Source organism: Bacterioplanes sanyensis, assembly GCF_014652515.1.
Lineage (GTDB): Bacteria > Pseudomonadota > Gammaproteobacteria > Pseudomonadales > Oceanobacteraceae > Bacterioplanes > Bacterioplanes sanyensis.
On record NZ_BMYY01000007.1, the window covers coordinates 94,351 to 152,021 of the forward strand.

49 protein-coding genes and 1 pseudogene (1 of these 50 running past the window's edge) are annotated in these 57,671 nt (G+C 54.2%); 28 read left to right on the forward strand and 22 right to left on the reverse strand.

Going from position 1 to position 57,671, the window contains the following annotated elements; translation table 11 throughout:
* The coding region (locus IE090_RS17850; protein WP_229815737.1) for a transposase at positions 1-368 on the forward strand (368 nt) is incomplete at its 5' end.
* A gap of 173 nt (positions 369-541) precedes the next feature.
* On the opposite strand, the gene IE090_RS11590 is transcribed toward IE090_RS17850, so the two are convergent.
* From IE090_RS11590 to IE090_RS11645, 12 genes are all read right to left on the reverse strand, one after another.
* The gene (locus IE090_RS11590) at positions 542-1,363 is read right to left on the reverse strand and encodes a hypothetical protein (RefSeq protein ID WP_189388550.1); all 822 of its coding nucleotides are present in this window, start codon (positions 1,361-1,363) and stop codon (positions 542-544) included.
* A 304-nt stretch (positions 1,364-1,667) separates the two neighbouring features.
* On the reverse strand, positions 1,668-2,231 hold the full coding sequence (locus tag IE090_RS11595) for a hypothetical protein (protein ID WP_189388551.1): 564 nt from the start codon (positions 2,229-2,231) through the stop codon (positions 1,668-1,670).
* A gap of 145 nt (positions 2,232-2,376) precedes the next feature.
* A complete protein-coding gene (locus IE090_RS11600) occupies positions 2,377-3,180 on the reverse strand; it encodes a hypothetical protein (RefSeq protein ID WP_189388552.1) in 804 nt (267 codons plus the stop codon).
* Positions 3,181-4,084: 904 nt separating this feature from the next.
* Positions 4,085-4,486, reverse strand: a complete 402-nt coding sequence (locus IE090_RS11605; RefSeq protein ID WP_189388553.1) for a hypothetical protein — start codon at positions 4,484-4,486, stop codon at positions 4,085-4,087.
* Position 4,487: 1 nt separating this feature from the next.
* Positions 4,488-5,402, reverse strand: coding sequence for an immunity 49 family protein (locus tag IE090_RS11610; RefSeq protein WP_189388554.1), 915 nt, complete (start codon positions 5,400-5,402; stop codon positions 4,488-4,490).
* Positions 5,403-5,411: 9 nt separating this feature from the next.
* Positions 5,412-6,107: a hypothetical protein gene (locus IE090_RS11615; protein ID WP_189388555.1), complete on the reverse strand. Its 696-nt coding sequence runs from the start codon at positions 6,105-6,107 to the stop codon at positions 5,412-5,414.
* A gap of 273 nt (positions 6,108-6,380) precedes the next feature.
* Positions 6,381-7,295 (reverse strand): porin, encoded by a 915-nt coding sequence (locus IE090_RS11620; protein WP_189388556.1) that lies wholly within the window; start codon positions 7,293-7,295, stop codon positions 6,381-6,383.
* Between the two features lie 225 nt (positions 7,296-7,520).
* Positions 7,521-8,249, reverse strand: coding sequence for a phosphate signaling complex protein PhoU (gene phoU, locus IE090_RS11625; protein WP_189388557.1), 729 nt, complete (start codon positions 8,247-8,249; stop codon positions 7,521-7,523).
* Between the two features lie 10 nt (positions 8,250-8,259).
* Positions 8,260-9,063 (reverse strand): phosphate ABC transporter ATP-binding protein PstB, encoded by an 804-nt coding sequence (gene pstB, locus IE090_RS11630; protein ID WP_189388558.1) that lies wholly within the window; start codon positions 9,061-9,063, stop codon positions 8,260-8,262.
* Positions 9,064-9,102: 39 nt separating this feature from the next.
* Entirely contained in the window at positions 9,103-10,371 is a 1,269-nt protein-coding gene (pstA, locus tag IE090_RS11635) for a phosphate ABC transporter permease PstA (protein WP_189388559.1), read from the reverse strand.
* A complete protein-coding gene (gene pstC, locus IE090_RS11640) occupies positions 10,364-11,737 on the reverse strand; it encodes a phosphate ABC transporter permease subunit PstC (protein ID WP_189388560.1) in 1,374 nt (457 codons plus the stop codon). Before pstC ends, pstA begins: the two co-directional genes overlap by 8 nt.
* 168 nt (positions 11,738-11,905) lie before the next feature.
* Positions 11,906-12,949 carry a PstS family phosphate ABC transporter substrate-binding protein gene (locus tag IE090_RS11645; protein ID WP_189388561.1) on the reverse strand — a complete coding sequence of 348 codons (1,044 nt, stop codon included), beginning with the start codon at positions 12,947-12,949 and terminating at the stop codon, positions 11,906-11,908.
* A gap of 292 nt (positions 12,950-13,241) precedes the next feature.
* Between IE090_RS11645 and IE090_RS11650 the strand changes: the two genes are divergently transcribed.
* The 3 genes from IE090_RS11650 (at position 13,242) to IE090_RS11660 (ending at position 16,416) form a co-directional block, all read left to right on the forward strand.
* Positions 13,242-13,637: an acyl-CoA thioesterase gene (locus tag IE090_RS11650; RefSeq protein WP_189388562.1), complete on the forward strand. Its 396-nt coding sequence runs from the start codon at positions 13,242-13,244 to the stop codon at positions 13,635-13,637.
* 144 nt (positions 13,638-13,781) lie between these two features.
* Positions 13,782-14,501, forward strand: a complete 720-nt coding sequence (locus IE090_RS11655; RefSeq protein WP_189388615.1) for a YebC/PmpR family DNA-binding transcriptional regulator — start codon at positions 13,782-13,784, stop codon at positions 14,499-14,501.
* Between the two features lie 70 nt (positions 14,502-14,571).
* Positions 14,572-16,416, forward strand: coding sequence for a choice-of-anchor I family protein (locus IE090_RS11660; RefSeq protein ID WP_189388563.1), 1,845 nt, complete (start codon positions 14,572-14,574; stop codon positions 16,414-16,416).
* Positions 16,417-16,432: 16 nt separating this feature from the next.
* On the opposite strand, the gene aroE is transcribed toward IE090_RS11660, so the two are convergent.
* From aroE to IE090_RS11685, 5 genes are all read right to left on the reverse strand, one after another.
* Entirely contained in the window at positions 16,433-17,254 is an 822-nt protein-coding gene (aroE, locus tag IE090_RS11665; protein WP_189388564.1) for a shikimate dehydrogenase, read from the reverse strand.
* Between the two features lie 9 nt (positions 17,255-17,263).
* A complete protein-coding gene (gene hemF / locus IE090_RS11670; RefSeq protein ID WP_189388565.1) occupies positions 17,264-18,208 on the reverse strand; it encodes an oxygen-dependent coproporphyrinogen oxidase in 945 nt (314 codons plus the stop codon).
* Positions 18,209-18,217: 9 nt separating this feature from the next.
* On the reverse strand, positions 18,218-18,784 hold the full coding sequence (tsaC, locus tag IE090_RS11675; RefSeq protein WP_189388566.1) for an L-threonylcarbamoyladenylate synthase type 1 TsaC: 567 nt from the start codon (positions 18,782-18,784) through the stop codon (positions 18,218-18,220).
* Between the two features lie 89 nt (positions 18,785-18,873).
* Entirely contained in the window at positions 18,874-19,572 is a 699-nt protein-coding gene (locus IE090_RS11680) for a response regulator transcription factor (RefSeq protein ID WP_189388567.1), read from the reverse strand.
* Positions 19,532-21,640: a hybrid sensor histidine kinase/response regulator gene (locus IE090_RS11685; RefSeq protein WP_189388568.1), complete on the reverse strand. Its 2,109-nt coding sequence runs from the start codon at positions 21,638-21,640 to the stop codon at positions 19,532-19,534. The genes IE090_RS11680 and IE090_RS11685 overlap by 41 nt, the downstream gene beginning before the upstream one ends.
* Positions 21,641-21,991: 351 nt before the next feature.
* On the opposite strand from IE090_RS11685, the gene IE090_RS11690 reads away from it, so the two are divergent.
* The 5 genes from IE090_RS11690 (at position 21,992) to IE090_RS11710 (ending at position 31,885) form a co-directional block, all read left to right on the forward strand.
* Entirely contained in the window at positions 21,992-23,113 is a 1,122-nt protein-coding gene (locus IE090_RS11690; protein ID WP_189388569.1) for a hypothetical protein, read from the forward strand.
* A gap of 19 nt (positions 23,114-23,132) precedes the next feature.
* Positions 23,133-25,379, forward strand: a complete 2,247-nt coding sequence (bcsA, locus tag IE090_RS11695; RefSeq protein WP_189388570.1) for a UDP-forming cellulose synthase catalytic subunit — start codon at positions 23,133-23,135, stop codon at positions 25,377-25,379.
* Positions 25,369-27,732 carry a cellulose biosynthesis cyclic di-GMP-binding regulatory protein BcsB gene (locus tag IE090_RS11700; protein WP_189388571.1) on the forward strand — a complete coding sequence of 788 codons (2,364 nt, stop codon included), beginning with the start codon at positions 25,369-25,371 and terminating at the stop codon, positions 27,730-27,732. The genes bcsA and IE090_RS11700 overlap by 11 nt, the downstream gene beginning before the upstream one ends.
* Before the next feature lie 14 nt (positions 27,733-27,746).
* Positions 27,747-28,778 carry a family 8 glycosyl hydrolase gene (locus IE090_RS11705; protein ID WP_189388572.1) on the forward strand — a complete coding sequence of 344 codons (1,032 nt, stop codon included), beginning with the start codon at positions 27,747-27,749 and terminating at the stop codon, positions 28,776-28,778.
* Between the two features lie 278 nt (positions 28,779-29,056).
* Entirely contained in the window at positions 29,057-31,885 is a 2,829-nt protein-coding gene (locus tag IE090_RS11710; RefSeq protein WP_189388573.1) for a cellulose synthase subunit BcsC-related outer membrane protein, read from the forward strand.
* Here the strand turns inward: IE090_RS11710 and dprA are convergent.
* Together dprA and IE090_RS11720 are read right to left on the reverse strand one after the other, a co-directional pair.
* Positions 31,877-32,965 (reverse strand): DNA-processing protein DprA, encoded by a 1,089-nt coding sequence (gene dprA / locus IE090_RS11715; RefSeq protein ID WP_189388574.1) that lies wholly within the window; start codon positions 32,963-32,965, stop codon positions 31,877-31,879. The genes IE090_RS11710 and dprA overlap by 9 nt on opposite strands.
* A gap of 21 nt (positions 32,966-32,986) precedes the next feature.
* Positions 32,987-34,054, reverse strand: coding sequence for a LysM peptidoglycan-binding domain-containing protein (locus tag IE090_RS11720; RefSeq protein ID WP_189388575.1), 1,068 nt, complete (start codon positions 34,052-34,054; stop codon positions 32,987-32,989).
* 177 nt (positions 34,055-34,231) lie between these two features.
* Here IE090_RS11720 and def point away from each other — a divergent pair, with 177 nt between their 5' ends.
* From def to IE090_RS11765, 9 genes are all read left to right on the forward strand, one after another.
* Positions 34,232-34,753, forward strand: a complete 522-nt coding sequence (gene def / locus IE090_RS11725) for a peptide deformylase (protein ID WP_189388576.1) — start codon at positions 34,232-34,234, stop codon at positions 34,751-34,753.
* A gap of 1 nt (position 34,754) precedes the next feature.
* The gene (fmt, locus tag IE090_RS11730; RefSeq protein WP_189388577.1) at positions 34,755-35,711 is read left to right on the forward strand and encodes a methionyl-tRNA formyltransferase; all 957 of its coding nucleotides are present in this window, start codon (positions 34,755-34,757) and stop codon (positions 35,709-35,711) included.
* Positions 35,708-37,030, forward strand: a complete 1,323-nt coding sequence (rsmB, locus tag IE090_RS11735) for a 16S rRNA (cytosine(967)-C(5))-methyltransferase RsmB (RefSeq protein WP_229815740.1) — start codon at positions 35,708-35,710, stop codon at positions 37,028-37,030. The genes fmt and rsmB overlap by 4 nt, the downstream gene beginning before the upstream one ends.
* A gap of 38 nt (positions 37,031-37,068) precedes the next feature.
* Entirely contained in the window at positions 37,069-38,445 is a 1,377-nt protein-coding gene (gene trkA, locus IE090_RS11740; RefSeq protein WP_189388578.1) for a Trk system potassium transporter TrkA, read from the forward strand.
* A 9-nt stretch (positions 38,446-38,454) separates the two neighbouring features.
* Entirely contained in the window at positions 38,455-39,909 is a 1,455-nt protein-coding gene (locus IE090_RS11745) for a TrkH family potassium uptake protein (RefSeq protein ID WP_189388579.1), read from the forward strand.
* A 16-nt stretch (positions 39,910-39,925) separates the two neighbouring features.
* Positions 39,926-40,519 carry a sigma-70 family RNA polymerase sigma factor gene (locus IE090_RS11750; protein ID WP_189388580.1) on the forward strand — a complete coding sequence of 198 codons (594 nt, stop codon included), beginning with the start codon at positions 39,926-39,928 and terminating at the stop codon, positions 40,517-40,519.
* The gene (locus IE090_RS11755) at positions 40,506-40,694 is read left to right on the forward strand and encodes a zf-HC2 domain-containing protein (protein WP_189388581.1); all 189 of its coding nucleotides are present in this window, start codon (positions 40,506-40,508) and stop codon (positions 40,692-40,694) included. The genes IE090_RS11750 and IE090_RS11755 overlap by 14 nt, the downstream gene beginning before the upstream one ends.
* 154 nt (positions 40,695-40,848) lie before the next feature.
* Positions 40,849-41,178 (forward strand): HvfA family oxazolone/thioamide-modified RiPP metallophore, encoded by a 330-nt coding sequence (locus IE090_RS11760; RefSeq protein WP_189388582.1) that lies wholly within the window; start codon positions 40,849-40,851, stop codon positions 41,176-41,178.
* A 56-nt stretch (positions 41,179-41,234) separates the two neighbouring features.
* Positions 41,235-41,852, forward strand: coding sequence for an HvfX family Cu-binding RiPP maturation protein (locus IE090_RS11765; RefSeq protein ID WP_189388583.1), 618 nt, complete (start codon positions 41,235-41,237; stop codon positions 41,850-41,852).
* On the opposite strand, the gene IE090_RS11770 is transcribed toward IE090_RS11765, so the two are convergent.
* The gene (locus tag IE090_RS11770; protein ID WP_308428504.1) at positions 41,849-42,772 is read right to left on the reverse strand and encodes a lysophospholipid acyltransferase family protein; all 924 of its coding nucleotides are present in this window, start codon (positions 42,770-42,772) and stop codon (positions 41,849-41,851) included. The genes IE090_RS11765 and IE090_RS11770 overlap by 4 nt on opposite strands.
* A gap of 86 nt (positions 42,773-42,858) precedes the next feature.
* Here IE090_RS11770 and IE090_RS11775 point away from each other — a divergent pair, with 86 nt between their 5' ends.
* The 9 genes and pseudogenes from IE090_RS11775 to IE090_RS11815 all read left to right on the forward strand — a co-directional run bounded on the left by IE090_RS11775 (position 42,859) and on the right by IE090_RS11815 (position 54,894).
* Positions 42,859-44,499 carry a response regulator gene (locus tag IE090_RS11775; protein ID WP_189388585.1) on the forward strand — a complete coding sequence of 547 codons (1,641 nt, stop codon included), beginning with the start codon at positions 42,859-42,861 and terminating at the stop codon, positions 44,497-44,499.
* A complete protein-coding gene (locus IE090_RS11780; protein ID WP_189388586.1) occupies positions 44,496-45,128 on the forward strand; it encodes a sensor histidine kinase in 633 nt (210 codons plus the stop codon). The genes IE090_RS11775 and IE090_RS11780 overlap by 4 nt, the downstream gene beginning before the upstream one ends.
* Positions 45,129-45,413: 285 nt before the next feature.
* Positions 45,414-46,489, forward strand: a pseudogene (locus tag IE090_RS11785) (IS3 family transposase).
* Positions 46,490-46,646: 157 nt separating this feature from the next.
* Entirely contained in the window at positions 46,647-48,890 is a 2,244-nt protein-coding gene (locus IE090_RS11790) for an Ig-like domain-containing protein (RefSeq protein WP_189388587.1), read from the forward strand.
* 105 nt (positions 48,891-48,995) lie between these two features.
* The gene (gene glyQ / locus IE090_RS11795) at positions 48,996-49,976 is read left to right on the forward strand and encodes a glycine--tRNA ligase subunit alpha (RefSeq protein ID WP_094059181.1); all 981 of its coding nucleotides are present in this window, start codon (positions 48,996-48,998) and stop codon (positions 49,974-49,976) included.
* Positions 49,976-52,057, forward strand: coding sequence for a glycine--tRNA ligase subunit beta (gene glyS / locus IE090_RS11800; RefSeq protein ID WP_189388588.1), 2,082 nt, complete (start codon positions 49,976-49,978; stop codon positions 52,055-52,057). The genes glyQ and glyS overlap by 1 nt, the downstream gene beginning before the upstream one ends.
* Before the next feature lie 72 nt (positions 52,058-52,129).
* Positions 52,130-53,398 carry a hypothetical protein gene (locus IE090_RS11805; RefSeq protein WP_189388589.1) on the forward strand — a complete coding sequence of 423 codons (1,269 nt, stop codon included), beginning with the start codon at positions 52,130-52,132 and terminating at the stop codon, positions 53,396-53,398.
* Between the two features lie 4 nt (positions 53,399-53,402).
* Complete coding sequence (gmhB, locus tag IE090_RS11810; RefSeq protein ID WP_189388590.1) at positions 53,403-53,963, forward strand: D-glycero-beta-D-manno-heptose 1,7-bisphosphate 7-phosphatase; 561 nt, start codon at positions 53,403-53,405, stop codon at positions 53,961-53,963.
* A 112-nt stretch (positions 53,964-54,075) separates the two neighbouring features.
* Positions 54,076-54,894 carry a lysophospholipid acyltransferase family protein gene (locus tag IE090_RS11815; RefSeq protein ID WP_189388591.1) on the forward strand — a complete coding sequence of 273 codons (819 nt, stop codon included), beginning with the start codon at positions 54,076-54,078 and terminating at the stop codon, positions 54,892-54,894.
* Positions 54,895-54,923: 29 nt separating this feature from the next.
* Here IE090_RS11815 and IE090_RS11820 read toward each other — a convergent pair whose 3' ends face one another.
* Positions 54,924-56,246, reverse strand: a complete 1,323-nt coding sequence (locus IE090_RS11820) for a Na+/H+ antiporter family protein (RefSeq protein WP_189388592.1) — start codon at positions 56,244-56,246, stop codon at positions 54,924-54,926.
* Positions 56,247-56,475: 229 nt separating this feature from the next.
* Between IE090_RS11820 and IE090_RS11825 the strand changes: the two genes are divergently transcribed.
* Positions 56,476-56,859, forward strand: a complete 384-nt coding sequence (locus IE090_RS11825) for a RidA family protein (RefSeq protein WP_189388593.1) — start codon at positions 56,476-56,478, stop codon at positions 56,857-56,859.
* A 68-nt stretch (positions 56,860-56,927) separates the two neighbouring features.
* Here IE090_RS11825 and gyrB read toward each other — a convergent pair whose 3' ends face one another.
* Positions 56,928-57,671 carry the final stretch of a DNA topoisomerase (ATP-hydrolyzing) subunit B gene (gene gyrB, locus IE090_RS11830; protein ID WP_189388594.1) on the reverse strand. The gene runs 1,674 nt beyond the window's last position, so only the last 744 of its 2,418 coding nucleotides appear in the window; its start codon lies off the right edge, out of view; the stop codon is at positions 56,928-56,930.

A 57,671-nucleotide genomic window follows, 5' to 3' on the forward strand; every position in this document is an offset into this window, starting at 1 on the left:
CGACAGCCAATGTTCATGATATTGCCGCCAGTCAGCACCTGCTTCACGGAGGAGAGCAACGAGTATTGGGTGACTCCGGATATCTCGGCATTCAGAAACGAGAAGAGCACTCCTCAAAGGAAAATATTGATTGGCTGATCAACTGCCGGCATAAAAAGCGGCAGCAATACACAGAGGAAAGCGCGGAATATCAGTTTGAAAAAGTGAAATCACAACTGCGCTCTAAAGTGGAGCATGTTTTCAGTCGCATTAAAAATCAATTCGGTTACAGCAAAGTGCGTTATCGCGGATTGAAGAAGAATACCAACCGTTTGTATTTGCTAGCAGGTTTTACCAACCTGCTGAGAGTGAAATCGACCCTAAACTAGGGCGAGTGCGCCCAAAATCTGCAGAAATGCAGTTTTTGGGCAAAAATAAGGCCCGAATAAGGGCCTAGGCCATGGGAATTGGCAGCCTTTCCCAACTTTTTCTGATTTCCTGGTTAGGTTCGGCGAGTTCAGGTGAAAATCAGAGGTGCCTTAGAAAACCCGTGACAATATACTTAAGGATTGGCATATTTTTCACACTCTTCACGCGATACATCTCCATACTTTTTCGATTGGGTTGCATACCAACTAAGGAACTGATTGTGAGATTCTTTCCTTTCATCTGTATTAACCACAAATGACTGTATGCTCGAACGATAGTCATTGCCCTTGTGATACGGCGTACCCGAGTAATCAAAAAAACATGAGATCATTTTCTGGTATTCATTCTTTGCATGTGTTAACTGCTTTAGATCTTCGGTACCGGCTACCTCCATCCTCTTTTGAAGACCATAAGCTGTCCATAAGCTCGCCCGATAAAGCTGAAAACTCTCGCCATATAGTTCATATAAGCCATGTTCCACTTCATCGCGGACACCATTGTCATCGGTATCAACGCCTTCGATGGTTTCGCGGGCAGCAAAGAACTTTGGCTTAGGCGGCAGTTTTTGCGCGTCGATTTCTTTAATGGTCAGGGTATGACGGCTGGTATCGCTGGCGACTAATTCCACCTGGGTATCTTCCACCACGTCTTGGCTGTGCAGCGTTAGCTGGCCTTGCTCGTTTTTAACCAGCTCCAGCGGTGCATCGTCAGTGTCGACGATCCAGCTGACTGGGCGATGGTTAATATGGGTGGGCAATAGCAGTTGGCTGCGCTCATCCATACTGGCTGGCACTGTGCTTTCTTGCTCAGTGTTGGTGTCGGGTTCGGGTGTGACTTCCACCCTGTCGTTATTGGGTGAATCATTGGAATCGCCCGATGAGCCGCTGCCACCGCAGGCGGCTAATAATGTGCTGAGGGCGGCCAAGGTCACCCAGTGAGTGATGTACGTTTTCATGGTTTGATCCTCAAGATTGGGTTAAACGCTGCTCGGCCACTTGCCTTCCTTGAGGTTACCCCTCGCGCCGGGCGGGCTAGCTCCCTTTGTTATTCATGCTGTGGTACTGAGTTGGGGTCAGAGCTTAAGCTCTGACCCCGTATCTACGTTTTCTTTTTCGTCAAGCCCTATGCCCTCCTTGAGGGTATCCCTCATGCCGGGCGGGCGAGCTCCCTGATTTGCTAATGCTGTGGTCGCCGCAACGCCAACTCAGGCGGACTGCTAAGGCGCAGAAAACCTAGGCGCTAAACCGAAAAATGAGATATTAGGCTGGCTCACTGACTTTGCCCATTTTAACGGCAGCCACATAAGGCAAAAACTCAGGGTTACGCTTTTGTAGCGCTTCAAAAATAGCATTGGCACGCAAGCCACCGTAACCGTGGCCAATCAGAATGACCCTATGGCCGGCAATAATATCGGCTTCTACTTGCTCAACCCCCTCTTGTAGCTGCTCACGTTGGCGTTCGATGGTTTTTCGCATTTCGCTACGAATGACGTAGCCCATTTCATCGCTAATATCACGACTAAAGCCCGCTTCTGGCTCGGTTAAAATACCGTTGTTGGTGCCCGCTCGATAGATATCCACGGCTTGGCGATTGGTAATGCCGTTATTATAAAAGTTGATCACATTATCGACATGAGGGTCGATGGCTGTGCCAGCAGCAGCACTGTCTCGCTCCAATACCTTTTCAGCAATAGCCAAAGCCAGACCGTCGTATTCAGAGCTGCCGGGGCCGGTATAAGAGTTGGAGGAAGGGAGTTCATCAATGACTATATTGTCGTCACGCAGAAAGTCAGTTTTACGAACCTCATCAAGTATAATCTCCACAGCACTTGGATCTGTGTATGTCGTGGGTAAATAGTATACCTTAGTTAGAGGAGCGTCACTATCGGAGTCACCCTCAACAACAGGACAGTAGTTCTCTGAATGTGAAAACGATGCCAAAACACTCAGAGATAACGCAAGATATTTATTAAGGTTTTGCATATTTCTCACACTCATCCTTTGACATTGCAACGGCTTTTCTTGACTTCATCGAAACCCATTGGGAGTACTGAGAATAGGCATTTTTTCTTTCATCTGTATTCACAACAAATGAACGCACACTCACTAAGTAATCGATCATTTCATGAGAGCGAGCTCCAGAAAAACCAGAGAAGCAAGAGACCATTTCCATGGATTTATCCTTCACTCTCATCAGCCTTTTCATGTCACCCGAGCTTGCTGCCTCCATCTTTTCCTGCAGCTGATAGGCCGTCCATAATGTCGCACGATAAAGCTGAAACTTATCGCCATATAGCTCATATAAGCCATGCTCCACTTCATCGCGTACACCATTGCCATCGGTATCAATGCCTTCGATGGTTTCGCGGGCAGCAAAGAACTTTGGCTTAGGCGGCAGTTTTTGCGCGTCGATTTCTTTAATGGTGAGGGTATGGCGGCTGGTATCGCTGGCGATTAATTCCACCTGGGTGTCTTCCACCACGTCTTGGCTGTGCAGCGTTAACTGGCCTTGCTCGTTTTTAACCAGCTCCAGCGGTGCATCGTCAGTGTCGACGATCCAGCTTACTGGGCGATGGTTAATATGGGTGGGCAATAGCAGTTGGCTGCGCTCATCCATACTGGCTGGCACTGTGCTTTCTTGCTCAGTGTTGGTGTCGGGTTCGGGTGTGACTTCCACGGTGCTGGAATCGCCCGATGAGCCGCTGCCACCGCAGGCAGCCAGCAAGGTACTGAGGGCGGCCAAGGTCACCCAGTGAGTGATGTGCGTTTTCATGGTTTGATCCTCAAGATTGGGAACCTCTAAATAGCTCTGCGCGAGTGCAGCAGGCTTTTATAACAAGGCGGCGATGGCAGTATATGGCAATTAATCGGCGCCGACGGATTTTTGAGATACGGCTTTATTTCCGCCAAGCCCTATGCCCTCCTTGAGGGATCTTATCCCTCACGCCGGGCGGGCGAACTCCCTGCTCTGCGCTGCACAGGCCGTTATCCCTGAGTTGCCAATGCTGTGGTCGCCACAACGCCAACAGCCTGCATCCCGGCAGGATGTTGGCTGGTGCTGCCATCCAGGCAGCCCCTGCGGGCACAGCCATTGCCAACTCAGGCGGCCTGCTAAGGCGCGGAAAACCAAGGCGCTAAACCGAGATATAAAAAATCATCTCGCACTTTGCCGCGTCAAAGTCTCCAGTCATTAACATCACTCTCGCAACGCCAAATCGGCCTGAGATGGCGCCGCCAACCAGTGAAGGCGACCAAGCTGGGCAGCAGGGATGCTGGCCAAGCAAACGGGGCGCGGGATTCGCCCTGTTTGTGCGCGCTCCGTCGCCAAACTGGTTGGTGGTCTAGCCACGCCATCTTGGCCGGGAGCGGGATTGTTAAGGGGGGCGGCCCCCCTTAACTGAAAAGCCCGTGCGTAGCCGGGCGAATCATTGCGATATTGAGTTTACCTCCATTTTCAGAAGCATAAACTTGGTGTCCTTCGTGGTTCGCGAACAAGGTAATTGTTAACGCTAAGCCTATGCCCGGCAGGATGTTGGCTGGTGCTGCCGTCCGGGCAGCCTCTGCGGGCACAGCCATTGCCAACTCAGGCGGCCTGCTAAGGCGCGAAAAACCTAGGCGCTAAACCGAGAGTTTAAGTATCAACATCCGGTTTGGTGATACTTAAAAACTCGATCCCCCTATTTGCTGGCTTTGCGCCGATGGAAACTGACAAACTCGCGGTTAATTTCGTTTAAACCCACTGCAATGTCGTCGAGATGGCTGGTTAAATACTCAGCCACGGCGTCTTTGTTAGGGTTGAAGCGCTGAATATTAAGCTTGTACAGCTCGTACACCGCCGGTGCCAATTGCTGCAAAATCAGCGTTGGGCTTTCGGCTTTAAGCATGTAGTGCAAATACAAATTAATGTGCTGCATTTTCTCTTCGAGGCTAGCGCTGTTTAATAACGCCAGCTCATCGGCGGCGGAGTTCAGCGCGGTTAAGCGCTCGCTTACCAGCTCGGCGTCCAGCTGCTCGGGCGAGCGACTGTCGGCGTACCAGTAGTCGGCGAAATAGTTGGGGAAACGTTGCATTATGCTCATATTATTTCTCCAATGGATTGCGTGTGCGCACGGGGAAATTAAGCCGCAAGCTGTCGTCGGCCAACGGCGGTAGCTGTGACCAATCCTGATGTTCCACCAACCACTGAGGGATATAGCGGTTTTCAACCGTCACGCGATAACCCAAGCGGTCGTAGGCCAAGGCTGCTAGGCCCATTAGAGGTAATGATAATGCCGTATCTGGCGTCGCGATATCTGGGTCTTTGCTGTATTTTTTCTGGTGCTTATGCAGGGCGTTTTCGATTGCCTGATTAAATCTCACCTCGCCTTCTTCAAAGGCAATGGTGGCAATCACATCGATGATGGGAAGATAAATCAGCTCGACCGTATCGGCCCATGTACCCAAGCGCGACAAAGTGGTTGGGCTATATTGGGCTTCCAGCAAGGCATTACGAATATCTTGCTGCAGATGCAGTTTACGATACAAAGCAGCGATACTGGTAAAAACTGAATCATCGTAGGGCGTGACTGAGCGCACGACTCTAAAGTCCATTCCCATCAAAAAATCAATGGCCTTTTGATTGCGCGTAACCCAGGCGGTTTGCAGTGCTCTAAACCACTTTACCGCATCAGCAGCTTCACCGTCAGAATCTCCGTACACGGCGTGCAGGGTTTCATCGAGCTCAAAATCAAACAGCTCACCGTTATACAATGGACATTGCAACCAACCGAGAGAAAGCTGCTGCAAACGGCGCATAATATAATAGGTAGTTTCTTTACCAGGGTTGATATAGCACTCATAGGCTAAATACTGTTGATAATCACCGATCGTTCCGGGAAGCCAGTTGCGCAAAGGCAAAGAATTTTTTTCATAAAATTCAGCAAGGTCATCGATATCCTCTGTTAACAATGGGAGTATCAACTCATGCTTTTCTTTTGTTAAAACTGCTGAAATCATAACAAAACCTCACTTAATTTTAAATTCATCGACTTTGTACTGCCCAGTCAGTGAGCCATCTTTTGTTAATGGTTGACGAACAGCAGTATACCGAATATTACCCCGCCTATTTGCCTTCTTAAGTTCTTTAACAAAAGAGTTTTCACTGCCTAGTTTGGCCTCATAGTTGGCAATAATATCATCCATATACTCCTTCGTACCTTGCTGAGCCCGACTGTCTTTATTTTTACCATACTTCAACTTTCGCGAGCCCAGCTGGCTATTGCCGCCCTTGGCTTCCACAATCACTAGATTGCCGTCTTTATCGCGGTAGACCATATCAAAGGTGCCTTGCTTGCCATTGCCCATCAAGTCGTTGGGCAAATCCACTTCTTCATAACCCAGGTTGTTGAAGTGTTTGCGGGCCACGGCTTCACCGATTTTTTCGGACTGGGCGATGCGTTTCTTTTGCAGCTCCGCTACCTTGTCCAACTCACCGTTTTTATAGCGCTGATCGATAAGCATGTTTAGGCGTTCACGATGCCTTTCAAGCCGATCTAACTCTGGATCCCTGATATCATTCACAGAGATCTTTTGTGTATCGATGGGGCGTGCCGCAAAGTCGATATTATCGGTGATTTCAAAGATTTCGACCTTGCCATCTTCACCAATGCGGTGGCCCAACTTGGGGGTATCGGGCGAGGCATGGCGGCGCACAATGCGCAAGCCGTCTTCAAAGAAAACGTAGATACCGGCTCAGAGCTTAAGCGATGGCCCGCGCTAGGCACAGGTTTTCCCGCCTTAGCAGGCGGCTTGTCCGTCGTGTGTTTTTGCTTGCTGGAAGTGTCTAAGCTGCAGTGATGTGCAGAGGATAATATGAGCGCGCAGCGATAAAACCAGCCCCCGGTTTTATCGACTTATTTTTTGAAGCTCTGCTGTTGGGAAGTTATCTAAGCAACAGCGATCACATGGCTGTGATCGCTGCTCAGCAGTGTGGCCTTAGAACTTATATTCCAGACCCAAGCCTGCGTAGCTGGCGTCTTTGCTGTCGTCATCCGCGCTTTCGTCGGTGTAGAACAGCTTGGCTTTGGCGCCTTTGCCCAGGCTGTAGTCAGCGCCGACGCTGTAGGTGGTCATGCCTTCAGCGACAATGTCGGACTGGCCATACTGCGCTTTTAACGCCACGCCGCCATCCAGCTTATACGCCAGCGATGCAACCCAGCCATCGGCTTCGATGTCATCGGCTTCTTGCTGTTCCCACAAGGCTCCAACCTGTAACCCCGCCAGTTTCGCTTGGGCTACGACACGGGTCGCGTCGATGCCTTCCGCTTCAACGTCGGTGTCGCGCGCTACGCCTACGTACACAGGGCCATGGTTATAGTTCAGGGCCACCGAGGTGCCGTCGTTCACGTCTGGGTCTTCGGAGCTGATGTAATCCACGGCCAACTGCAAACCAACCAAGCGTGGGCTGGTGTACATGACGCTGTCGCCCATGCGGTTGTCGCTGTTGGTAATGGCGCTTTTGATGTCGCCTTCTAGGTCATTGAACTGATCGACTTTGTTTTGCAGCTTTTTCAGCGGCGTATCGAAGGTACCAATGATCAACTGGCCAGCATCGCCTTGCAGACCAATAAAGGTATTACGTTGGGAGAAGTCGCCACCTTTGGTATCGGGCGTGGTTTGATATTCAACCTGATAGATGGCTTCGATGCCGTGCTTGAGCTGGCCCTTGCCTTTTAAACCCAAACGCGAGGCATTGCTGCTGACTTCGGTGTAATCACCTTTGCTGTCATCGTTTGCCTGTACCGTCAAATTCAGCTTGCCGTAGAAGTCCGGCATTTGAATTTCAATCGTGTCTGCCGCTTGGGCCGTCAAAGGTGCCGCCAGGGCCAACCACAACGCATGTTTTTTCATCGCATTTCCGCCAAAAAGTGAGTATTACGTTTGGGTGACAATCATGTTGCAGAAAGATTGCAGTTTTATGACAAGCTCTGCCGACATGACAGTTTTATTGCAAATTTATGTCGACTGACCAACCATCTGCTATCAACCTTAGCAGCCTCTCCCAAAGGCATAAAAAAACGGCGCTTCGGTTGGCCGAAACGCCGCTTTCTTATTCAGCAAGAGAGCCTATCAATATCAGGCATTGCCGCTGTCGTCTTTCTGCGCCTGCTCTTCCATTTCGGCCAATGGCGTATGGCGCACATCGGTACCGCTCACTAGGTAGATCACTTGCTCAGAGATATTACGGGCATGGTCACCAATGCGCTCAAGGGCGCGCAGTATCCACAGGATATTGATGGCCTGAGAAATGGAGCGCGGGTCTTCCATCATGTAGGTAATCAGCTCGCGCAGGGCCGCAGCGTATTGCTTGTCGACCAGCTTGTCGTTGCGTACCACTTCGATGGCGCCCTCAACGTCGGCACGGGCAAAGGCATCCAGTGCGCCGGCGATCATTTTGACCACTTCCGCCCCCATGTATCGCAATGACTGCTGGCAAATTTGCGAGTTGCTGGCATCCGCTACTTCTAGGGTGTGAATGGCGATTTTGCAGGCTTCATCACCGATGCGCTCTAAGTCGCGTACCACCCGCGACACCGCCAATACCATGCGCAAATCTGAGGCGGCGGGCTGGCGTCTAACCAGAATCTGGGTGCATTCGTGGTCGATGGTCACTTCCATGTTGTCGACCTCGTCCTCGCGGCGGATGATGTCATCGGCACCACTGGTATCGCCGCCACAAATCGCTTCGATGGCTGCGGATACCTGACGCTCGACTAGGCCACCCATACCCATCATGTGGTTGCGGATGGCCTCCAGATCAGCATTAAACTGACCAGAAATATGCTGATTGAAGTTCATGTCCATAATTCAGTCCTTAGCCGAAGCGGCCAGTAATGTAGGCTTCGGTGAGTGAGTGCTCGGGCGTGGTAAACACTTGGTCCGTCGGATTCACTTCAATCAGCTGGCCCATGTGGAAATAAGCCGTGCGCTGCGATACCCGCGCCGCTTGCTGCATGGAGTGAGTCACGATGGCGATGGTGTAGTTTTCACGCAGTTCGTCGATCAACTCTTCAATTTTAGCCGTTGCAATCGGATCCAGCGCGGAGCAAGGCTCATCCATCAAGATCACTTCAGGATCTACGGCAATGGTACGGGCAATGCATAAGCGCTGCTGCTGACCACCCGATAAGCCGGTGCCGGGTGAGTGCAAACGGTCTTTGACCTCGTTCCACAAGCCGGCGCGTTGCAGGCTGCGCTCGACGATTTCATCCAACTCTACACGTGACTGCGCCAAACCGTGAATGCGAGGGCCGTAGGCGATGTTGTCATAAATCGACTTGGGGAACGGGTTAGGCTTCTGGAACACCATGCCGACCCGAGCACGCAAGGGCACGACGTCGACCTTGGGGTCGTAGATGTTTTCTTCATCCAGCAGGATATCGCCTTCAATGCGGCAGATATCAATGGTGTCGTTCATACGGTTCAGGCAACGCAAAAAGGTCGATTTACCACAGCCCGATGGGCCAATCAGGGCGATCACCTCATTGGCGCCAATGTCGAAACTGACGTCATAAATGGCCTGCTTGTCGCCATAAAACACATCCACATTGCGAGCCTGGAGCTTAGGCGCCTCAGAAAAGGCCTGACCGTTGGTTGTATGATTTTCAATAATGCTCATGTTGGTACCTAACTAAATCTTGGTAGCCTGGTCGGCCGCTTACCAGCGGCGCTCCAGTTTGCGACGCAACCACACGGCCGCGGCATTCATGGTAATGAGGAAGCACAGCAGCACGATGATGGCGCCGGAGGTACGTTCGGTGAAGGCCGCTTCGGAGCCGTTCGACCACAGGTAAATCTGTACCGGCAGTACCGTCGATGGATCGGTAATAAAGCCCGGTACATCCACCACAAAGGCAATCATACCAATCATCAACAATGGCGCGGTTTCGCCCAAGGCTTGGGCCATACCAATGATGGTACCGGTCAACATGCCCGGCAATGCCAGCGGCAGCACATGATGGAACACCACCTGCATTTTCGACGCACCCAAACCATAAGCCGCCTCGCGAATCGACGGTGGCACGGCTTTGATGGCAGCCCGGCTAGAAATAATGATGGTCGGTAAGGTCATTAAGGTGAGCACCAAGCCCCCTACCAACGGCGTCGAACGCGCAACGCCGAACAGGTTGATAAAGATCGCCAAACCAAGCAAGCCGAAGGTGATCGACGGCACCGCGGCTAGGTTGTTGATGTTGATTTCAACAAACTCGGTAATCTTGTTGCGCGGGGCAAACTCTTCCAAATAGATGGCCGCGGCAATACCAATCGGGAACGACAGCAAGAAAGTCACCATCAAGGTCAGGAAGGTGCCGGTAATGGCACCGCGAATGCCCGCCAGTTCAGGCTCACTGGAGTCACCATTGGTGAAAAACAGCGTGTTGAAGTTGGTGTGCAAACGTCCTTCATCCGCCCATTGATTGAGCCAACCTAGCTGCGTTTCGTTCAGTACTGGGTGGGCACTGTGACCACGATAGTGCTTAAACCATTGGTCGACATCATCGTCCATCAGCAAGGCGACATTAACCGTTTGCCCTACCAGCGACGGGTCTTCCAGTACCATTTTTTGCAGCTGCCAACTCGCGCCAGCACTGATTAAGCTAAACAGCTGGCGACGATCACGGCGCTCAGGCTGCACCTCGCGATCAAAATGACGCTTCACCAAACCGTCGAAGTTGGCCAGTTTAATCGCACTGTCATCGGCTTGGCTGTCGATACCGAGGTAATCGCCATCCAGTTCGATGCTGACATCCATCACGGTTTGCTCAAACGCCGATACGCCGTTTCTGAGAATGTCGGTAAACAAAATCACCAAACACAAAAGGCCAAAGACCACCGAAGCAACACCGTAAGCACGGAAACGAGACTCCGACGCACGGCGGCGCTTCATGCTGCGCTCGACTTTTTCTCGGGTAGTTAAATTAGTCATATTGCTCCCGGTATTTCTGCACCACTTTCAGAGCGATAAAGTTCAGCGTCAATGTCACTAGGAACAGCACCAGTCCCAGAGCGAAGGCCGCCAGTGTCTTCGGTGAATCGAACTCTTGGTCACCGACCAGCAAGGTGACGATTTGCACCGTTACCGTGGTCACCGAGTCGAGCGGATTAGCCGTCAGGTTGGCGGCCAGACCAGCGGCCATGGCGACGATCATGGTTTCACCAATGGCACGCGATACCGCCAGCATCACGGCGCCAACAATACCGGGCAGCGCCGCAGGAATGATCACCTGGCGCACGGTTTCACTGCGCGTCGCACCTAGGCCGTAGCTGCCATCGCGCAGCGATTGCGGCACCGCATTGATGACGTCATCCGACAGCGACGACACAAAAGGAATGATCATAATGCCCATTACCAGACCAGCGGCCAGGGCACTTTCCGAAGAAACGTCGAGGCCCATGCTCACACCGATGTCTCGCACCATCGGCGCTACGGTCAAGACGGCAAAGAAGCCATACACCACGGTCGGAATACCGGCCAAAACTTCCAGCGCAGGCTTGGCGTATTTGCGCACCGTTGGTGTGGCGTATTCGGACAAATAAATCGCCGACATCAACCCCACCGGCACGGCAATGGACATGGCAATTAAGGAGATCAGCAAGGTACCGGTAAACAGCGGCACCGCACCAAAGCTGCCAGACGAACCGGATTGATCCTCTCGCAACGCCACCTGCGGCGACCAAGTGGTGCCGAACAGGAACTCAAATACGTTTACTTTCTGGAAGAAGGCCCAAGCTTCGTACAATACCGACGCCAGAATGCCGAAGGTCGTTAATACCGCAATGCCCGAGCTGGTAAACAGCAGCACGCTGACAATGCGCTCGACCTCGGTGCGAGCACGCAGCGATGGGCGCAAGCGGCGCCAGCTCAGTCCCAACCCGAGCAACGCGATGACCAGTGCGCCACCCATATGCAGGACGCGGTTGCGCTGCTCTAAGGCCAGTAAGTGCTCAACGGCGGGCTGCAATGATGCATCAGCGGCCAGGCCAGCGCCTTGGGCCAGGTTATGGACCTTGCTCAGCGCTAACTGAATTTCAATGTCCGTGCCCTGTTGAATGGCGGCTGGCAGCTGTTTGACCAGCAAGGCATCGACCACAGGCCCTTGTAAAATACTCCACAACAGCAACAGCAGAACGGCGGGTAGGCCGGTCCACAGTGCCATTAAAGCGCCATAGTGAGTCGGTAGCGAATGCAACGAACCGCCGGCACTGGCCAGCGCTCGCGCACGATTCCGCCCTAGCAGGTAGGCCCCGCCGAACAGAATCACGATCGCAATGAGTAAGCTACTGTAATTCATGGTATTGGGTTTGCTTCCTGGTCAGCCCGCCGGCGACCCGTTGTCGTTTGTGCCACTAAGGTGGCGTTAAGGCAGTGCACCAACCACCGGCAGGCGCACCGGCCGGGGTTTTAACGCACAAAGCCGAGGCGATGCCTCGGCTTTTTTGTCGGCTTATGTCAATAAGCGTCAGTTAGCCGCCAAGGTTTTCAGCGCTTTTACGTTTGCACGCACAGTCGCCATTTCAGCCGGCTTCATTGGAATCATGCCTTTTTCTGCTAAGTAGCCATACTCACCCATGGCGCGCTCAGACATAAATTCTGCCAAGTACTCTTCGATGCCAGGGATCACGTCGATGTGTGCTTTTTTAACGTAGAAGTAGAGAGAGCGGCTGACTGGATACTCACCACTGGAAATGTTTTCAAACGTCGGCTCTTTGCCATTGATCAGAGAACCTTGCACCTTATCGGCATTTTGCTCAAGGAAGCTAAAGCCAAAGATGCCCAGCGCCGCCGGGTTAGTCACCAGCTTCTGCACGATCAGGTTATCGTTTTCACCCGCTTCAATGTATGCGCCGTCCTCACGCATGCCATGACAAACGGCTTTGTACTTGTTCTTGTCGGCTTTTTTCATCGCCTTGATAAATGGGAACTGCTTGCAACCACCTTCCATCGCCAGCTCTACGAAAGCGTCGCGAGTGCCCGATGTTGGCGGTGGGCCCAGCACTTCGATTTCACGTGCTGGCAGTGCTGGATTGACGTCTTTCCAGGTTTTGTACGGGTTTTCTACCAGGGTGTCGCTGCCATCCGGGTTAGGAATGTTTTTGGCCAGCGCCAAGAAGATGTCTTTGGTGGTCAGCTCAACGCGCTCGGCTTCCGCCGCGTTGGCCAGCACGATGCCGTCATAACCGGCTTTAACTTCGATGATGTCATCCACACCATTTTTAGCGCACAGCTCAATTTCTGACTGTTTGATCGCACGCGAAGCATTGGTAATGTCTGGGGTTGAGCCGCCGACACCGGAGCAAAACAGCTTCAGGCCGCCGCCAGAACCGGTAGATTCCACTTTTGGCGTTGGGAAGCTGGTCGATTTACCAAAGCGCTCTGCCACCACAATCGAGAATGGATATACCGTCGACGAGCCGACGATGCTGATGTAGTCACGCTCGGCGTGAGCCTGACTGCCAAATACAGACGCAACCACGGCGGCGCCAGTTAACAAAGCTTTTTTCATCACAGTGTCCTTAAAAGGGTTAGCCGGTGTTCCGGGTTCAGCATTTCGATGGCGGCCATTATTTGGGCGTAATGTTACAAAAACATGACAAGGGCACTTTTTGTGACAGTTTGATGTCAGTTGCATGACACCCCAAGACCGCCATGCGTCAGCAATTGACGCTATGGTAAAGCCACAACACGGCCTCAATTGAGCAACGTGTGATTTAGTGCAACATACCGCTAAAGTTGACTGTACAGGCTCAGCAAAAGCAGTACACTCTGCGCCAAACAACAACAAGCTCGAGTACCGCATGAATGCCGTTGACGATAACCAACCCACACCGGATGGCGAGTTAACCCTCCGCCTGATTCCCTCACGCTGTGACGCCAATAGCCATGGTGATATCAGTGGTGGTTGGGTCGTGGCACAAATGGATCTGGCTGCTGAAAGTGTTGCCAGCCAAGTCGCCAAAGGCCGCATTGCCACCGTGGCATTGGAGCAGGTGGCTTTTATGTCGCCCATTCGTATCGGTGCCGCAGTATGCTTTTACACCCGCTTAATCGACATTGGCACCTCCTCCATTCGCATTGGCATTGAGGTGTGGTCACGCAACCCCAAAGAGGACCATCGTCGCAAAGTGGTGGACGCCGAGTTTGTTTATGTCGCCATTGATGAGAGCGGCAGAATCCGCCGAGTACCGCGCTGACAACCTCGCTCTCATGGCCAACAGCCGTTACAATCATCGGCTTTACGAGCCTCTGTGGCTGTATGCGCTAGCGACAAACAGCGTTACCGTCCGGCTATCAGCCCAGAAGCCTCTTTATTTACCGATCAAACAAAGACGATTCCCATGGGCAGAGCGTATCAAAACCGTAAAGAATCCATGGCCAAAACGGCCGCGGCAAAAACCAAGGTCTACTCCAAGTACGGCCGTGAAATCTACGTAACGGCCAAAGCCGGCGGCACCGATCCCAGCGGCAACCTAGCTTTACGCAGCCTGATCGATCGCGCCAAAAAAGACCAAGTGCCATCCCACGTGATCGACAAGGCGCTGGATAAAGCCTCCGGCGCCGGTGGCGAAGACTTTCAACCAGCACTGTACGAAGGCATTGGCCCCGGTGGTGTGATGGTGCTGATCAGTGCCTTAACCGACAATGGCAATCGCACCTTTGGTGAAATTCGCGGCGTGTTCTCTAAGTGCAAAGCCAAACTCGGCACACAGGGCTCGGTCTCTCATATGTTCGACCACCGCGCCATGTTCGTATTTGCCGGCGACGATGAAGAAACAGCACTGGAAACCTTGATGATGGCGGATGTGGATGTCGCTGACATTGACTGTGAAGACGGCATGATCACAGTGCTAGTGCCACCGACTGAGTTTTTCAAAACCAAAACCGCATTGTTAGAAATGGACGACAGCCTCGACTTTGAGGTGCAGGAGATCACCTACCTGCCGACCATGGAGCACCCGATCAGCGGCGACGATGCCGAGCAGTTCGAGCGCTTTGTTGGCCTGCTGAATGACCTAGAAGACGTGCAGGAAATCTACCACAACGGCCAGTTTGACTAGCCACATCAAAAAACTGTCATAGTTATCAGCTAGCCTTCGACACCCTATTTTTGGTGCCAGAGAGATAACTATGACCAATTGGACTCGCACTGCCCTAATGGTTGCCATGGGGGCCACCTTGGCAGCCTGTGGCAGTGACAATGACAGCTCCCACGACACGGCTTTAGAGCAACTCAACATTCAATGCCAAGCGCCGCAGCCGGCTGGCAACTTGGACGGTGACCTCAAGCTGCAAGTGGTAGGCAGCTATGTCTCTGATAATGATTTTGACAGTGCTGCCGCTGAAATCGTCAGCTATGACGCCTGCTCTGACCGTCTGTATGTCGTTAACGCCAACGAAAAAACCGTAGACGTGCTGACGCTGCCAGCCAACGAGGGGGCGCCGCAAAAAAGTGGCCAAATTGATTTAAGCAGTGCAGCCGCCGATGCTGGCATCGCTATCGGCGCAGCCAACAGCGTATCTGCACGCCAAGGGCTGGTGGCCGTTGCCATCGAAGCCGCCAACAAACAACAACCTGGACTGCTGGCACTTTATCGCAGCGATACGCTAGACCTCATCGCGACCTACAGCGCCGGCGCATTGCCAGATATGGTGACGCTATCAGACGATGCCCGCTACTTGCTGAGCGCCAATGAGGGGGAACCTAGCAGCGATTATCAGCACGACCCAGAAGGCTCCGTCACCATCGTCGATTTGCAACAGGGCTTCAGTGCGCCCAACGCGACTGTTCACCAAGTAGACTTTCGCGCCTTTAATCATGGCGCCAGCCGCCATGACGAACTAGACGGCGACGTGCGCCTAACAGGCCCAGAGGGTACCAGTGTGGCGCAAGATTTAGAGCCGGAATATCTGACCCTAGCCGCTAATGGCAAAGCCTATGTCACCCTTCAAGAAAACAATGCGGTGGCCATTATTGATGTTGCCAGCGCGACGGTTGATGCCATTCGAGGGCTGGGCCTGAAGTCTTGGTCATCGACCAGTGGCAACCAACTTGACCCATCGAACAAAGATTCTGGGCCAGGTCAATTTGCCAGCTATGACCTGCTGGCCGGCCTATATATGCCAGATACCATCACCAGCCTACGCATTGATGGCGAAGACTACTTGCTAACGGCGAATGAGGGCGATGGCCGCGAATATGTTTATCAAGCTACTCAGGCCCAATGCGACCAAGCTGGCCACCAGTGGGATGGCGATGCCTTTCAGCCTGGCGGTGCCGATGAAAATGAAGACAAGTACCAGAGCGAGCAAGACGACTGCATCGCTTTTACTGACGAAGCCCGCGGTGATGACATAGCTGAACGCGTCGCTGCAGATCATCCACTTAAGGCAGCGCTGGCGGATAAAAGCCTGCTCGGCCGACTCAAGTTTGTCACCGACCAGCCTCAGATTGCTGCTGATGAGCCATTAATGACCTTTGGTGCGCGCTCATTTTCAATTTGGAACAGTGCCGGTGAGCTGGTCTTCGATAGTGGCGATGCATTCGCGAAAACAGTGTACGCTGCTGCCCCCGACCATTTTAATGCCACCAATGACAATAACCTGCAAACCGAAACTGCGGATAATCGCAGCGATGACAAAGGCACCGAGCCGGAAGCCATTGAAGTGGCCCAAATCGGTGACCGCAGCCTAGCTTTCATCGGTTTGGAGCGCCAAGGGGGAATTTTAATGTACGACATCAGCAACCCCGCCACACCACAGTTGTTGGAGTACGTTAATCATCGCAACTTTAGTGAGCCCGTTTGTACTGAGGTCGATGACGAGGGCGACTGCAACAACGACCGCTATAATCCAAATGCCGGCGACTTAGGGCCAGAGTCGATTGAATACTTTAATCGTGCTGGTCAACACTGGTTGGCTGTCGGCAACGAAGTCAGCGGCACCACCACTCTGTATCGCTTGGTTTCACAATAACTGCACCCGAGCAGCGCTATTTCAGCGCTGCTCGCAGCTGTTTAATAACCGGACGGGTGTCAGGGCGAACCTGACGCCATAAGGTAAATGCCTCTGCCGCCTGTTCGACTAACATGCCTAAGCCATCCAGTACGATGGTTGCTCCCTGGGTCATGGCCCATTGGTTAAACACCGTCGCATCCGCGGCATACATCATGTCGTAGCAAACGCTGTGACCAGCGACAATATCATCGCTCAGCGGTGGCACATCGCCGCTCAAGCTGGCCGAAGTGCCGTTAATGATGACGTCAAACTCACCCGCCACATCGGCAAAACCACACCCGCGAACCGGCCCCAAATCGGCAAAATCGGCTGCCAGCGCTTGCGCCTTTGCCACGGTGCGATTGGCGATGACCAGCTCCGATGGTTGCTGCTCTAGCAGCGGCTGCAACACGCCACGCACAGCGCCGCCAGCGCCCAGCACCAACATGCGCTTGCCACTGAGCTCAAGGCCATGATTGCGGGTCATGTCAGTGAGTAGGCCGACGCCATCGGTGTTGTCCGCCAGAATCTGACCGTCGTCCTGCATGACCAGCGTATTGACCGCCTGGGCTCGCTGCGCCCGTTCGGTGTGCACATCGGCGTAGCGAAAGGCGTTTTCTTTAAACGGCACCGTGATGTTGAGGCCTTTGCCTTCACGGCGAAAGAACTGCTTAACCGCATCGTCAAAGCCGTCCTCAGGCACCAACATGGCGGTGTAAATCAGCCCTTCGCCCGTTTGCTCGGCAAAGGCGGCATGAATCTGCGGAGACTTGCTGTGGGCGATGGGGTTGCCCATCACCGCGTATAAATCGGCCATCCTTCGTCCTTAAACCCAATCTTTGTGAGGCAAAAAATCTGTGTAGAGGCGCGCTTCCCAAGAGCCTGGCTCTGGCTGCCAATCGTAATCCCAGTGCGCCACCGGCGGCATCGACATCAAAATCGACTCGGTACGGCCACCGCTTTGCAGGCCAAAGATGGTGCCGCGATCAAACACCAGGTTGAACTCAACGTAACGCCCACGGCGATAGCACTGAAACTTGCGCTCGCGCTCGCCATATTCATGGGCTTTGCGACGCGCCAAAATCGGTAGGTAGGCATCGATGTAGCCGTCGCCGACGGCGCGCATAAAGGCAAAGCTGCGGTCAAAATCAGGCTCGCCCTCATCCCAACGGTTAAGGTCATCAAAAAACAAGCCGCCCACGCCACGGGTTTCGTTGCGATGCTTGAGGAAGAAGTATTCATCACACCAGCGCTTGTAACGCGGGTACACCTCCTCACCAAACGGCTGACACAGGTCTTTCGCCGTCTGGTGCCAGTGCACCACATCCTCCTCAAACGGATAAAACGGCGTTAAGTCAAAGCCACCGCCAAACCACCACACGGGCTCCTCGCCGTCTTTTTCTGCCACAAATAAGCGCACGTTGGCATGCGAGGTGGGTACATACGGGTTGTGTGGATGGATCACCAACGACACCCCCAAGGCCTGAAAGCTGCGTCCCGCCAGTTCAGGCCGTGATGCGGTCGCCGAGGCTGGCAACTGCGCACCGCGCACATGAGAGAAGTTCACGCCGCCCTTTTCAATCACCTGGCCGCCCGCCAGCACTCGGGTACGTCCACCACCGGTCAGGCCGCTGGCACTGTCGCCTGGCTGGCGCTGCCAATCATCGTGAATAAACTGGGCCGCGCCGTCTTCGGCCTCTAGCGCCGCGCAAATGCGGTCCTGCAGATCCAGTAAATAGGTTTTTACCGCAGCGACATCGCACTGACTCATGACAACTCCTTAGCGCACACGCCGGCCATCCAGCGTGCGAATTTCAGATGGAAGAATGCGCCCGCCGACATCGCCGTGGGCATAGGTCACCGCCGTGCCAAAATACTGTTGCACCTGCGCCAGTGTGCGAGCCGGCGCTTCACCGGCAGGATTGGCGGAGGTCGAAACCAATGGGCCTAGCTGGCGGCATAACTGCTGCACGACGGGGTGAGCACTGACGCGCACGGCCAAGGTGTCGTGTTCACCACGCAGCCAACGCGAGACGTCAGGCTGGCACGGCAATGCCCAAGTGACTGGGCCAGGCCAGCTGGCCAATACCCGAGCTTCATCCGCGGCCGCTAACGGCAGCAACCATGGCTGTAATTGAGAAAAGTCCGCCGCCACAACCACCAAGCCTTTTTGCCAGGGCCGTTGTTTAAGCCGCAGTAAACGCTGCAGCGCAGCATCGTTGTTGGGGTTACAGCCTAGGCCCCATACCGCTTCGGTGGGGTAGGCGAGCAGCGCAGCCGCGTTAAAGCTGGCCTGCAATTGAATAAGATCAAGGCCTGTCGGCCCGGGCGGTGGTTTGTTTTTCATGCCTGTGCAATCGCAACTCAATGGCCGAACCCTAACCGATGGCAGGCATTGTCACAAGTCGCCAATGTATGCTGCAGTGGTGCAGCCCATTAATCGCTGACCAGCATGTAACCCTGACCGCGATACGCGACAATGCGATTGCTGTGCACGCCATCGATGGTGAGCTTGCGCCGCAAACGGCTGATCAATACGTCCATGGCGCGGCGACGCTTCCAAGCATCATCGCCCTGCGGGCCGTACAGGCAATGCAGCAGTTGTTCGCGCGTCACCAGCTGACCCTGACTGGCCAGCAGCCGCAGCAGCAGATTCAGCTCCTGCTCACCTAAAAAAACCTGCTCGCCGTTTTTGCTTAGCTCGCGTGTTTCGACATCCAAATTAAAACCGAGAAAATGAATGCCATCCTCAGGCTCAGGCGTCGGTAAGCGCCGCAGCAAGGCATTAATGCGCAGCAGTAGCTCGTCAAAGTTAACCGGTTTGCAGACGTAATCGTCGGCGCCAGCACTTAGGCCCCGAATGCGATCCTGGTCGGCATCATGTACGGAGATTAAGATGGTGCCTATTTCTCCCTGCACTTCGCGCAGCAAGCTGATGGATTCACCGTCTGGTAGAGAAACGTCGGAAATCAACAACTGCGGCGGATACTGGCGCAAGCTACGGCGCGCCTCCTCCAAACTGGTAACACAGCGCACACTAAAGTCTTGTTGCTCCAGAAAACGCGCCAGCGATTGCTGCAGAATGAGATCATCCTCAAGCAATAGGATTTGCGTCGGTGCTGTCTGATGCGGCAAAGGTATGCTCCCTGAGGCGTTCGATGCTGAACTGCAGCAGCCGCTGCAAATGGTGACGTTGCCATGATTGTATCGGGCCTGACTGATCAAGCAAATTTAGAGCCAAAGTCATAAGGCGAGCAAGCCCCAAACTGCTGCTCTGGCTGGCAATTTTGTGTAACCGTGAACGTTCGTCCTCGCTGTCTGCGGTCAATGGCAGGCACCCCTGCAGCGCCGCTAACGCTTGTTCTAATTGCTGTGGCCAGATATCTGCCGGAATGTAGCGCTGGCTCTGCTGCAGTACAGTCAAGTCGACAATGGGTTGTTCAACTTGCTGCTGCAGCGGCCGTAGTGCCGCAGCCAAAGCTGGCAAGGTCAAAGGTTTGGTCAGTGTCGTTGATAAACCAGCTTGCTGCAGCTGCTGCTGTCGGACCGGGCTGTTGTCGGCGGTAAAGGGGATGACCGCGATATGGCGCTGCTCCTGTTGCAGCCAAGGTAGCAAACTGAGCCCATCCCCGTCGGGAAGATTCATATCGAGAATGATGACGTCGATGTAATGGCTACGACAGTACTGGCGTGCTTCCGTTAGGCTGCCAACGCTGCTGACCCAATGGCCCAATTGCTGTAGCTGACCGGTAAGCAAATCACGGTTGAGCACCACATCTTCCACCACCAATACCGCCAGCGGTTCGTACAGCGGCACTTCAAACTCAACTTCAGGTTGATCGACATGCGGCAAGCGCAACGTAAAGCTAAAGCGGCTGCCTTTCCCCAGTTGACTGTCGCATTGCAAGCGGCTACCTAACTGGCGCAGCCATTGCTGCGTCAGCGTCAGGCCTAGGCCCGCACCGTCACTGCCACGTACATCCTCGGCCCGAGTAAAGGGCTGCAGCAAGCGCTGCATATCGGTTGTTGCAATGCCTTTGCCGGTATCCATCACGGCAAACTCAACTTTATGCTGCTCTTGTGCCTTCACACTTAGCACCACTTCGCCTTGCTCTGTGTATTTAATGGCATTGCTGATTAAGTTGGTAAGCACCTGACGCAATCGCACGCTGTCGATTTGCCGACATCCCAGAGAGTGGGGACAATCCAGCTTAAGCCGCACGTTTGGACGTTGCACTAACGGCTGTAAGCCCGCCAACAAACAACGCAGCCAGTTATCTAACACCACGGCTTGTTGAGCGGAGCGCGCTTCGGAGTGCTCCTGCTCCGATTGCACCAGAACCTCACGCGCCAGCTGCGACAGGTTCATCGCATGATCGATAATAGCGCTGCAGTCTTGACGGATACCGGGCTCAGGACGGCGCAGCTGCATGCCTTCGGCAATGCCGGCGATGGCATTGAGGGGAGTTCTGAGTTCATGGCTTAGCGTCGCCAAAAAGCGACTTTTGATACCGGCATTGTGCTGTGCCTGGCGCTGCAGTAACTGCAACTCCAGTTGGCGGTCTTCCTGCAGTAATAAGGCGTAACTGAGCACCAATCCATAAGCGACGAAGTAACCCACGCTAGAGACCGCCAAGTTAATCAGTCGCCCTTCCATAATGGAGTCGAAGGTGGTGTCTGTCAGCACCCCTAGCAAGCGAGCCAACATGATGAGTACCATCATGGCCGACATAGCGAGCAGTAGGTTAACGCCATAGCGACCGCTGCGCAGACCAAAACGCCGCCATACAACAATCGCCGCCACGGAGTACACGACGATGTACATCAGGCTGTAAATGATAATGCGAGCGCGGGTGTCGTAGTCCACCCAAGTGAAGAAATTGAACGGCACACTCACACATAAAAATACCAGCAACACAAAGCGCCAGACACGCCGCCAGCTGATGCCGCTGTAGAGCATGATGCCAGTGAGGGTAAGAATGCTCCACAGCATCAGGCAGTGGTTAGCAAAGGTCACCCCCCACCAAATATATCCTTCTAGCTGCAGCGGTAGCAGCAAGGGCCCCATAGGCAAGCAAATCGACGCCAGCAGCCAAGGGCGCATGGCCGGTTGATGGCGATTAAGCAGGTACAAAGGCCACAAAAAGACGGCACAGGCAATCGACATCATGGCAAAAGCCTGATAGTGAAATGCGGGCCCCATTCTCTCTCCCCTCGCAGCAACGCTGGTTGCTCTGACCATATAGGTCAAAAAAACGTCACCTCATTAAGACGTGTTGCGCCAAGTCATGGACAACGGCGGATGTTACACAAGGTAACACTATTTCAATGGGATTAGACCCGATGCGTGCAATAATCCAGCTGAATAAAAGTCATATGGGCCGTATTTGTCTAGTACTTTACCCCAAATAAACGACATTTTTTTGACTTAATAACCTTGGCATTTTCCGACAACAAATCGCCATTGAGCAGTAAAGGCGGTCGACCCAACTCAGGTAAACCTCTGATGCGCTCACAATTCTCGCAACCCTTTTCATCAAGGTCGTTATTCGCTATGGAATCTGCAGACGTAAGTGCCCCTACCCCGATTGCGCATGACTCACTCCATCGATTGACCGATGTGCTCATTCGACGCGGTGATTTGGCCAGTCTGGAGCCTGCTGCCGTTGCCGTGCTGTTGGCGGTGCGCTATGCCGTTCAGCAACAGCCAGATCAGGATTACTGCCCACAGCCAGAGACCCTAAGCGAGCTAACAGGTATGGATGAGGCACTTATTCGCCAAGGATTGGAAGGGCTCTACCGCCACGGCTATTTAAACAGCGAGAGCTATTGGCGAGACGGCGAGTCTCATACTCGCTATCGCGTCCGTGAGCGCCAGCTGTTGATTGATGAACAAGGGGAGGTCAACGGTGAATTGAGCTGGGATTTAAACAACCCGTCACAATTATTCGGGCTGCATGAGTTCCGCAATTTGCTGGCCAGTGGCAGTCTTGGCAACGCCAAGGTTGTGCATATCGAGCGCTTACAGCTCAATATTAGCAGCACCCGTGATGACGGTGTCAGCGTATTCAGTCAGCCCAGTGCCGAAGATGAGCAAAATGTCGTGCAACCGCTGAATTCGGCCACTCAACGCATCTTGGAAGACTTTCAACAAGCACAGCAGTCACTTGGACAAACAGCAGAGGTTGTGGCCACGGAATCGCTCGCAATGCCGGAGTCAGATGAAGCATCCGTCAGTGCACATAAGCGCCATGCTGAAGCCGATACCGACAGCGACGAACTCGGCAACGAGTTTAAGGGCATTTATCAGCAATACGTTGCTCGCCTACACCAAGAGTTTTCACATGCTTTGCAGGCGGCAGAGCAGGCCTTGCAGGATGCCTATCACTTAAAAATTGAACATCAGCAGTCTCAACCACGCCAACCCATTGGCCTTGGGCTACTCCTTCACGGTGGGCGTTGGTCGCGTGAACTGCAGCAATGGCAACAAGAACAACTGCAGCTGGATAACAACTACGACACCAGCTTGGCCGAAAAGCAGCGCCTGATGGCGGCCTTGATTCCCGGCACGCAGGGTGAGCTGCCGCTCTACATTCAGGAAGCACTGGAGCAAATCCAGCAGGATCACCCCCATTTACGCCAGTTAGCACAGCAAAAACTGCACATGACACTCTGATCCCTCAAAGGAATGCCTCGTGGAACTCAGATCAGCTTCTGACTGGCCCATACGGGCGCTCTGGTGTCTGGCGTTGCTGCTGTATTTGTGGCTCGCCAGCTTACCATTGCTGCTGTTGCCGCAATATCTGCTGGCCGGCTGTGCTTTGCTGACGTTTTACTTGCTGTCGCGCATTACCACCACGCCGCAGGCGATTCATCGCCAAGGGAACAGTCCGCTGCGCGTATTGGTCATTGCATTAGCGGTGTTTTTAACCCTGCGCTACTTTTTTTGGCGCACTTTTAACACCCTGCCCACCGACGATCCGTTTAGCCTGCTAGCCGGGCTGCTGCTGTATTTGGCCGAGCTGTACGGCATTCTCATTTACCTGCTTGGGGCCTTCGTCAATATCAACCCTTGGCGGCGTGAGCCGGTGCCCCTGCCGCAGGATCAAGCGCTGTGGCCGACCGTCGACATCATGGTGCCAAGCTACAACGAAGACGCCGATATTCTGCGTATTACTCTGACCGCCGCTCGCGACATCGACTACCCCAAAGATAAGTTGAATGTGTACCTGTGCGATGACGGCGGCACGCTATTTCGCCGCTACCACCACAGTGACCCCAAGGTTCGCGCCGAGGCGCACCAGCGCCATCATGAACTGCGCCAGCTGTGCGAGGACATTGGCGTCACCTACTTAACGCGAATGCAAAATAACCATGCCAAAGCCGGCAACCTGAATGCCGCGCTGGAGCATACCCACGGCGAGCTGATTTTGATTTTGGACGCCGACCACGTGCCAACGGAAGACTTCCTGCAAAACACCGCGGGCTGGTTTTTAAAAGACCCCAAGCTGTTTTTGCTGCAAACGCCGCATAATTTTCTTAACCCAGACCCGATTGAGAAAAACCTGTCAACCTACGACAAAATGCCCAGTGAAAATGAGATGTTTTATGGCGTCATCCAGCAAGGTCTGGATTTCTGGGGCGGCACCTTCTTTTGTGGCTCGGCAGCGGTGCTGCGACGCGAGTACCTGATGCAAATCGGTGGCATCAGTGGTGACAGCATTACCGAAGACGCCGAAACCGCCATGGACTTGCACAGCTTGGGTTACCACAGCGCCTACATCAGTAAACCGATGGTGGCTGGGCTGCAGCCAGAAACCTTTACCGGTTTTATTAGCCAGCGGGTGCGCTGGGCGCAGGGCATGATGCAAATATTCTTGCTCAAAAACCCCTGGACCCGGCCCAGGCTATCGTTGGCCAAACGCCTAGCGTACACCTCCAGTGCCGGCTTTTGGTTCTTTCCCTTTGCCCGCGCCATCTTTTTAGTGGCGCCGCTGGCCTACTTCTTATTTGGCATCAATATTTATTACGCCAACCTGCAAGAAATGCTGGCCTACGCCCTGCCGCACCTGATCGCCGCCTGGGGGTTATCCAACTACTTTTTTGGCAAGGTGCGCTGGCCGTTTATTTCTGAAATCTACGAGACCATGCAGTCACTGTTCGCCTTGCCGGGCTTGCTCAAGGTGTTTAAGAACCCGCGGGCACCGTCGTTTATCGTCACGCCCAAAGGCGAGTTTCTCGAACAAGACTTTATTTCTCAGTTGGCACCACCGTTTTACTGGTTCTTGTTGCTGTCTTTAATCGGCTTTGCCGCGGCCATGTATCGCTACGCCTACTACCCCCTCGACCGTGACGTCGTCATCGTCGTCAGCGCTTGGGCGCTGTTTAACTTCGTCATGTTGATTGGCGCTTTGGGCGTACTGTTTGAGCGCAAACAACGCCGGGCTGCGCCGCGCATGGTGCTGCCCGAATCTGTGCCACTGACCTTCATCAGCTCAACCTTGCCGCCCTTAAAAGTCGCCTGGGTGCACGACGCCTCCAGCAGCGGCGCCGCCTTCGAGACCTGGTTTGACAGTGTGCCGGCACTGATTCAGGGCCAGCGTCTGCGCGCCCGTTATCGCCTTCCCGGCGCTCAGGATTGGCAAGAAATCCCCGTATTAGTGCGCAGCGTACGCCATGTGGGCAGCAAGGCCCACGAACACCGCTACCGCCTCGGCGTGCACTTTGACCCGCGCACGGATGCCGAGCACAGCGCCGTGGTGCGTCTGCTGTACAGCAGTAGCCGCCAGTTGGAGCACAACCTGGCGCGCCGCCATCAGCGCATGACCACCTGGCGTGGCTTGCTGTTTGTGTGTGCCACGGCACTGCGCTTCGGTGTTGAGCACATTCGCTTTGTGTTGATGCAAACCTTTGGAAAATCCAGGAAGTCCCATGAGAACTAGCAGGCTGCTAATGCATTGCGCGGCACAAGCCGTGCGCCAACTCCATCCCATTTGCTGGCTGCTGAGCCTGGCCTTGTGCCTGCCGCTGTCCACTCAGGCATTGGAAGGTGTTATTTATCGAGACGGCGAGCTGGTGGCGCCGCTGTCAGCGTTTAAGGGCGACGCTGTTCCTATGAACCTGCGCGGCGCCAGCGCCCGACAAACGCTGAGCATTCCCGTGCCGCATCGCTTAGACATCGATCAGGCCAGCCTACAATTAAGCTTTACCAACTCTATCGGTGTGGTGGAGGGATCGGTATTGGGCATCGAGTTCGATCAGCGCCCCATTGCGCAGCTCCCCCTGCGCGGCAGCAAGCCGCGCACCAACGCCCGCATGAATCTGCCTCTGCCCGAGATAGCGCCCGGCTATTATGAGTTGGCCTTTGAGGCGTCACAGCATTACAGCAGTGGTTGCGAAGATCCCACGCGAGCCTCGCTGTGGACCAAGGTCGACATGCAACAGTCGCAGCTGGTGGCCAAAGCAAAGTTGCGCCGTCTTAATCCGGTATTAAGTCAGCTGCCGCAGTTGGTGGACCCAAAACTTTGGACTTACTACCGCCTTAACGTGCTGACACCGCCCTCGCTGCCCACCGCCACGGTGTTTGAAGCGGGCTCGCTGGTGTCGCAAGGCACGGCACTGTTGCTCGATTACGCCCCCATGGGCGTTCAGCACCAGCCGCTGGCTCAGGTTGATGGCAAAACCCGTGATCGTCAGGCCAACAACACCGTATTAAGCGGCATAGATTTCAGCCAAGTCAGCGCCGGCGATGTCGTGGTGTTGGGCACCCGTGACAGCCTGATGCCGTATTTACGTCAGGATGAACTGAACCGCATCAATCAAGGTTATTTGGCGATTTTCCCGCGTCCAGACCAGCCCGAGTATTTTGTCTTGCTGGTGGCCGGCAACAGCGAGGATCAACTGCTGGAAGCGAGCAAAGCCCTCGCCTCAGGCCAGCTACTGCTGCCTTACGCCGAGCGTGCCCAGTTGGATGGCCTGTCCCTGCCCAAGATGCACACCCGCCAGGCGCGCGGTTTATTGATGCCAGACAGCGAGCGCAAACATCGCTTTAGCGAATTTGGTTTTCGCTCCACGACGATGCGCGGCATGGGCGCGACCGGCACCCAGCTGATGTTCTGGTCACAACCCGACCCCTTTGCACCGCTCAAAGACACCATCGACCTGGAAATCAATGCGGCTTATTCCCCCGGCATGAACAGCGATTCCGTGCTCAATATTTTGCTCAATGGCCGCTATGAGTCGGCGTTGGCACTGGCAGACCCCAGAGGCGGGCGCTATGAGCGCATGAAAATCAGCATTCCTTACGCGCATTTACAGCCGGGCTGGAACGAGCTGCTGCTGGTGGCCGATATGAAGCCGACGTTTATGGGCGGCGAGTGCCAACCGATTACCGACAGCCATTTGCACACCACGGTGTTCGAGAACTCCACCATTGCCCTGAACTCACGTGGCGACGTTACCATGCTGCCGGATCTTGACCTGTTGCAGCGCACTGGATTGCCCTTGGCGCATGAGCCCGATGGTCAGGCGTTGCGGGTAGCGTTATCCAGTACCAGCAGCGGCACTTTGTCGGCTGCTTGGACCCTGCTGGGCAAACTGGCGCAACTGAATCGCAACGCCCTGGTGGCCGCCGACTATAGCCTTAACCTCGCCGCCAGCGACGGCGATGAGCGCTCAACCTTGCTGGTGGGTGTTGACAGTTCACTGCCGCCGGCGGTGACCGAGCGACTGCAGTTCCCCAACCTCAAACAGAGCAAGCAGCAGCCACAGCTGCAACAGGAGGCGCAGACCGAAGTCTCCTTGAGCAATATGTTAATCGGGCTGCTGCCGGAATCTTGGCAAAACTGGTTTGGCCTGCAACAAAGCGAGCAACTGCAACGCATTTACGCCACAGCCGAACTAAACGCCGATTTTCGCCGCGAAAGCGCCATGCTGCTAATGCGCGACCCAGAGCAAAAGGAGCGCAGCATTGTCGTGGTGACCAGTGCCGACAGCGATAAACTGGCGCAGGACGTTGCCGCCTTGGTGCAGTTCGAGCCCTGGAGCCGTATCGCCGGCGATACCGTTTTGTGGAGTGCCGATTCCGACCGCCCGGGCCTAGTGCGCAGTGCCCGCCTGAGCAAGCCGGTGGATGAAGACAGCATCGGTATGCAGCGCAGCATTGGCTACTTCTTTACCCAGCATCCCATGTTGTTCCTGCTATTGGTGATAGTCACCTTGGCCTTGCTGGTGCTGCTCACTCATTACTTGCTGGCCCGCCGCCAGTTGCGCCGTCAACACAACCCGGGCGACTGACGATGCGGCTTGCCATGGTTTTGCTATGTACCTTGTTGCTAGCGGGTCAAAGCTGGGCGGCCAGTTGGCTGCCGCGCCAACAGCCGTCTCTGCTGCAACAGCATTGGGACAGTTTCAGACATTGTTTTATCGACCCGACCGGGCGCGTGATCGATACCGGCAATGGCCACATCAGCCACTCCGAAGGTCAGGGCTACGCCATGCTGGCGGCCTCGGCGGTGGGCAACGAGGCGCAGTTTGAACAACTGTGGAGCTGGACGCGCCAGCACCTGCAACAGCGCCATGACGATCACTTATTGATCTGGAAGTGGCAACCCAAGGCACCCCACACGCCAGACCTGAACAACGCCAGCGATGGCGACATTGCCGTCGCTTGGGCTCTGCTGCGTGGGGCGCAGCGCTGGCAACGGCCGCAGTGGCAGCAACACGCCCTGCAACTGTTAGCCGACATCAAACAACACCTGCTGCGCACTCAGGGCGAGCAAATATTGCTGTTGCCCGGCGTTGACGGCTTCAGTCATGACGATGGCCATGAGTACAACCTGGCTTACTGGCTGTATCCGGCCTTACGCAGTTTTGCCCAACATCAACCCGAAGGGCCGTGGCAACGGCTGATCGACGCCGGCTTGCGGCTACTGCGCGACAGCAGCCAAGCCAATGAACTGGGCTTACCCGCCGACTGGTTATTGCTCAGTCACGATAACCAACTGCAGCAGTACGGCGAACGCCGTGGTCGCTTTGGCTTCGAAGCCATTCGTATCCCACTGTACTTATGCTGGGCCAACGCCTGCGAGCAGCTGCCCGACAGCGTGCGCTATTGGCTGGCACGCCAATCACAGCCACCGGCCTGGATTAGCCTCGATGGTCATCAACAGGCCAGCTACCCCTTATCACCTGGGGCCATGCAGATACGCGAGTTACTACTCACAGGGCGCAGCACAGCACCACCGGCCCAATGCACCCCTGAGCAACCCGGCGATTATTATTCCGCCGTGCTCGCCCTGCTGGCTGTTATGGCCAGCGACGAACAAGGGAACACCCCATGATGAAGCGATTGATGTTAATAGCGCTCATGCTAACAGTTTGGTGCTCAGGCATTGCAGCAAGCGAGACTTTGGAAGCCAACGCCAGCGCGCAGCCCGTACAAATTGTGCAGCAACCTCAGCAAGTGACCGTTCTGCCCGTTGAAGAGGCTGATGCCAGCAGCGCAGCAAATGATTCTTCACCCGCCCTGAGCAGCTCACAACTAACGCCTGTTTCAGGGCCGGTTTCAGGGTCGAGCACAACCTCGCCAGCCAGCACAGCGTCAGGCAATTGTCCTGGCATGCAACAAGGCTGGAACACGGCACGTAACTTTCAGCAGCGGGCCATGCCGGAGGCGGCATTGCAGACTTTCGAACGCCTGCTAGAGGATTGCCCAGACGCCAATGATCGCCTAGCGACCCTGTACCAGGCGCGCGATGTTCTCGGCCGCGACGCGGTGCTACCACTGGCGCAACAACAGCTACAGCGCCTGCAGGCAGAAAAACCTCGCCGCCAGCTGCAAACCTGGCTACACCAACAACGCAATGACAAGGCGCTAGCCCTGTTCCGCGCAGGTAACTATGCCGCCGCCAGCCACTGGTTGTTGAGCTATCAAGACGACATTCGCCAGCGCCGTGATATCGGTATGGCGCGCTTATTGGCAGACAGCCTAACCCGCCAGCAGCAGTACGACGCTGCCCTGAGTTGGCGCCAGCAAGCGGCAGTGTGGTCCGGCGGCAAAACCGAAGATATGCAGGCGCAAATCTGGTTGCATATTAATCAAGGCAACCTAGCAGCGGCAGAACAATTGAGCCGCTATGCCAATGGTCGCCAGCGCTATTTAATCGCCAGTCAGCGCGCCAGCCGAGCGTTTAAGGAAGAGCGCTACCAAGACACCCTCGGGCATCTGGATAACGCCAAGCGTTGGCAGCGTCAGGAAAATACCGATCACAGCAGTATGCGCGCTTGGTCGCTGTACCATTTACAGCAATTTGCCCCAGCCTACGCCTTGTTTAGCCAACTGTATCAGCGCCAGCCCAGTGACGATTTAGCCAAAGGCCTGTTTTACAGCGCCAGCCACAGCCAACAACTGCAGGCCGCGTTACAGCAGCACAACCAGCACGGCTTGATTAAAACTCTGGCAACCGACCCTTTGGTGCGCGATTTAAGCGGCGAGCGCAATCAACTGTCGATTCCCGAGTATGATCCGCAAACCCAGGCGATGGTGGCACAACTGCGCCAGCAACTGGCCGGTGAGCAGGCCGCGCAATTATTGGACAGCGACGACCCCGAGCACATGCAACGCTTGAGTCTCAACCTACAGCGCTACACCGAGCATCAACAAGATGCCGGTTTGGCACGGGCACTGGCGGCGGCGCATGGTCAGGCCGCCGATCGCTTGCAAGGCGAGCCACGTCAGCGCCAGCTGCAACAGTCCATTGATTGGCGTCAACGTGCCATTGCTTGGAGTGAGAGCAACGGTGAGGACCGTCTGGCCCTCGCCACCGCATTTATTCAACTGCAACGTACCGAGGAAGCTGAGCAATTATTGCAGCAGCTGGTGCATGAGCAGCCCGATAGCCCAGCACAACGCGACTTGCTCGCGGCCTTGCTCAGCCAGCGTGCCAGTGCGGCTTACCGCGACGAAGATTACGAACAAAGCCTGCAACAACTGGATAAACTCGAGGGCTACCAACCACTGAATGCCGAGCAGTGGCAGCTGCGCGGCTGGTCTCTTTATCGCCTGCAGGATTACGGCTACGCCTTCGATGCGTTTCAAACGGCTTATCAACTGGATGACAGCAACCCCGATAGCGCGGCGGCATTGATGTTCAGCGCCTACGCTGACAATAGCCTCGACGATGCCGCGGAACTGGCGACACAGCAGCCAGGCAGTTTGCGCCCACTGCTGGGCTATCAGCGTACCTTTGATGCCGCCCGCGATGGCGTGGATGCCGACTACTTCGACCTCGACTCTAACGGCCGCATTGTGCTGCAGCCGTGGTCCGGTTCGCGCTGGGTCAGCACTCAGGGCATGCGCATAGAGCAGCGCAGCGGTGAGCGCGGCACCAGTCAGCTCACCGCCTTGCGCATGCCGGTGGTGCAACTGCACTGGCAGCCACATTACTCACGCCACCAATGGTTTGGCCAATTATCTTTGCTGCAACTAAACAGTGGCGATAGCACCGATACCAGCCCGCTGGGCACGCCAGAGTGCTTACTGGCGCCAGCAGAAGACCCCTGCCCGCGCCGAACAACTGATAGTGGCAGCCAAGGCTTATTGCTCGAACCCAGCCTCAATTACCGCTACCAGGGCAGTTGGCTGGGGCTCGATCTGGGGCTGGGAACCACGCCGATGGGCGCTGAAGTGGACGCCCGCTGGACCGGCCATGCCGGCTTTAATATCGGCGATGAAGCGGCCGGTATCTCAGTTGCGGGTCAGCGCAGCGCCAAGCGCGACAGCATGTTGTCTTATGTGGGCGTGGAGGACCCCTACGGCTCAGATGCTTGGGGGCGGGTTCTGCAAGACCAGCTCAACATCAGCGCCTATGCCCAGTTGGCAGAGCACAGCGACGTGCTGGCCAGCCTAGATGTCGCCGAACACCAGGGCGAAGATGTACGCCGCAATCAGTCGATTAACTTTTATAGCCGGCTGAGCTTTCTCGCCGCCATGCGACGCGGTGAACTGGCGTTTGGCCCAGAGCTACTCACCAGCCGCTTCCAACGCAACCTCAGTGGTTTCAGTCGCGGCCATGGTGGCTATTTCAGCCCGCAAATGCTGGTGCGCATGGGGGTTTTTGCACACTGGCAACAACCACTATCACGTCGCACTTACTGGCGCAGCCAGTGGTCGCTGGGCTATCAGGTGCACCATCAGGATTGCCTGAAAGCTTGGTTCAACAGCGGCAGCCAGTGCTATCAAGACAGCAGCGATGAGGCCGGTGTGGCCGCCAGCGCTGACCTCGCACTGCTGCATCGCCTAGGGCGTAGCCAGCATCATATCGGCAGCCAGTTGCAGCTCAGCATCAGCCCGGAGTTTGAGCAGTGGTCGGTGTGGGTGTTCTGGCAATACGCCAGCGACGGCGATACCTTGCAACAGCTGTTAGCCAAGGCACTGCGCTCACCTTAGGCGCACAAAGCCACCGCCAGACTGACGCAGCCAGCCGGCCAGTTCCAGCTCCAACAGCTGCGGCAGCAGTTCGGACACACTCAGCTGGCTGCGCACGGCGATAACATCCACCGCCGTGGGCGCAAAGTCGACACAAGCGACCAAGCCAGGCTGGGATTGATTACTGATGCCTGGCTCGGCCTCAGAAGGCGCAGACTGCAAGGCCAGTATGCCCAATTGCTGCAGCACATCGTCGGCGCTTTGCACCAAGGTGGCACCCTCGCGAATCAACTGGTGACAGCCCTGACTGAGCGGATTGCTCACCGCACCCGGCAAGGCCATGACTTCACGCCCTTGCTCCGCAGCTTGGTGGGCAGTGATCAACGAGCCACTGCGCAACGCCGCCTCGACTACCACCACACCGCCACTCAAACCGCTGATGATGCGATTGCGCGATGGAAACTGCTGCGCCCGCGGCGCCGTGCCTGGGGCAAACTCCGATAAAATCAAGCCTTGGCGGAGCAGTGAGTGAGCCAGCGACTGATGCCGCTTGGGGTAAATAATGTCAGGGCCACAGCCCAACACTGCAATGCTGCGCCCTTGGCTGACGGCGCCCTCATGGGCAGCACCGTCAATGCCGAGTGCCAAGCCAGATACCACGGTCAAACCCGCTGCCGCCAAACGTCCGGCACACTGTTGTGCCCATTCGATGCCATAACGGCTGGGGTTGCGGCTGCCGACCATGGCCACCGCCGGCTGCTGCAAGGCCTCTAACTGGCCGCGGTAATAAAGAATGATGGGAGCATCCGTTAATGCCGCCAAAGGTTCAGGGTAAGGCGGCGTGCCCGCCAGCAACACGCCGCCATCGCTGTGCTGTCGCCATTGCTGCAGCTTCTCAAAGCCCTGACTGAGACTGGCATCCGTACACCAGCGCTGTGCCAGCTGGGCATTCACACCGAATTGAACTAAATCTTCGCCCGAGAGCTGGGCTAAATCACGAGGATCAGACAGTTGCTGACGCAACTCATTGAGGGAGGTATTTCCAAGGCGAGGCAGGCGGCGCAAACGCCACCATGCCAATAGCTGCTCGTCCGTGAGCATAGGCAAATCCTGCTAGGTTATTTAGGGAGAAACGAACTGGTCGCCCACCCGCAAGGCTTTGGTAGCACGCATAATTAAGCCGTAAGACATTTTTTCGTAGGTGCGGAACACCATCATAATGCCAGCACGCTCAGACGGTAGACGCACGTACTCGTCTTCTGCTCGATCATATACCACTTCACCGGCTTTATTGACCAGCAACACGCTGCCGGCTTCTAAGCCATCGCGCTCGCCACGGTTCAGTACCACCACATCGAACTGACCGACCTGACTGACACCGCCCGATACCGCCAGAATCTGGCCGCTGACATCTTGTTTGGGGGATTGCGGAATAAAACGCGACATCAAGCGACGGTCTTCGGTTTGCAGTAACAAATCACCGACCGAGACGTGCTGATTGGTGCGCTCCAGCTCCAGCGTTAAAATGTCGTCATCAACTGCGGTCACTCGGCCTTGGCCAATATCCAAAGCTTCTAAGCCCAGCACTTCATCAGTTTCTGGGTCACGGTAAACCTGACCACGACGATAAATTGAATAAGCCGCTGCGACTTTGTTACCAATCTTGCCACGGGCATACACTGTGCCGCCAGCGCCCATCAAGATGCGCCCTTCCTGACCGGCCAGCACACGGGGTGCGTTATCCAACTCTTTCGGCCCCACCACCCGGTGGTCACGTAAAAAACCACGAATGGCATCCATTGGAATGGCCGGAATAGCCGACTCAATCGGCTCAACCCGCACCGTAGGGTGCATTTTCATGGTGCCAGGTTCTGAGCCAGGCGATAGTTTGATGGTGCGCGCACTGTCGCCACGCTTGACCACAGTCACTCGTCGCTCACCGTTAACATCAATCAGTGCCAGCATATCGCCAGGGAAAATCAGGTGCGGATCTTCAATTTGGCGATTAAGGTACCAGATTTCCGGCCACTGCCAGGGGTCGTTGGTGAAACGCTCAGAGATGTCCCATAAGGTATCGCCGTCTTTGACCTGGTAGCGCTCTGGCGCGTCTGCTTTTAACGGCAGCGCCGCGACCGTGGTCGACAGACACAGCAAACCGGTAAGAAGAACGCGCTTGATGGTTTTGCTCATCCTGTATTCCCTTTATCATGAACGCATCTGACGATGCGCAGTCGACAGCGCTGCGGCGGCAAAGCCGCTCCTGCCTGACGGCCGGAACCGCGCACTTGCTTTCTGTATCGCCAGCCAGTTTAGCAAGTCAATTGCTTGCAGTTCTATACGCACAGTTAATCTATCGATAGAGACATTATGGCCATACTCGATATTCTCGAATACCCGGACCCACGCTTACGCAATGTCGCGCAGCCTGTTAAGACTGTAGACGACCGAGTGCGACGCATCATCGACGATATGTTCGACACCATGTACGACGCACCTGGCATCGGTCTGGCAGCCACACAGGTCAATGTGCATGAGCGCATCATCACCATCGACGTTTCCGAGGATAAAAGCGAACCTTTGGTGTTCATAAACCCGGAAATCACCGTGCTGGAAGGCGAAGTAGAGAGTATGCAGGAAGGTTGCCTGTCTGTGCCGGGTTTTTATGAAGAAATTTCCAGGATTGAGCACTGCTTGGTAAAAGCGCTAGACCGAGATGGCCAACCATTTGAAATGGAATGCCGAGGTCTGTTAGCAGTTTGCATCCAGCATGAGGTCGATCATTTGGAAGGCAAACTCATGGTCGACTACCTGTCGGCGTTGAAGCGCAAGCGCATCAAAGACAAGCTGGATAAAAAGCACAAACTCGAAGCTCGCCAAGGACAGCGTTGATATGGCTTTGAAACTGATTTTTGCCGGCACGCCGGATTTTGCCGCTGTGCACCTGCAAGCGTTGATCGACAGCGAGCACGAAGTCGTTGCTGTTTATACTCAGCCCGACCGGCCGGCCAAACGCGGCAAAAAGCTCACTCCCAGTGCGGTTAAAGCAGTCGCTTTAGCGCACGATTTGCCCGTTTATCAGCCACTCAACTTCAAAGATCCGGCCGATGTTGAGCAACTGGCGGCGCATCAAGCCGACGTTATGATTGTTGTCGCCTATGGCTTGCTGTTGCCTGCCTCCGTGCTCAACACACCGCGCCATGGCTGCCTCAATGTGCATGCCTCGTTGCTGCCGCGCTGGCGCGGCGCGGCGCCCATTCAGCGCAGCCTGGAAGCCGGTGATAGCTGCACCGGCATTACCATCATGCAGATGGATGAAGGTCTGGATACCGGTGACATGCTGCACAAACTGACCACCGTCATCAGCCAAACAGACACGGGCGGCAGCTTGCACGATCGCTTAGCCGAGCTGGGGCCACCAGCGCTACTAGACACCTTGTCTGCGCTGGAAAACGGCACCCTGCAGCCGGAACAACAAGACGACAGCCAAGCCTGCTATGCGCGCAAACTTAGCAAAAACGAAGCCCAGCTGGATTGGCAGCAGCCAAGCTCTGAGTTGGCCCTCAAAGTGCGCGCATTTAACCCAGTCCCCATGGCGTATTCACTGTTAGGCAATGAGCGCATTCGCATTCTTGCCGCCGAGGCGGTGCACAAACCACACACATTATTGCCTGGCACCATAGTTCGCAGTGCCAGTGATGGCGTGGATGTCGCTTGCGGCCAAGGCCTGCTGCGCCTGACGCACATTCAATTGCCGGGCAAAAAGGCCATGACCATTGCTGACGTGCTCAACGGCCAACCGCAACTGCTGCAACCCAACTACGTTTTTAGCTCGGTAACCGAATCGTGACCTCATCTCTTTACGGCGCCGCACGTGCGCCGCTTTCCGCCCGTGCCGCTGCCACTCGGGCGCTGTCCCTGGTCATGCAAGGGCAATCTTTAAACCAGGCCTTGCCAAGCTTGGAGCAACGCGTCGACGAAGCCGATCGTGGCTTTTTACGCGACTTAACCTTAGGTAGCTGTCGCTATTTTCAGCGTCTCAACGCGCTTGCCAAGATGCTGTTAAAAACCCCCTTTGACGACAGCGACCAAGATTTACACGCGCTGCTGATCATCGGTTTGTACCAATTGCACGTGCAAGGCAAAGCCCCTCATGCCGCCGTGCATGCCACGGTAGGTGTCTGCGATGAGTTGGGCAAGAGTTACGGCAAAGCCGTGATCAACGCCTGTTTGCGCCGTTTTGGCCGTGAGTATGAAAGCCTCACGCCGCCGTTGGACGACAACCCAGTAACGGCCACCAGCCACCCTAAGTGGCTGGTCAAAATGCTCACCAAGGCTTGGCCCGAGCACGTCGACGCGATTTTACAGGGCAACAACGACAAGCCGCCCTTGTGCTTGCGCGTCAATGCTCGTCAGATCGGCCGTGATGATTATTTGCAGCAATTGCAGCAAGCCGGTATCGACGCTGCCCCCGCGCCCCACAGCGATGTCGGTATTTATTTGGCCCACAGCCAGGATGTAACGGCTTTGCCAGGCTTTGCTGACGGTCATGTGAGCGTGCAGGATGAAGCCGCCCAGCTGGCGGCACAGCTGCTGCAGCCACAAAACGGCGAGCGCATTCTCGATGCTTGCGCCGCCCCCGGTGGTAAAACCTGTCACCTGTTAGAAATGGCCGACGCCCACGTCACTGCCGCCGACATCGACGAGCATCGCCTGCAGCGCGTCAGCGACAACCTACAGCGGTTACAGCTAGCCGCCGAACTGCAATGCGCTGACATGCTTGAGGCAGAGAGCTGGCCAAGCCAGCATTACGATGCCATTTTATTGGATGTGCCCTGCTCAGCCACCGGCGTGATTCGTCGTCACCCAGACATCAAGCTGCTGCGCCGACGCGAAGACATTGCCGCCCTAGCAAACACCCAAGCGCAATTGCTCGCTCTGGCGTGGCAAGCACTGCGCCCGGGTGGCCGGCTGCTGTATGCCACCTGTTCGGTATTGCCACAGGAAAACAACGACCAGATTGAGCGCTTTGTGGCAGAAAACGCCGATGCACAGCTACAAAAACTGGACAAAGCTTGGGGAAATGCCTGTAATGCCGGTCGCCAGCTGCTACCGCAACAGAACGGCCACGACGGCTTCTTCTACGCGCTGCTGCACAAGGCGGACTAGCCAAACCGGTGATCCCGGAGCAATGACAGAGGTCGTCCATGAAAATCGTGATTCTCGGTGCCGGCCAGGTAGGCGGCACTTTGGCAGAGAACCTCGCCAACGAGCAGAATGATATTACCGTTGTCGATACCAGCCAGGAGCGCCTGCGCGAGCTGCAAGACCGTATCGACATCAAAACCGTCGTCGGTAATGCGTCCCACCCAAGAACATTGGAAGAAGCCGAGGCCGACGACGCCGACCTGTTGATTGCCGTCACTAACTCCGACGAAATCAACATGGTCGCCTGCCAAGTCGCTTTCACCCTATTTCGCACGCCGAAAAAGCTCAGCCGTATTCGCTCCAATGCATACAGTAAGCAGCAAAGCCTGCTGTTTAGTGAAGCGGGCTTCCCCATTGATGTATTGATCTCGCCAGAAAAGGTCGTTACCGACTACATCAGCAGTCTGCTGCAGTATCCAGGCTCACTCCAAGTACTGGATTTCGCTGGTGGCAAGGTACAGCTGGTGGCCGTTAAGGCATTTTATGGCGGCCCCTTGGTAGGCCAGCAAATTCAAACATTGAAAGAACACTTGCCCAACATTGATGCCCGCGTGGCCGCTATTTTCCGCCGCGGCCAAGCTATTGAGCCTATTGGCAGCACAGTGATTGAAGCCGACGATGAGGTGTTCTTTGTTGCCGCCAAGGCCAATATTCGCGCGGTGATGGGCGAGCTTCGCCGGGCCGAGGATTCCTACAAACGCATTATCATCGCTGGCGGTGGCAATATTGGTTATCGCTTGGCGCGTAACTTGGAAAAAGACTACCGCTTAAAGCTGATTGAACATTCTCGCAATCGTGCCCAGTTTCTCAGCGAGCACCTAAAAAACACCGTGGTGCTGTTTGGCAGTGCTACCGACAAAGCGTTAATGGAAGAAGAAAACATCGAAAACACCGATGTGTTCTGCGCCCTCACCAATGACGATGAGGTCAATATCATGTCGTCGCTGCTGGCCAAGCGCTTAGGTGCACGCAAAGTGATGACACTGATCAACAAGGCCGCCTACGTCGATTTGGTGCAAGGCGGCATGATCGACGTCGCAATTTCGCCGCAACAAGCCACCATTGGTAGCCTGCTGACCCATGTGCGGCGCGGCGATGTGGCCAATGTACACTCCCTGCGTCGTGGTGCGGCCGAGGCGATTGAAGCCGTTGCCCACGGCGATAGCCGCACCTCCAAAGTGGTTGGCCGCACCATCAGCGAAATTACCCTGCCGCCCGGTACCACCATTGGTGCCGTGGTGCGCGGTGATGAAGTCATCATGGCGACGTCGGATGTGGTGATTCAGTCTGAAGATCATGTGATCTTGTTCGTGGTCGATAAGCGCCATATTCCCGATGTTGAACGCACCTTCCAAGTGGGCCTCGGATTCTTCTAGAGCGTAACTATGCACTTTACCGTGATCGCCCGGGTGCTGGGCATTTTGCTGATGCTATTTAGTTTGACCATGGTGCCGCCCATGCTGGTGTCCATGTGGTATCAGGACCAAGCGACGCAAGCCTTTGCTATGGCTTTGCTGATTATCTTTGGCATCGGCTTTATAAGCTGGCTGCCAGTGCGCAGCGTGCGCCATGAGTTGCGTACCCGAGACGGCTTTGTGATTACCGTGTTGTTCTGGCTGGTGCTGTCACTGACGGGCTCGTTCCCGTTTATGCTGGCGGACAACCCGAATCTTAGCTTTACCGATGCCTTCTTTGAGTCATTATCGGGCTGGACCACCACAGGTGCCACCGTCATCACCGGCATCGATCATTTGCCTAAGTCCATCTTGTGGTACCGCCAGCAACTGCAATGGCTGGGCGGCATGGGCATCATTGTGTTGGCTGTGGCCATTTTGCCGATGCTGGGCATTGGCGGCATGCAGTTGTTTCGTGCTGAAACGCCAGGCCCGATCAAAGACTCCAAGCTGACGCCACGCATTGCTGAAACGGCCAAGGCCTTGTGGAACATCTATCTGATGTTGACCATTTCCTGTGCGCTGGCTTATTGGCTGGCCGGCATGGATGTGTTTGATGCCGTTGCCCACAGCTTCGCCACCGTCGCCATTGGTGGGTTTTCCACCTACGACGCCAGCATTGGCCATTTCGACAGTGCCGCCATCGAGATGATTGCGGTGGTCTTTATGCTGATCTCAGCGCTCAATTTTGGTCTGCACTTCTTTGCCTGGCACAACAAAGCCCAAGCCTTGCTGCACTATGCTCGCGACTCTGAGCTCAAGTTCTTTTTCTTTATCATTGCCGGCGGCATCGTGCTCACGGTACCGGCGCTGTACTTGACTGAAACCTACGGCTGGGCCGATTCCATCCGCTATGGCATTTTTGAAGTGGTGTCGGTGGCGACCACCACTGGCTTTGGTACCGCTGACTTCTCTGTGTGGCCCATCTTTCTGCCGGTATTGTTGTTTATGATGGCCTTTATCGGCGGCTGCGCAGGCTCCACCGGCGGCGGCATGAAAGCCATTCGCGTGTTGCTGATTCACAAACAAGGCGTACGTGAAATTCGCCGCTTGGTGCACCCCAACGCCATTATTCCCGTCAAGCTGGGGCCGACTGCCGTTAATGAGCGCGTATTGGAGGCCGTGTGGGGCTTCTTTGCCCTCTATGTGATTACCTACATGGTGATGATGCTGGCGCTGCTGGCCACCGGCCTCGATCACGTCACCGCCTTTTCCGCCGTCGGCGCCTGCCTGAACAACCTTGGCCCAGGGTTGGGCGATGTGGCAGCGCACTATGGGGATATCACAGATACTGCCAAATGGATTTTATCGCTGACTATGCTGTTGGGGCGGCTGGAGATTTTCACCTTGCTGGTGCTGATCAGCCCAGCTTTCTGGCGCAGCTAACCGTGGGGAAGGTGCCATGAGTCATGAATCACTCGATGACCAAGCATTTGTTGAGCAAGTGCGTGACCAAATGCTGTCGTTTGCCCGTTCTCAGCTTAACCATGAACAAGAAGCTGAAGACGTGGTGCAAGAGGCACTGGCTGGGGCACTGCGCAATATGGAACGCTTCGCACATCGAGCGGCGTTGCGTACTTGGATTTTCACCATCCTGCGCAACAAGATTGCCGATACCTTACGCAAACGCTATCGCAACTTGGAAAGCGATTCTTACGATGAGTGTAATGAATGTGGGGATGGCGACGACTCATGGTTTGATGACAGCGGCCATTGGCAGGCTCAGCACAAGCCCAACAGCTGGCAGGGCACAGACCAACAGGCGTTAAGTGATGATTTCTGGCGTATTTTTGATTACTGCCTCAATCACCTGCCAGCAGAACAAGGGCGCGTTTTTATGATGCGTGAAATGCTGGAACTCAGCAGCGCAGACATTTGCCACAACCTGGCACTGTCCACCAGCAACCTCCATGTGCTGCTGCATCGCGCACGGCTGCGTCTGCGCGAATGTCTCAGCAACCATTGGTTTGAAGGGGAGCATCATGCTGAATTGTGAACAAGCCACTCGCCTGCAGTCGGACGCCATGGAGCGGCCGTTATCCATGCGTGAAAAAATGGCGCTTAAAATGCACACCACCCTCTGCAGTGCCTGCCGCCAGTTTGGCCGCCAAGTGGGCACGCTGCGCGACCTTACCCGCCAATACCGCGATCGCCCTGATCAAAAAGACTGATCGCGCACCGGTTTGTGAACCAGTGCGCGTTTCCTCCCACCGGCTGAATTTTTTTGCTGGGCTGTTGTAATGAACGCGAGCCTTTGGCGACAAAGGCAGTACGCAGGCTAAGAGCCCTTGCTCAACCCGTTAATTCAACAGATGAGAAAGCCCTATGAAAAAGTCATTCAAGCCCGTTTCTGCCTCTTTAACCGCCGCCTTTTTACTGAGCGCCGCAGCCACCAGCCAAGCCGCCACAGCGCCGGCTGATAATCCTTTTGCATCACAACCCCTGAGCCAAGGCTATCAACTGGCCGATAAGCATGCTGAGGGTAAATGTGGCGAAGGCAAATGCGGCGGTAAAGCGGAATCTGAAGGCAAATGCGGTGAAGGTAAGTGCGGCGGCAAGGCCGAGTCTGAAGGCAAGTGCGGTGAAGGCAAATGCGGTGGCAAAGCCGAATCTGAAGGCAAATGTGGCGAAGGTAAGTGCGGCGGTCATAGCTGATCACGCCGACCGGGGGAGCGATTCCCCCAGCCTTACCCTTCACGCTGGAGCACAGAATGAACCCATTGTTACGCCTCTATCAGCCGGCCCACCGACGGCTGCAACAAACGTCCATCGCAGAGGGCTTGGCGCCCTTGCTGTTGCGCCTTTATCTGGCCCCGGTGATGCTGCAGGCCGGCTGGAACAAACTCAGTCACTTTGACGACACCGCCGCCTGGTTTGGCAACCCAGACTGGGGCTTAGGCCTGCCTGCGCCTGAGCTGATGACCGCCTTAGCGGCCGGCACCGAGTTTTTTGGCGGCCTGCTGCTATTGCTGGGGTTAGCGGTGCGCTGGATCAGCATTCCCTTGATGGTCACCATGTTGGTGGCAGCCTTTGCCGTGCACTGGTCCAATGGCTGGTTGGCCATTGCCGATGCATCCAGCTGGCTGGCCAACGAGCGAGTATTAGAAGCCGCTGAGCGACTGGAGCGGGCCAAATCGATTTTACGTGAGCACGGCAACTACAGCTGGCTGACGGGGCGCGGCTCGGTGGTCATTCTCAACAATGGCATTGAGTTTGCCGCCACGTATTTCATCATGCTGCTGAGCTTGTTCTTCACCGGCGGCGGGCGCTACACCAGCATCGACTATTGGCTGGCCCGGCGCTTTAACTTGTTACCGCACCAGCGTTAGCGGATTTTTGCCACCCGGTACGGGTTTTTGCCGTTATCGGGCTGGCGCTTAAAGCGTTTGTAGGTCCACTGATACTGTTCTGGGGCATGCTGCACACAGGCTTCAATCGCCTTATTGAGGGCCGTCGCAGAGGTCACCGCATCCTCGGAATAGATATCATCGTCAGGTTTTACAAAGTGAATATCGAAGCCCTCACCCTTGGGCAAGCGGCGAGTAAAACCAAACAAAGCCACGGCATCGCTGCGCTGCAGTAACTCGTGGCAGAGCTTGGGCGTCAGAGCTGGCATGCCCATAAACGGCGCAAACACACCGCTGCGAGGACGCGGCTCCTGATCTGGCAAAATACCGACAAACTCACCGCGTTTAATGGAGCGAAACAACTCTTTAACGCCGGCGGATGTGGTGGGCACCAGACGTATCCCCGTCTTCTGTCGGCTATTCAGCATCCAGCGATCAAGCACCGGATCTTTGGCTGGCCGATACATAGCTACCACGTCAGTGAGCTGGGTAATGTAGTGATTGAGCACTTCCCAGTTGCCCAAATGCGGCACGCAAAACAGAACCCCTTTTTGCTCTGCTAACGCTTGCTGCAAATATTCTAGGTTGTGGACATTGCGTACCAGCGACAAACCCTTTTCTGGGCTGGCTCCCCATAACACGCCCATTTCCATCGACACCATACCGGTCTGACGCAGCGTTTCTCTCCACAACTGTTGGCGTTCTTGATCGCAGAGCTGTGGATACACCAGCTCTAGATTCAAGCGCGCCACCTCGCGTGAGCGATTGCGAAACCGTGACAGCAAATAACCGATACCCGCCCCCAAACGCTGCGCCCAACGCAAGGGAATCAGCCCTGATAACTTCAAAATGGCAACAATGATATGGCCCATCCACATACCCCTGTAAAGCAGAGCCGGCAGTGTACGCCACCATCAGCTGCAGGCAAGCACTCAGCCGAGAGAAGTAGGCTCTGCTAGACTCAGCTTACTCATGGAATGGCGGCACTATGATCAACTTAGAAAACGAGCTGGCATCACAGCGCATCCTTATCATCGACGATCTGGTTGAAGCGCGCACCTCATTGAAAAAAATGATGGTGACGCTGGGAGCAAGTCACATTGATACGGCTGTCGATGGCAACGAGGCCATGAAGTTTCTACACGAGCATGACTACGACATGGTGCTGTCTGACTATAACCTCGGCAAAGGCAAAGACGGGCAACAAATCCTTGAAGAAGCGCGCTATAGCCAGCGCCTGCGAGCAACGGCTTTGTTTATTATGGTCACAGGTGAAAACGCCGTTGATATGGTAATGGGTGCACTGGAGTACGATCCAGATGCCTACCTGACCAAACCCTTTACCCTCAACATGCTGCGCGAACGGCTAACACGCATTGTCGACATCAAATCGCAATTGCAGGGTATCAACCAAGCTGTTGATGACGGCCGCATTGACGATGCCGTGACCGAAGCTGAAATCGTCATCAAACAACACCCCAAATTATTAATGCCGCTCACCCGTATTCTCGGCCGACTTTATATGCAACAGCAGCGCTATCACGAGGCGATTCGCATTTATTCTGATTTATTGAATATTCGTTCGGTTTCCTGGGCGCGCTTGGGCCAAGCTATTTGCATGCACCATTTAGGTGACCCGCATGGAGCCATCGCCCTATTAAAGCAAACGCTGTCGAAGCACCCCTTATATGTGCAGTGCTACGACTGGCTAGCTCGTATTATGCTTGAGCTCGAAAAGCCAGAAGAAGCACAGCAGTTTTTACAAAAAGCCGTCGACATTTCGCCCAAAGCGGTATTGCGACAAATGGAGCTAGGTCAAATAGCCGTTGCCAACGAAGACTATGCTACAGCCGAGTTGGCATTTGATGCCGCAGTGCGCCTCGGGCGTTTTTCCTGCTACAAAAACTCAGATAACTATTTGCATTTTGCCCAAGCAGTGCAGTCGCGTATTTCACCAGAAGGCGGTCGTGATAGCCGTGTGCGTGCAGATAAAGTCATGCGTTACGTAGAAGAGCTGCGCCAAGATTATGCTGGCAATAGCGGAGTAATGTTCGACAGCAGCATCGTCGAGGGCAAAACATTCCACCGACTGGGCCAAGAAGAAAAGGCTCGTAAATCTGCCAACCATGCCGAGGAAATTCTTGCGCGCATAGAAGACCCCAGCCTTGATCAGCAACTGCAAATGACCGAAGCCTATATAGAAACCGACCAGCATGTAAAAGCCAAAAAGCTATTACGCAAGCTGCAAAAGCAAGGGTTAGATGAAAATGCTATCCAAGAGGAATGGCAACGCCTAGAAAGCAAGCTCAACGAAATAACCGTTAGAAAATACACTACTGAGCTCAATGCCAGAGGCGTGGATTGCTATGAAAAAGGCTTATTAGAACAAGCCGTTGAAGCCTTTGATGAGGCCGCTGACTTTGAAGAAGCAGGTGTCAGCGTATTACTAAATGCCATTCAGGCTAAACTCAGCTTTATGGAAGAAAAAGAAATTCGTGTCAGCTATCTAAAAGATTGTCACAAAATGTTTAAACGTATCGGCCCGATTGGCGACACCGACGAGCGCTTTGAACGCTACGATAGATTAAAAAACACCTATTTACGCTTAAAGCGAGCTGCCGGTTTATGAAGTTTGATCAACTAGTTGGTGCCGTTATTCATGACCTAAAAAACCAGTTGCAAGCTTTATTGGACTATGAACGCGAAGCGATCGAGCAAGTCCCTGAAAACTATCATCAACATCTTACCCCCATTTTGCAGCGAACCAACCGCTTAAAAAATGACACCCTGCAGCTGGTTAGCCTATTTCGCTTAGGCGAGCAGCGTCACTTCCCCCTCGACGATGCTTGGCCAATGGATACGGTTAATGACGCCATCGAAGCCACCTCGCTGCAATTTCCAACCATTAAATTTCATAATCAAATAGATGAGCAATGCCAAGGTTTTTACAGCGAAATGTTGCTGCATTTAGCCATCATCACCCTCATTACCAACAGTGCACAAGCTGGCGCCACTGAGATCTGGTTTAAAGCCAGCGACGAGCACGGATTTACCATAACGATCGAAGACAATGGGCCAGGCTTTCCTCCCGAAATCCTTAACGGAGAGTGGGACTCCAGCAAGCGCGAAGGCAGCGGCCTAGGGCTGTATTTTGTCGAACTGATTGCCGACCATCACCGCCAAGGCGAACAGCACGGTCAACTCGACATTGCCAACCGTACGCCCACAGGGGCACGCGTGACGATTCGTTTGCCGTAGCATTGCCAATAAACTGCAAAGTTCACAGGTACTAATTGACTGGAATATCACTGTGAATCATCATTCGGCCCACGAAGAAAATCACGGATGAAATTATGATTTCCTACAATAAAACTTCTTTATCAATCATTGCCACTGCACTATTAACTGCATGTGGTGGTAATTCAAGCAACTCTAGTCAGCCAACAACAGGGCCGGATCCAGTAGAACCCCCGGTAATCCCCCCGAAAAATAACAGCAGCCAAAAGTAGAATTTTCTCGTAACCTAAGCGTAGGAGATTCTGTATGAAAAAATCACGTTACACAGACAGCCAGATCATGGCGATCCTCAAGCAAGCCGAGGCTGGCACGCCTGTGCCGGAGCTTTGCCGTGAACACGGCATGAGCAGCGCGACATTTTACAAATAGAGAGCCAAATACGGTGGCATGGATGCCTCACTCATGGCACGCATGAAGGAGCTTGAGGAAGAAAATCGACGCCTCAAGAAGATGTACGCCGAGGAGCGCCTCAAGGCCGAGATTATTCAGGAAGCCATGGCAAAAAAGTGGTGAAGCCCCAGGCGCGGCGCATGCTCGCTCAACAATCTGTCGCTGAGCGGAAAATCAGTATTCGTCTGGCCTGTCAGATATTCGCCGTGAGTGAAACCTGTTACCGCTATCAGCCCATACTCAGTGACGAAAACGCTGAAATCGCCCATCGGCTTATAAAGCTAACTGATGCAGAAAGCGACTGGGGTTTTGGCCTGTGCTTCGATTACTTACGCAACGTCGAGGGCCGCTCCTGGAACCACAAGCGTGTTTATCGGATCTATTGTGAGCAAGCACTGAATCTACGTATTCGACGTCGGCGCCGTTTAAAAAGGCAGGCCCCCGAGCCGTTGAAGGAGCCCATCAAACCCAACCAGGTTTGGTCGATGGATTTTATGCATGACCAACTGGCTGATGGTCGCCACTATCGGCTATTTAACGTCATCGACGACTATCGGCGTGAAGCACTGTGCACCGAAGCGGATTTTTCGTTGCCAGCCCCCAGGGTTATTCGAGCACTGAATCAGCTACTGGAATGGCGGCCTAAGCCCACTGCAATACGCTGTGACAATGGGCCGGAGTTTATCAGTACCGAGTTTGTTAAGTGGGCCAGACTGCATGGTATTCGAATTGAATACATTCAACCTGGAAAGCCTCAGCAAAATGCCTATATCGAGCGTCATAACCGTACAATGCGGTACAGCTGGGTCAGCAAGCACCTGTTTGAATCAATTGAGGAAGTTCAGGAGTATGCAACGAACTGGCTGTGGTTTTACAATCACAATCGGCCGCACAAGGCCAATGGAGGCAAGCCACCTTTGATGGCAGCCTAACTTCTACTTTTAGCGTCAGTTAAAAATGGGGGGATTACCATAGCTATTAGCTTAAAATCTTACGTTGATCAATAGTCCTTACTCAACAATGATCTTAATGATAAAGTTGGTACCTTATGCAAGATACTCATTGTTCATACTTTTCTAGGATAAAGATATGCGTTACAAACTGCGCCTAGCTAGCAAAATTTTTATTACATCAAGTATCGCTCTTTTGTTTGGCTGCGATAGCGACAAAAATAGTAGCACACCCGAGCTACTTACTTTCCATCATAGTGAAAAAGAATATTTGATGGTTGGGCAAAGAGTTGTCAACACCATCTCGAACCATGAAGTAGAAAACATAAAGTACACGAGCTCTAACGAAAATGTCGCCAACGTTTCTGATACTGGTGTTGTAACTGCCATTTCCGAAGGGAGTGCGACTATTTCCGCCAGCAGTGGTGAAAGTACCGCATATTGGGATGTGGAGGTAGCTCAACCTTATCCTATGACCGTGTGGTTTGGAGAGCAAACAAGCAGTATTGACACACGTCAGCTACCTGATAACACCCGCTACTACCATACTCATCAGGAGCAATGCAGCTTTTCTGACATACAAAACTGCGCCACTGAGCTATACCCGATCGATGGTATCATTACTAGTCCTGACTTACACAACACATTTCTATGGGTTGTTCATCATAGCAAGGCCTATCGACAGTTTCTTACAACAAAAGACTTTCTACCCCATAAGGTGCCCTCTACCTTTTCTAAAGATGGAAAATTCTTAATTTACGAGGAGAAGGATAGCGAATTATGGGCGACACGAGATGGCCGAGATTGGTGGCTAGAAAGCGATAATATTGCGCTTGCTTATGATGAGAGTTATCAAACAATGAGGGCTCTTAATCTCATTGATTCTACACAAGTCCAAGAGCGTATTTTTCTACTGTTACAAGGATCTAACCAAGTACAGTTATTGGTTTCAGAGGATGGTTCTGATTGGCAAGAAATAAACTTACCAATTGCTACAAATCTCTTTACCTCTGGGTCTGGCTTGATCGCGGCTAATGACCAGCTTTTTTTACATACTTCAGAGAAGCTATTTCGCTTAGAAGGTGATCACTCCTGGAGTCAACATAAAGCTCCTGAGTTTTTTAATAGTATTGTTGAAGACTTTAGCTACGCTGGACGTTCATGGGTACTTTCAGGAAACGCTATGAGACCCGATTACCCTATCGAAACCATTTCTATTCACCACAGCATTGATGGCATTAATTGGGAACCACTGAGTAATAGCGAGATCCCCATCCACACTTCAAAAACTTACCCACATTTAATTACCATGATTGAAGATGGCCACGCACGTGTAGCTGTATATAGTTACGATGTAATTTCACCCCGCTACAACAGCCGCTGGCACTCAGAGAATAGTAACGATGTGCTAACCATTAGCCCTAGCGGTGATGTTACACTCTCCAACAAGCAATGGGTTGATAACCCTGGACAACAGTTCTCTGCCGACTATGCCTTTTGGAACGGTCACTATATTAATATTGGCCGGTCAAATCACTGGCCACAAAAAACCACCATGCTTTCCTACGATGGCTATCATTGGCATAAGCGCCAGCATAACCAATATGGCCTTGATGCATCTACTTGGTTGGAGGGGGATGACCAGCACTATTCTCCTTTAAACGGCTACGCTTACTCAGGTGATGGCAAATATCACTTTAAACGCACCCGCGATGGTATTCATTGGCAAATACTGCCCGAGCTTCCTGAAGCAGTCCTTGAAGAGGACTATGATCCTATGGATATTCGCTTCATCGGCGAACACCTTCTAGTTAAGGGCCAAGCATTCAAGCTTTCTCAAGTTGGTGAGGAGTATGCCTGGCTATCTAGCCAGACTGAGAATCTAGACAAGGCCATTTTGTCGAACCAGAAAGGTTGGTTTTGGCCACGCCAGCAACAAGGGCAATGGACTCTGATACAAGGAAACTCAGCAACCCCAGCAGCAGATCTGCCATTTGTACCGAACACGCAGCAGTTGCTTTACACCAACAGTGAGCGCCTGATCTTGCTAGAAGCTGGCAACTCAAACACTGTCTGGGTCTCAGAGGATGGCATCGACTGGCAGTCGCTCCCTCTGGCAAATATTTATACTGGTGTCGATATGACCGTGTGGGATTGCAAAGCAGGGAACGTCCACGATGCCTGTACAGATGCCAATGACCTTCTAGTTGGCCCCCAAAACGGCAGGGCACATTCCTATATGCTTGATGGTTATGTGATCACTCCAGACGAGCTGATTTTTCATGAGCCTGCCCCGCTACCGACTGCAACCCGTACCGGCCCAAGTCAAGAGGATACTGCACGAGCCCAAGGCTACGATATCTTTTTTAAGTCCATGCATTGATGCCAACAGCCCGCTCCCTGCGGGCTGTTATCCCGCCCCACCACTGCTATAATCCGGCCCTTTATTTTCCATGCGCGCGCAGGCGCCAAGCCAAGGTGAACCGTTGTGAGTCAAAGCCGCCACGATATTAAAACCTTTCAGGGTCTGATCGCGGCCCTGCAGGAGTTCTGGTCCGATCAGGGCTGTGTCATCAATCAACCTCTCGATTTGGAAGTCGGTGCCGGCACTTTCCACGTGCATACCTTTTTGCGTGCCGTTGGCCCAGAGACCTGGAACTCAGCCTATGTGCAGCCCAGTCGCCGTCCTACCGACGGTCGCTACGGCGAGAACCCAAATCGCCTGCAGCACTACTATCAGTTTCAGGTGGTCATGAAGCCATCGCCGCTCGATATTCAAGAAAAGTACCTCGACTCGCTGAAAGCCTTGGGTATTGATCCGCTGGTGCACGATATTCGTTTTGTCGAAGACAACTGGGAAAGCCCCACTCTGGGCGCCTGGGGCTTGGGCTGGGAAGTCTGGCTCAACGGCATGGAGGTGACTCAGTTCACCTACTTCCAGCAGGCCGGTGGCCTGGAGTGTTACCCCGTGACCGGCGAAATCACTTATGGTCTTGAGCGTATCGCCATGTACCTGCAAGAAGTCGACAGCGTGTACGATCTGGTGTGGACCTACGGCCCAGATGGCAAAGCCGTGACCTACGGCGATGTGTTCCACCAAAACGAAGTTGAGCAATCGGAGTACAACTTCGAGCACGCCGATGTCGACTTCCTGTTCCAGGCCTTTAACCAGTATGAGAAAGACTGCCTGCGTTTAATCGACGCGGGTCTGCCGCTGCCTGCCTATGAGCAAACGCTAAAAGCCTCACACACCTTCAATATGCTCGATGCCCGTGGCGCTATCTCAGTCACCGAGCGTCAGGGTTATATCCTGCGTGTCCGTACCATGGCGCGCGCCGTTGCCCACGCCTACTACGACAGTCGTGCAGAAAAAGGCTTCCCGCTGGCTGAAGAGTCCATTCGCCAGGAAGTGTTGGCCAAATGGCAGGCCGCCAAAGATAAAGATGCTCAGACCCAGGAGAAAAAGTAATGAGCCATAACAGCTTTTTAGTCGAACTGGGAACTGAAGAACTGCCACCGATGGCGCTGAAAGGACTGGCGCAAGCCTTTGCCGATGGCATCGTCGCTGGCCTCACTGACGCCAAGCTGGAAGTTGGCAAGGTCGAAATATTCGCAGCGCCGCGTCGCATGGCCGTGCGCATTGCTGATCTGGCCGCTAAACAAGCCGACCAGGAAGAAACCCTGTTTGGTCCGCCAGCCAAAATTGCTTACGACGCCGACGGCAATCTGACCAAAGCCGCGTTAGGGTTTGCCTCACGCGCTGGCATTGATGCCTCTGAGCTGGTGGAAGCACCGGAGTCTGAAGGCAAAAACGCTGGCAAGCTGATGATCAAACGCACCATCGCCGGCAAAAACACCGTTGAGCTGTTGCCCGAGATCGTCCAGCACAGCCTGGAGAAATTACCGATTCCTAAGCGCATGCGCTGGGGTGCTACCCGGGTTGAATTCGTACGCCCGGCGCAATGGCTGCTAATGCTGTTTGGCGATCAGGTGGTCGACGCTGACCTGCTCGAGCTGAAATCTGGCAACACCTCACGTGGCCACCGTTTCCATGCGCCCGGTGATGTCGTTATTAGCTCACCTGAGGCCTATGAAAGCACACTGCGCCAGGCCTATGTGATGGCCAGTTTTGCTGAGCGTTCTGCCTTGATCGCCGAGCAAGTCAAAGCTGCTGGTGAAAAGCTGGGCGGCCAAGCCGTTATTGACGATGATTTGCTGGAAGAAGTCACCGCCCTCAATGAGTGGCCCGTGGCCTTGGCCGGCAGCTTTGATGAAGAATTTTTGACGGTGCCAGCGGAAGCTTTGGTGTCGTCGATGAAAGAGCACCAAAAGTACTTTCATGTGATGAAAGACGGCCAGCTGCTAAACCACTTTATTACCGTGGCCAATATCGAGTCGAAAGACCCGCAGCAGGTGATTTCCGGTAACGAAAAGGTGATTCGCCCCCGCCTGGCTGACGCCAAGTTCTTCTGGGATACCGACCGCAAGCAAAGCCTGGCCAGCCGTTTCGACAAGTTAGAAAACGTCGTCTGGGTCAACCAGCTCGGTACCATCGCCGATAAAGCCCGTCGTATTTCTAACCTGGGGCAAAAAATTGCCACGGCGATGCAAGCCGATACCAGCTTGGTCGCGCGCGCCGCTCAGCTGTGCAAAAACGACTTAGTATCGCAAATGGTGTTTGAGTTTACCGACCTGCAAGGCCTGGCCGGTAAATACTACGCCGAGCACGATGGTGAGCCCGCCGATGTCTGCGCGGCCATGGTCGAGCAATATATGCCCGCCTTTGCTGGCGACGAGCTACCCGCCACGGCCACCGGTACCGCCATTGCGTTGGCTGATCGACTGGACTCTTTGGTTGGCTTGTTTGGCATCGGCCAGCTACCGACCGGTTCTAAAGACCCCTTTGCTCTGCGCCGGGCGTCTTTGGGTGTGCTGCGTATTCTGGTGGAAAAGAACATCGACTTGGACTTAAGCGAGCTACTCGACTGGGCCATCGATAACCAATGGTCTGTGGAGCTAAAAGCCGAGACCAAAACCATACTCACCGAGTACTTGCTGGATCGCTTTAGCGCTTGGTATCAAGACGCCAATATTCCGGCCGAAGTCTTTATGGCTGTACGCGCGTTAGGCGTGACTAAGCCGCTCGATATCGATCGTCGTGTTAAGGCCGTACACAGCTTTTATCAGCTGGAATCGGCACAAGCCCTGGCCGCCGCCAACAAGCGTGTTTCCAACATTCTGGCTAAAAACGGCGGTGATGCAGTGATCGCTGAGGTCAACACAGCATTGCTTAGCGAAGCAGCCGAACAGGCGTTAGCTGAGCAAGTGGCGGCTAAGCGTGATGTGGTCACACCTATGATTGCCGCTGGTGACTATCAGCCTGCGCTTGCTGAGCTGGCGGGTCTGCGCGGTGTGGTTGATGCCTTCTTTGATAACGTCATGGTGATGGCCGATGACGACGCCGTCAAAAACAACCGCTTGGCACTGCTTAAACAGCTGCAAGGTTTGTTTATTGCCATCGCAGATATCGCCTTATTGAATCAGGGCTAACTTGCCTGATCGCCTTTCTTCCCCCGCCTAGCGGGGGAGTTTCTTGCTGTGAATATTTCACAAGGATACCCCATGAATAAACACGCTTTATTACTCGCAATGTTAACGGCCACGCTGGGTTTGACTGCCTGTGGCGGAGGCGGCAGCTCCAGTTCGGGTGACGATACGCCGGAAACTCCGGATACCGGCACTGGCGGCGACAGCAATGGTGGTACTGATGGCAACAATGATGGCGATACACCACCCGCTAATAACGCCTTAACCATGACATTTGAGTTAGGCGACTCCTACTACCTGGCCGTGTTAGACAGCAATGGTGAGTGGCAGCAAAAAACAGGTGAGTCAGAAGTCGTGGTCGACGTGGCCAGCAGCAGCGACCCCGTGACCTACTTGTATCTATGCAAGGACGGAGGCAGTGCGAACTACAGCTATATGCGCACTTTGTATTTGGCACAGCCATCAAAAACGCGCTTATGCCAATATGATTCGTCGGCCGAAGATGCGGGCAATGTTGCTGTGCAAAGCCAAGGAGCCGATGTCATCGATATTATTATGAACGACATCACGACAGCGAGTTCAGATGGGGACTTTATTACCGATATCGACTTAATAGGTCGTGACGTACCGCGTACCTACTTAGCCGTGGGTAAAAACGGTGACGACTACTTTATCCAGCGCCGTGAAGGCTTGCAGTTGCAAGGTGGCGATACCCTAACCATCGATTTTACCAGCGATGATACGGTAAAAGTCTCACCCGCCACGGCAACGGCCGATGCAATGGAATATGGCCTAGTTTACCGCACGCTAGACTCTGTTAGCCGTTTAACGCTGACGTTGGATGACAACCGCTATATTCCCATTCCTGCGGCCTTGATGCGCGATGGCGACTGGTTTGACGAGTACTATCGCTTTAGCGATGAAACACGCTTTAAGCGCGCCACCCAGGCACCGCAGTCTGAGGGCTTTATTCAAGCTTCACTGCCACCGGTTACACTAAGTAATGTGAGCTATAGCCAGGATAAACTCACAGCTTCTGCACCTCTGCTGGGTGATGCACCTGAGTCGCTGCCTCATGGTTTTGTATCCTTGAGTTATCGACTGGAAACAGACAGTTATGAATACTTTGGTTTCAATCAGCACATTATGTTGCCGCAGGGCCACACTGGCGTTGCCACCATTCCTGCTGTCGACCTGACGGCACTGCCAGGGTTTCCGCAGTGGGGCATGTTTGACTATAACGGTGATCATTTAGCGGGCTGGCAGTACGGATACTCTGCCGCTTTGGCTGGCTCACTTGAGCAAGACGCAGCATCTTTGTATCGCCGCTCGCAGCCGGACTAACCCCATGACCCGACTGATTATTCTCGACCGCGACGGCGTACTCAATCAGGACTCCGATGCCTACATTAAGTCGGTTGAGGAATGGATCGCCATTGCCGGCAGCGCTGAAGCCGTCGGCCGCTTATGCGATGCTGGCGTAACGGTAGCGGTGGCGACCAATCAGTCGGGGCTGGCGCGTGGTTATTTCAGCCAGGCCGATTTGGATGCCATGCATGAAAAGATGAGCCGCTTGGCCGCCGAGTATGGCGGTCATTTTGCTCATATTGCTTGGTGCCCTCACGGCCCTGACGATCACTGTGATTGCCGCAAACCCTTGCCAGGGTTAATTGAGCAAATCCGCGCAGCGCTAAATCTGCCCCAGGCGGACATCGATAATGCTTGGATGATCGGCGACTCCCTGCGTGATTTGCAGGCCGGCCACAGCGCCGGTTGCCATACAGCACTGGTGCGCACAGGCAAAGGCCTTAACAGTGAAGCCAAACTGGCCAGCGATGCCAGCATTGCCGACAGCCCAGTATTTGATGATCTTGCCGCCTTTACCGACTGGTATCTGGACACCTTGTAAGCACTCACTTACCGTTTAAACGATCGTTTAGAAAGACTCTTTAGCGCCCCCGGCAACGGCTGCATGACGCGAAAATGGTATAACTCGCGCATATGTAATTCTCGGAGGCAGAATGAGAGCACACGACGGCCTAGTAGCCACAACCGATCGTCCCTCAGCCCTGCATGCCCTGCGCTCGCTGTTGTTTTATCTGGCACTGATCCTGATTACCTGTATTTGGGCACTGCCCAGTTTTACCTTGGGTTTGTTCCTACCGCTGAAAGTGCGCAACTTTTTTATCATGGGCATTTATTGTCGCTTGGTGATGTGGGCGGCCAAATGGATTGCCGGCCTGCGCTGGCAGGTCGAAGGCAGTGAGAACATTCCACAAGATGGTCGCGGCTATGTGTTGCTGAGCAAACACCAAAGCACCTGGGAAACCTTTTTCTTGCCGCTGATTCTGGCGCCTCATGTACAGGTGGTTAAAAAAGAATTGCTGTACTTGCCGGTGTTTGGCTGGGCGCTCAACCTGATTCATCCGATCTTTATCGACCGCAGTAAAAAAGCCAATGCCCTCAAACAAGTGGTGCAGCAAGGCGGCGAACGTTTGCGCGCTGGCATTCATGTGCTGGTTTTTCCGGAAGGTACGCGTGTTAGCCCTGGCAAGCGCAAAGCCTTTTCTAAAGGCGGCGCCATGCTGGCTAGCAAAAACACGGCCCCAGTGATTGCCGTGGCGCACAACTCAGGTGAATACTGGCCCAATCATCATTGGGTAAAACGCCCCGGCACCATTCGCGTGGTCATCAGCCCTGTGATAGAAAACGAAGGGCAATCCACCGCCGCACTTAACCAGCAAGTTGAAGACTGGATTAATGACCAAGTGGATCGCATTTCACAGCAGCCATTTAGCGGCGAATACGTCGACACTGAAAGCAGCGGCAAGCGTTTTTAGCAGCACGCAATGACAGGGCTTAAAACAAACTACAGCACCATGGCCGCTAGCCAACCAGCGGCTAACAATGGCAGGTTAAAGTGCAAAAAAGTTGGAATCACGGTATCGCGCATATGGTGGTGCTGACCATCGGCATTCAGGCCGGCCGTTGGCCCTAAAGTGGAGTCCGACGCTGGCGAGCCGGCATCCCCCAGCGCACCCGCTGTACCAATCAGCGCCACAATCGCCATCGGGCTAAAACCTAACTGCATGCACAAAGGCACATAAATGGCGGCGATGATAGGAATGGTAGAAAACGACGAGCCAATGCCCATGGTCAACAAAAGGCCGACCAGCAGCAATAAGAAAGCCGTTAATCCACGATTATCGCCCAACCACTGCGCAGCACCGTTCACCAGAGTATCGATGTCACCCGTGGCCTTTAGCACCTCAGAAAAGCCCGCTGCGGCAATCATAATAAAACCGATGGAGGCCATCATTTTAATGCCATCCACCAACACCCCTTCCGACTCGTTCCAACGCACGACCCCAGTGGCCGAGAACAGCATAAACCCAGCCATTGCACCCAATACCATTGAGCCCGTCGCCAACTGGACCGCAAAGGCCACAACAATCGCCAATGCTGCCACCCACAGAGATTTGGCATCGTATTGGCGTTCATGGTGCTCGGTGGTTTCAATCGCTGCCACATCGTACTGACGCTCACCACGGTAGCTGAACAGCGCTGCCATAGCTAAGCCTGCCAACATGCCCAATGCCGGAATCGCCATCGCCTTAACCACAGAAACATCGTCGATGTTTAAGCCCGCATCGGCGACCCGCCCCAGCAAAATATCGTGCAAGTAAATATTGCCAAAGCCCACAGGCAAAAACATATATGGCGTTACCAGGCCAAAGGTTAAAACGCAGGCCACTAAGCGGCGGTCCAGTTTCAACCGGGCCATCACCAGCAGCAGCGGTGGAATCAGGATGGGAATAAAAGCGATATGAATCGGAATCAAATTCTGCGACGACACTGCCGCCAACAACAGCAAGCCCAGCAAGCCGTTTTTTAACCAAATACTGGCTTGTGCATGGCTGCTGCCCGTCATGCGTTTCAAAATTGCGTCAGCCAATAACTGTGGCAGCCCAGACAGCGAAATCGCCACGGCAAAGGCACCCAGCAAGGCATAGCTGAGGGCAATGCCGGCACCGCCACCAATGCCTTGATTAAAAGCGTCTAATGTAGCGGTTAAATCCAAACCGCCCACCCAACCACCGACAAAGGCGGCGATAATCATCGCCAACATCACGTGCATGCGTGCCAAACTCAAAGCCAGCATCAACACCACCGCAATGACCACTGCGTTCATGAACATCTCCTCTTTATTCTTTGGGCCCGAAGCGCGCGCACAGTAGCATAAAGGCCGTGGTGATTCGCGATTAACAGCGATTCCAGACATTGCATATCGCGCTCATATAACGCGTGATAGAGAGAAATAAGTGCTGAACCATTTTGCCGCTGACGCCTGTTCAGCGACATGCCATCCCAGCCAACAGCCGTTATCATAGGCACCTTTGATACCAGAGCGAGACAGCACCATGACCGACATAACCCGCATGCATACCAAAGCCCGTATGAGCCGCATCGTGAAACACAACGGTGTCATCTATTTGTGTGGCCAGGTAGGTAAAGACGTTACCCGCAACGAAGCCACGGGCTTGCCCAATCAGGACATCACCGAGCAAACGCAAACCATGTTGGATAAGGTCGATGAGTTACTGCTGGAAGCTGGCAGCGACCGCGAGCATATTCTGTCGGCCACCATCTATGTAAAAACCATGGATGATTTTGCCGGTATGAACGCAGTATGGGACGCCTGGGTGCCAGAAGGCCACGCCCCTGCTCGTGCTTGCGTTGAAGCCTCAATGGCGCGTGAGGAGCTGTTGGTAGAGATCAGCGTGGTGGCCGCCGAAAAAGGCTAACCTTGATCACGCCAGCATAAAAAAAGGGAGCCGCGGCTCCCTTTTCCTTTCATTTGCACATTACCTGATTAGAAATCCAGATTAGCAACGTTGAGCGCATTCGCTTCGATAAAGGCACGGCGCGGCTCCACCTCATCGCCCATAAGCGTGTTGAACATCTTATCGGCAGCGATGGCGTCTTCGATGGTCACTTGCAGCATGCGGCGTGCATCTGGGTCCATGGTGGTTTCCCACAACTGATCTGGGTTCATCTCGCCCAGACCTTTGTAGCGCTGAATATTGAAGCCCTTTTGAGCTTCATGCAGCAGCCACTGTACGGCATCCCAGAAGTCACCAATCTCGTGACGACGTTCACCACGTTGGATATAAGCCCCCTCTTCCAGCAAGTTCGACAAGCGCTCAGCCATATCAGCAATGCGCTTATAGCCGTCGCCTTTGAAGAATTCTTGATCCAACAAGTGCTCTTTGGCGATGCCGTGGGTCACGACTTTAACCAGCACATTGTGGATACCACGTTCCTCGTCTTGCTGAGGTTCCACGTGGAACATGCTGCCAGAGCGGCCAGCATCGGGCAGACGCTCGTTTAGGGCTTCCGTCCAGGCCAGTACCTTTTGCGCGTCTTCCATGTCCTCGCCGCTCAGGCGTGGCAAGCTCAACATTTCATGCAATACGTGCACGGGTACCAGGTTACCGCGGCGACGAATCACTTCCTGGGTTTCTCGGTAGTCAGCAATCAAATCGGAGAAGGCTGCATCGGAAATGGCAGGTGCCTCAGGCGATGGGTACAGGCTGGCTTTTTCTAACGCCACATT

Excerpts from the sequence above, each read along its gene's own strand:
- pstC (WP_189388560.1), bottom strand. The coding sequence starts at position 11,737 with ATGAATTACAGTAGCTTACTCATTGCGATCGTGATTCTGTTCGGCGGG.
- IE090_RS11750 (WP_189388580.1), top strand. The coding sequence starts at position 39,926 with ATGAGTCATGAATCACTCGATGACCAAGCATTTGTTGAGCAAGTGCGT.
- IE090_RS11765 (WP_189388583.1), top strand. The coding sequence starts at position 41,235 with ATGAACCCATTGTTACGCCTCTATCAGCCGGCCCACCGACGGCTGCAA.
- pstA (WP_189388559.1), bottom strand. The coding sequence starts at position 10,371 with ATGACTAATTTAACTACCCGAGAAAAAGTCGAGCGCAGCATGAAGCGC.
- gmhB (WP_189388590.1), top strand. The coding sequence starts at position 53,403 with ATGACCCGACTGATTATTCTCGACCGCGACGGCGTACTCAATCAGGAC.
- IE090_RS11755 (WP_189388581.1), top strand. The coding sequence starts at position 40,506 with ATGCTGAATTGTGAACAAGCCACTCGCCTGCAGTCGGACGCCATGGAG.
- phoU (WP_189388557.1), bottom strand. The coding sequence starts at position 8,249 with ATGGACATGAACTTCAATCAGCATATTTCTGGTCAGTTTAATGCTGAT.
- fmt (WP_189388577.1), top strand. The coding sequence starts at position 34,755 with ATGGCTTTGAAACTGATTTTTGCCGGCACGCCGGATTTTGCCGCTGTG.
- IE090_RS11645 (WP_189388561.1), bottom strand. The coding sequence starts at position 12,949 with ATGAAAAAAGCTTTGTTAACTGGCGCCGCCGTGGTTGCGTCTGTATTT.
- IE090_RS11720 (WP_189388575.1), bottom strand. The coding sequence starts at position 34,054 with ATGAGCAAAACCATCAAGCGCGTTCTTCTTACCGGTTTGCTGTGTCTG.
- IE090_RS11650 (WP_189388562.1), top strand. The coding sequence starts at position 13,242 with ATGAATGCCGTTGACGATAACCAACCCACACCGGATGGCGAGTTAACC.
- IE090_RS11790 (WP_189388587.1), top strand. The coding sequence starts at position 46,647 with ATGCGTTACAAACTGCGCCTAGCTAGCAAAATTTTTATTACATCAAGT.
- IE090_RS11825 (WP_189388593.1), top strand. The coding sequence starts at position 56,476 with ATGACCGACATAACCCGCATGCATACCAAAGCCCGTATGAGCCGCATC.
- IE090_RS11660 (WP_189388563.1), top strand. The coding sequence starts at position 14,572 with ATGACCAATTGGACTCGCACTGCCCTAATGGTTGCCATGGGGGCCACC.
- tsaC (WP_189388566.1), bottom strand. The coding sequence starts at position 18,784 with ATGAAAAACAAACCACCGCCCGGGCCGACAGGCCTTGATCTTATTCAA.
- IE090_RS11745 (WP_189388579.1), top strand. The coding sequence starts at position 38,455 with ATGCACTTTACCGTGATCGCCCGGGTGCTGGGCATTTTGCTGATGCTA.
- pstB (WP_189388558.1), bottom strand. The coding sequence starts at position 9,063 with ATGAGCATTATTGAAAATCATACAACCAACGGTCAGGCCTTTTCTGAG.
- IE090_RS11700 (WP_189388571.1), top strand. The coding sequence starts at position 25,369 with ATGAGAACTAGCAGGCTGCTAATGCATTGCGCGGCACAAGCCGTGCGC.
- IE090_RS11815 (WP_189388591.1), top strand. The coding sequence starts at position 54,076 with ATGAGAGCACACGACGGCCTAGTAGCCACAACCGATCGTCCCTCAGCC.
- IE090_RS11775 (WP_189388585.1), top strand. The coding sequence starts at position 42,859 with ATGATCAACTTAGAAAACGAGCTGGCATCACAGCGCATCCTTATCATC.
- IE090_RS11780 (WP_189388586.1), top strand. The coding sequence starts at position 44,496 with ATGAAGTTTGATCAACTAGTTGGTGCCGTTATTCATGACCTAAAAAAC.
- IE090_RS11590 (WP_189388550.1), bottom strand. The coding sequence starts at position 1,363 with ATGAAAACGTACATCACTCACTGGGTGACCTTGGCCGCCCTCAGCACA.
- IE090_RS11605 (WP_189388553.1), bottom strand. The coding sequence starts at position 4,486 with ATGAGCATAATGCAACGTTTCCCCAACTATTTCGCCGACTACTGGTAC.
- trkA (WP_189388578.1), top strand. The coding sequence starts at position 37,069 with ATGAAAATCGTGATTCTCGGTGCCGGCCAGGTAGGCGGCACTTTGGCA.
- IE090_RS11760 (WP_189388582.1), top strand. The coding sequence starts at position 40,849 with ATGAAAAAGTCATTCAAGCCCGTTTCTGCCTCTTTAACCGCCGCCTTT.
- IE090_RS11655 (WP_189388615.1), top strand. The coding sequence starts at position 13,782 with ATGGGCAGAGCGTATCAAAACCGTAAAGAATCCATGGCCAAAACGGCC.
- def (WP_189388576.1), top strand. The coding sequence starts at position 34,232 with ATGGCCATACTCGATATTCTCGAATACCCGGACCCACGCTTACGCAAT.
- IE090_RS11710 (WP_189388573.1), top strand. The coding sequence starts at position 29,057 with ATGCAACAAGGCTGGAACACGGCACGTAACTTTCAGCAGCGGGCCATG.
- IE090_RS11705 (WP_189388572.1), top strand. The coding sequence starts at position 27,747 with ATGGTTTTGCTATGTACCTTGTTGCTAGCGGGTCAAAGCTGGGCGGCC.
- IE090_RS11610 (WP_189388554.1), bottom strand. The coding sequence starts at position 5,402 with ATGATTTCAGCAGTTTTAACAAAAGAAAAGCATGAGTTGATACTCCCA.
- glyS (WP_189388588.1), top strand. The coding sequence starts at position 49,976 with ATGAGCCATAACAGCTTTTTAGTCGAACTGGGAACTGAAGAACTGCCA.
- IE090_RS11690 (WP_189388569.1), top strand. The coding sequence starts at position 21,992 with ATGGAATCTGCAGACGTAAGTGCCCCTACCCCGATTGCGCATGACTCA.
- IE090_RS11805 (WP_189388589.1), top strand. The coding sequence starts at position 52,130 with ATGAATAAACACGCTTTATTACTCGCAATGTTAACGGCCACGCTGGGT.
- dprA (WP_189388574.1), bottom strand. The coding sequence starts at position 32,965 with ATGCTCACGGACGAGCAGCTATTGGCATGGTGGCGTTTGCGCCGCCTG.
- IE090_RS11620 (WP_189388556.1), bottom strand. The coding sequence starts at position 7,295 with ATGAAAAAACATGCGTTGTGGTTGGCCCTGGCGGCACCTTTGACGGCC.
- IE090_RS11600 (WP_189388552.1), bottom strand. The coding sequence starts at position 3,180 with ATGAAAACGCACATCACTCACTGGGTGACCTTGGCCGCCCTCAGTACC.
- hemF (WP_189388565.1), bottom strand. The coding sequence starts at position 18,208 with ATGAGTCAGTGCGATGTCGCTGCGGTAAAAACCTATTTACTGGATCTG.
- IE090_RS11820 (WP_189388592.1), bottom strand. The coding sequence starts at position 56,246 with ATGAACGCAGTGGTCATTGCGGTGGTGTTGATGCTGGCTTTGAGTTTG.
- aroE (WP_189388564.1), bottom strand. The coding sequence starts at position 17,254 with ATGGCCGATTTATACGCGGTGATGGGCAACCCCATCGCCCACAGCAAG.
- IE090_RS11685 (WP_189388568.1), bottom strand. The coding sequence starts at position 21,640 with ATGGGGCCCGCATTTCACTATCAGGCTTTTGCCATGATGTCGATTGCC.